Raw genomic sequence first — 55667 nt, 5'->3', positions numbered from 1 at the left:
TCCGAGGTTCGGCACGGGTTCCACGGCCACGCCTATGAGCGGGTGCGCGGGATGCTGCGCACTTACGACGATCGCTTCGACGACTACGGTGCCTTCCTGATGCCGCGGCTCGAGGAGGCGTGGCGACTGCTCGCCGACGACGGCACTCTGTATCTGCACCTCGACTACCGCGAGGCGCACTACGCCAAGGTCATGCTCGACGCGGTGTTCGGCCGCGACTGCTTCCTCAACGAGCTCATCTGGGCCTACGACTACGGCGCGAAGTCACGCAGCCGCTGGCCCACCAAGCACGACACGATCCTCGTGTACGTCAAGAACCCGCGCGAGTACGTGTTCAACTCCGATGAAATCGACCGCGAGCCCTACATGGCGCCCGGCCTCGTCACGCCTGAGAAAGCTGCGCGCGGCAAGCTGCCCACCGACGTCTGGTGGCACACGATCGTGCCGACGACCGGGCGAGAGAAGACCGGATACCCGACGCAGAAACCCGAGGGGATCCTGCGGCGCATCGTCCGAGCCTCCAGCCGCCCGGGCGACCGCGTGCTCGACCTCTTCGCCGGCAGCGGCACGACCGGCGCCGTCGCCTCGGCACTCGGCCGCGACGCGGTGCTCGTCGACGACAACCCCGAGGCGGTGCGCGTGATGACCGAGCGGATGCCGCACGCTGTGGCGACCCGCGTCGGGGAGTAGTTCTGATGTGCGTGACCGGACCCCGTCGGGCGGACGACCTCGAAGAAGTGTCAGACCTCACACGCATCGGGGATCAGATCCTCGCGACGGCGGGCGATGGGCCGGGAAACGAGCTGTTCGTTCGCGAGAACGAGCGGCGTCTGCTCGAGAACTCCGACTGGTGATCCGATGCGACGCGTCGTCCGTCAGCGCGACTCGTGCTCGTTCGTGTGAGCGTGGCAACGCGCGAGCAGGTCGGCGCGGCGTCTGATCGCGGCGTGGGCACTCTCGGTGACGCTGCGTCCCACGCTGCTCGGGGTGGTCACATCGAGTTCGGGGCGGGCGAACAGGACGTCGTAGAACGGAGCGAGAGTCTCGTCGGAGAACTTGAGCGTGCGACAGAGTGTCTGCAGCGGCGTGCCCCATCGACTGCCGCTGTCGGCATTGATGTCCGCGCCTTCATCGAGCAGGCGGGCGAGCAGAGCTGCTTCAGCGATGAAATCGTGGGCCGTCGCGCTCAGCAAGACGTGCAACGCGTTCACCTGGCTCTCGGTCGCTGCGCCGGCATCAGCACCGTCGTCGAGCAGTCGCGTGGCGATCGCGACTCGGCTGGCGGGATCACCGTTGCGCAGAGCCCGCATCAGCAGGGTCGATCCATCCTCGTCCGCCCATGTCGCGAGCGATGGTTCGTAGTCGGCAAGGAACTCGGCCTCGTTCTGGATCGCGGAGAAGTAGACGCGGGGGTGGACCATGGTCTCGACATTAGGCGACGAGCTGGAGCAGGCCGGAGACGTGGGGCCGAGGATCGTCGTCATCGCGCGGGCCGTAGTGTCGGCGAGGGAGAGTGTCGGCAGGAGAGAGTCTCGGCGTGAGAGTCTGAGGGTCATGACCGAGTACGTCGAGGTGCAGACCGCCGCAGGGCGGGTCCGAGGGTGCTGGCGCCCCACCACGGGAGGGCGAGGGGCCCCGCGGTCGGCGGCCTTTCTCGGCATCCCGTTCGCAGAGGCGCCGATCGGTGACCTGCGATTCCAGGCTCCCGTGCCGAAGGCGCCGTGGGAGGGCGTGCGCGATGCGCTCGAGTTCGCCGCCACCGCGCAGCGCGGAGACCCCGGGGTGACCCTGATCCCGGAGCCGAGCGTCGAGGGCGATTCGACGCTGAACGTCAACGTCTTCACGCCCGACCCCACGGCATCCGGCATGCCTGTGCTGGTGTGGATCCACGGCGGCGGGTACTTCGCCGGCTCGCCCGCTAGTCCCTGGTACGACGGCCGCAACTTCAATCGAGACGGCGTCGTCACGGTGTCGATCTCGTATCGCCTCGGGTTCGACGGCTTCGGCTGGATAGCGGATGCCCCGTCGAACCGTGGTGTGCGCGACTGGCTGCTCGCACTCGAATGGGTGCAGCAGAACATCGCCGCCTTCGGAGGCGACCCCGGTCGCGTGACGATCGCCGGACAGTCCGCGGGCGGAGGAGCCGTGCTCACCCTGCTCGGCATGGAGACGGCCCAGCATCTGTTCCACGGGGTCTATGCGATCTCGGGAGCTCTCGGCGATGTGTCGACGTCGAGGGCCGAGGCGTTCGGGCGAGCGCTCGCCGCGACGGCGGGCGTCGAGCCCACCGTGGCCGGTCTGTCGACCGTGAGCGAGGATCGTCTGCTCGCGCTGCAGAAGAAGGCGACCCAGCTCGGACCGTCGTCGATGACCGCCATGATCGATGAGGGCCTGCCGCTCGGGCCCGCGATCGACGGCGACCTTCTCACACGTCCGACCCCTGAATCGCTGCGAGCCGGAGTCGGTGCCGACAAGCCCCTCGTGATCGGTGCAGCGGACGACGAGTTCACGATGGCGTTCACCGGCAGTGCCGCGAAGGCGCTGCGATGGGTGCCGCAGGGAGTGCTGTTGACCCGGCTCGGGTTGCCCAAGAGCATCCGGCCCGAATACCTTGCAGCGAATGCCGACGTCGCTCGCCTCGGCAAGGCGCGGCTCGCGGGACGGGTGCTCACCGACCGCATGTTCCGCAGTGGCGTTCCCCGCATCGCGGCGGTCCGTGGCGACGCGCCCACCTGGCTCTACCGCTTCTCGTGGCCTTCAGGGCACTTCGGCTTCGCCGAGCACTGCCTCGACGTGCCCTTCTTCTTCGACTGCCTCGATGGCCCGGCGATGGAGGCGCTGGCCGGGCCGAACCCGCCGCAGGACCTCGCCGAGGAACTGCACGGCGCTGCGGTCGCGTTCATCAGCACGGGCGATCCGGGATGGACGAGGCACGAGGGGGATGCCGGGATCGTGCGGGTCTACGACCGGCCGACACGTGACGTCGCCGACGCGTACGCCTCGGTGCGGGCGCTCTGGTGAGGGATGCCGTGTTGGCGACGCTCTGGCGTCGGGCGTCACAAGACGGAAGCAGTTGTTGGCTCAGCCGCCGTGCCCTGCCGAAAACGCTCATGCCGAAGTTTCGGTGGATCAGGTTTCGGCAGGGGGTTCCGGCGGACCGCTGGGCGGCGTGTTGCCCATGGAGTTCTTCGCGCCGCAGCGTTCGCCAAAAACGATCGTTATCGGCAGGCCGACATGACGGAATCCGCGGAGATGACTCATTAGCTAAGCTCGCGGCGTGCCCCTTGCTGCGTTCGACCTAGACGGAACACTCGTCGACCAGTCGAGCGCTGCACGTTTGTGGACCGAAGAGTTTGTCGAACAGCGGGACCTACCGACCGAAGCTACCGATCTCATCGCTGCAGCCCTGAGCGAGCGGGGATCCAAGGGCGTGGTCTTCGACCGCATTGTCAATGAATGGGCCGTAGCGTCATCCGGAGCCGAGATCTGGGCGGTCTATAGGGCGAGGATGCCGCAGCTCGTGCGCTGCTCGCCCGAAGATAAAGAAGCGCTCGCCGAACTTCGGGCTGCTGGTTGGCGCATCGGCATCGCGAGCAATGGGATGGCGGATAACCAAGAAGGCAAGATCCGGTCGACCGGCCTCGCAGAACTGGTCGACGGATGGGTCGTTTCCGGAGAAGCAGGAATCCGCAAACCGGACCCCCAGATATTCGAGGTCTTGGCACAGCGCCTCGGTTGTGCGCTCGAAGGTTGGATGGTCGGCGACAGCCTTGAGCACGACGTTATGGGCGGACTGGCGGCCGGCCTGCAAACAGCCTGGATTGCTCCGCCGGACGCGTCCGTCCCTGTCGGGAGCGCACGGTTCGACATTCATCGATCGACTGTCGCTGAGGCAGTAGCGACAATCCTCGCCGTCTAGGTATGAGGCCCCAAGCCCCAGCCGGAAACCCTTGCCGTTTGGCGGTTATGGCGAGCGTTTGCGGCAGTCGGTTCGGGCCCCACGTCAGGACCGCGCCGAAAACGATCGTTTTCGGCAGCTCCCACGGTGTGCGGTTGGCCGCCCGCTTCCGCCCTTAGGGCCAGCGTTCTCTGAGCCAATCCATTCCGGCGAGAGCTTCGCGGCGTTGGAACTCTCGCAACGTCGGCATGCTTGGCGGGGAGGGTAACCGTGCTTTGTCGAAGTACCGGCCTGTGACCGCGGCAAGCACGCTATCGATGTCTCCGGTGCTGACGCCCTCGAACAGCGGGTGGGTGAGTAGCACCAGCTCTGAATCTAGGCGTTCGGCACGGAAACGGGCGTCCAATAGGTAGAGCAGGCCGTCGATCCAACGCGCCCCGACTCCTGCCCAGGGCCAGTCGATCACCCATGCGAGACCGGTTTCACCGATCAGGACGTTGTCTGCTCGGCCATCCAGGTGAAGCAGGTAGTCGCCTTGCACGACGTCGCACACGCGTTCTCCTTCGGTGCGAAGGCGAGAGCCGAAGTCCTGAGCCCAAGACGGCAGCGGCACTCTGTCTCTATCGAGGACGCTCCAACTGTCACGCTCAGCGACAAACTCCTCAGCAGCCGCGGGTAAGGTCGCTACCGCCTTCCCGGTGAGACGGGGAAATGTTGAGAAAGCATCCAAGACGGCCTGAACGTCGGTGCCATCCAGAGCGCCTCCTGGATGACGACCCTCCACATCCTCGAGGATGAGAGCCGCCCAGTCCCGGGTGACGAACGACCCAAGAAGCGCAGGAGCTCGTACCTGCGGAGGAATCACCCGCATGACTCCGATCTCGCGGCGGTGCAGGTCGTATGCATCAGCGTTTCGGCTCCGGTGCACAGCCTTGACGAACGCTCGGCGTCCATTCGCCGCTACGACCCGATCGGCGCTACCCGGCGAGAATCCCGCCGTCTGACTCATCGCTGCGACGACCGGTCCGCCGAGGATGTCCGACACCTTGGCCACCAGATCAGCCGGGAGATCAGTCCACAGCGTGCGAGCTTTCGCATCGTTCGACATCATCCCAACCTAGCCACCGTCGACGTGACCTGCCGGTGGGCCGCTGACCACCGTTTTCGGTAGGCCTCAGATGGCTCCGCCCGGAACTTCGCCGAGAACGATCGTTTTCGGCAGGCCGCCGCTCCCGTCACTGGAGGCAGATGCTTCGCTCCGCCGAAGATGTTCAGGCGTCCAGCGCGACAGCTGAGTTACTTTGAAGCCGTGACTCAACGCGCATCGAGATTGACGGCATTCGTCGGTGCTTCAGTGGCGCTGTTGGGCGCCGCGACAGCAATACTGTTCTTCTTCCAGCCCTGGAGAAGCTGTCCCTACGAGGACACGTCCGTAGGGTGCGCCATGCTGCCGAACGACGCCACAGCGATGGTGACCGCGCTGGGTATCGCCGTCATCGGTGTCGGGGTGTTCGTTGTCGGCAGGCTTCAGCCTCGTCGATCGGGTGCTAGCCGAGAGTAGGCGGCGTAGCCAGCACTGCTATCAAGGTCCCCAGCACGAGGACCGTGCTGAGTCCCACGACGCTCCATACCGTGGCACGCCGCTCGCGCGTCGGGCGGTCGCCGCGCAACCCCACAAGCACGGCAGACAGCAGCAGGATCAGCCAGGCCACAAGCGCGATGACTCCCATCCCGATGCCGATCGCTCGCTCGGCATCATCCGAATCGGAGTATTCGATGACCGTGACACCCGGCCCTGCCCAGTTGAGGCCCGAACCTGCCAGGGTGAGGCCGGCTACGCCGAGCATGAGGTTGCCGAAAAGTCCGATGAGCGTCGCTGCGATGGCCAGGAAGGCACTGCCGACGATCCGCACGGCCCCATACTGGCACGTGAAGGCGCGTCAGCCCGACGCCTAGCCGCCGCCGGCTGACGCGTGCTGCACCATGACCAGCGTCAGGAGAAGAGCTGGCGAAGCGCGTCGAGGTCGCCCGAGTCGACGACCTTCTGGACGGCGTCGATGGTCTCCTGGGTCACGAACATGCCCTTGAGGGTGTCGTTCCAGATGGCGCGCACGGTGTCCACGTCGCCGGCGTCGACTGCCCTGCCCGCGGACTCGATTGCCTGCTGGTAAGGAATCTGCTGGAACCCCGCAGGCGCGTCATTCGGGCTGTAGTACGGCACCCAGGGGCTCTCGGGGTCGGGTGTGAGCCAGAGCACCTGCCCCGGCTGGATCACGCGCACGTGGTTCATCGAGTCGAGGGTCGGGTACGCGCAGAGCCGTTCAGCGATCACAGCCTGGACGTCGCCGGGCTCGACCGTATAGGTCAACGGGGTGCCGTCCTCATCGAATGTCACCTCGCCCCGCGCGAACTCACGTGCGCCGAGGTCCCGGAGAGTCCCCTGCCGCTCCAAATACAGACTGCCGGTGGTGCCGTAGACCTCAGACATGCCGGAGCAGGTTTCCGGCTCGGTCGACGCCGGCGTCGGCGTCGGCGCAGCATCGGTCACTGGCTCAGCGACATCCGTCGGCGCGGATGCGTGGGACGTCTGAACTGCCGCCGGTTCTATGACGGTGCACCCGGCCAGCGCCGCAGCCGCCACGGAGAGTGCGGCGAGTGCATGAGCGAGCTTGTGCGTCCCAGACATGACGTCATACTGACAGACCGGTTCCCACTCTCGACCACCCTCGCCGTCCTGATCGTCGGCGAACGCCTCTCCACGCTCGGCTGAGTCATGCGCGCGGGAGCCCATCGCTGATGCAGACGTTCGTTGCTCTGCGCCTCACCCTGGCAGGGTGATGTCGGAGGACGAAGGCATCGACAACACGGCCTTTCCCCGTAGCGTGAAACCCACGCCTCGCATATTCGGGCGGGGTGCCGGCTCGTGAGGAGAAGGTCGTGGTTGAGATTCAGCGTCAGGTTCTGCCGATCCCGGATGCGAAGCATGTGGGCCTCACGACATACGTCACGACGGATCCGGCGACGAAGTTCCCGCCGATCACGCCGCTGCGGCCCCCGGCTGGCGCACCGAATGTCCTTGTGATCCTGCTCGATGACGTGGGCTTCGGCGCGTCGAGTGCGTTCGGTGGGCCGTGCGCGACCCCGACGGCGGAGAGGCTCGCGGCCTCCGGCCTGAAGTACAACCGGTTCCACACCACTGCGCTGTGCTCGCCCACTCGGGCGGCGATGCTCTCCGGCCGGAACCATCACAGCGTCGGCATGGGAGCCATCACTGAGATGGCGACATCCGCCCCCGGCTATAACTCGCTTCGCCCGAACACGTGTGCACCGCTCGCCGAGATACTGCGCCTGAACGGATACTCCACCGCGCAGATCGGGAAGTGCCACGAAGTCCCCGTCTTCGAGTCCAGCCCGATCGGCCCGTTCGACCACTGGCCGCACCCCGGCGGCGGATTCGAGTACTTCTATGGGTTCATCGGTGGAGAGAACAACCAGTGGTATCCCGCGCTCTATGAAGGGACCGCGGCCGTCGAGCCATGGGGGACGCCGGACGAGGGCTACCACCTGATGGCTGACCTGGCCGATCACACCATCAACTGGATGAAGCAGCAGAAGTCCATGGCCCCGGACAAGCCCTTCTTCACCTATCTGGCACCCGGCGCGACCCACGCTCCGCATCACGTCCCACACGAGTGGGTCGAGAAGTACAAGGGAAAGTTCGATCAGGGCTGGGACGCTCTGCGCGAGGAGAGCTTCACGCGGCAGAAGGATCTCGGTGTCATCCCGGCTGATGCGGTGCTGACCGAGCGTCCCTCTGAGATCCCCACGTGGGACTCCCAACCAGAGGAGCTCAAGCCGGTTTTGGCGCGCGAGATGGAGGTCTACGCTGCATTCCTCGAGTACGCCGACCACCACGTGGGCCGGGTCATCGACGCTCTCGAAGACATGGGGATCCTCGAAGACACCCTGGTGTATTACATCATCGGAGACAATGGCGCTTCGGCCGAAGGCACGCTGCTAGGCACGACGAACGAGGTCATGGTCTCCGAAGCGCCCGACCTCGCGACCTCGGAGTGGCTCATCGACCGAATCGATGACCTGGGCACCCCGCGGGCCTACAACCACTATGCGGTGGGCTGGGCGCACGCGATGGACACCCCGTACCAATGGACCAAGCAGGTGGCCTCTCATTTCGGCGGCACTCGCAACGGCACGATCGTGCACTGGCCGTCTCGAATCCAGGCTGCTGGCGAGGTGCGCTCGCAGTTCCACCACGTGATCGACCTCGCCCCCACCGTCCTCGAAGCGGCAGGACTGCCGTTTCCGACGTCGGTGAACGGCGTGCAGCAGGAGCCGTTGCACGGGGTGAGCATGGCCTACAGCTTCGACGATCCCGCCGCAGCGGACAGGCACGAGACTCAGTACTTCGAGATGATGTGCAACCGCGGTATCTACCATCAGGGCTGGACAGCGGTAACCAAGCACGCCACCCCCTGGGAATTCAGCGGCCGCAGCGAAGATATCGACGCTGATGTGTGGGAGCTGTACGACACGAACACGGACTGGACGCAGTCACACGATCTCGCCGCCGAGATGCCCGAAAAGCTCGCCGAGCTCCAGAGACTGTTCCTCATCGAAGCCACCAAATACAACGTCCTCCCCCTGGAGCCACGGTTCGCGGAGCGCTTCAACTCCGAACTCGCCGGACGACCGTCAGCGGTCAACGGAAGCAGCCAGCTCCTCTACGGCGGGATGCACCGACTGCAAGAGAACGTCGTGATGAACATCAAGAACAAGTCGCACGCCGTCACGGCCTCCATCACGGTGCCCGAGGCCGGGGCATCCGGTGTCATCATCGCCCAAGGCGGCAACATGGGCGGCTGGAGCCTCTATGCTCTCGAGGGCTCGCTCCGATACGCGTACAACTTCACCGGGGCCCGCATGTATTACGTCGGATCAGAGGTCAAGATCCCCGCCGGCGAACACCAGGTCCGCATGGAATTCGAGTACGACGGCGGTGGTATCGGAAAGGGCGGCGATGTCACCCTCTATCTCGACGGCGAGCAGGTCGGCGCGGGCCGCGTCGAGCGGACGCACTGGGGAATCTTCTCGATGGACGAGACGACAGAGGTCGGCTCCGACGCCGGCGCAGCCGTGACCGAGGAGTACGGAATGGGTGGCGGCAACGTGTTCAGCGGCGCCGTCACATGGGTACAGCTCGACATCGACACCGCAGCCGAGAACGTCGACCATCTGATCTCGCCGGAACAGCGGTTCCGAGTAGCCATGGCCAAGCAATAGCTGGGTTCGCCCCCACCGAATCCTCACCAAAACCCCGATACGGCGCATGTCTCTGGATTGCTCTAGGGCTTGCGGGTTGCGCTACGCCTATAGTGATCGTTTACGGCAGCGTGTTCGGGGACTAAAGGCCAACGTGCGCAGTGCGTACGGCTAAGCCGGTCTCCTCCCACAGCTCGCGAAGGCAGGCGTGTTGATTGATCCGCTCGCGACTCACGGCATGTATCAACGCCCGAAGCGATCGTTCTTGGCGGCACTCGTCACCCGCGGACTGCGTGAGCTACGGTCGAATCATGCCTGTTGCACTTGTCACTGGAGCTGCTCGAGCCAACAGCATCGCCGCCGGCATAGTTCCCCGGCTACGCGCAGACGGGTGGGACGTGGTCACCAGTGACCTCAATGCGGGGGACTATCCGTGCGATCTGGCCGACGCAGAAGCACCGGGCGCGTTGGTCGAGCGAGTCTCACGGGAACGAGGCACTCTGTCGGCCCTTGTGCTCAGCCATGCCCACGATGTGCAATCAGGCATCCTCGACACCACCGCCGAGAGCTTTGATCGACACGTCTCAGTGAACGCTCGAGCGGCCCTACTTCTGATCGCGGCGTTCGCCCGCCAAGTCGATGAAACCGGCGGAGCGGTCGTCGCGTTCACGAGCGACCACACGACCGGCAATCTTCCCTACGGCGCTTCGAAAGGTGCACTCGACAGACTGGTTATCTCGTCGGCCCGAGAACTGGGCTCCCTCGGAATCTCCGCCAACGTCGTCAATCCAGGCCCGATCGATACCGGGTGGATGGATGGCGAAACACGCGAAACCCTGACCTCGTACCACCCCCTTGGCCGAGCTGGCACCCCCCAGGACATCGCAGCCATCACCGCGTTCCTCCTCTCCGACGAAGGCCGATGGATCAGCGGTCAACTGCTCCACACCGACGGTGGATTCTCCGCCCGATTCTGAGACCCGTCGACTCTTCGGGACTCCCTGGGTGGACTGCTGCGTCACGACGTCTCGCCGAGCCTAATCACGAGGTGTTCACGTGACGACTGAACGTCCAGGACGTACGGTCCCTGACCGATCTCCGCATTTCGGGTAGAGCAGCCCGCCAGCAGGTGCACTCGATCGGGTGCTCGCCGCGCTGTCGCAGACCGATATGTTGGGTGATCGGAACTCGCTCGCCGATCGAAAGGCACCAGCACATGCGCGTCACCCCTCGGGTCTGGATCGGCCTCGCGATCTACGTCGGCTACGTCGCGGTCATCTTCATCGTGTCGAAACTGAGCGGTGTGGCGTACACCGAGATCGGCACCTCGGCCGAGTTCACCTGGCGCGGGGCTGTGCTCGATCTCGCGGTCGGGGCGGTGCTGCTCGCCATCACCACGTGGCTTCTGGGGTGGTGGAAGCCGGCGCTCTTCGAGCGCAAGCGGTCGCACCACAAGTGGCCGATCTTCGTGCCCGCGCTCATGCTCGTCGTTGCGGTGGTGAACCTGTTCAACACCGATTGGTCGAAGTTCGACGCGTCCTTCCTGCTGTCGCTTCTCGCCCTCGGGCTCGCCGTCGGATTCTGCGAAGAGCTGATGTCACGAGGACTCCTGCTCACGGCCCTCCGCTCACGCCTCTCCGAGGTGTGGGTGTGGCTGCTCACCTCCCTGCTCTTCGGCGGGATGCACATCATCAATGCCGCGCTCGGCGCCCCCGTCGGGCCCACCCTCGGACAGGTGGTGCTCGCCGCGATGTCGGGCACCTGCTTCTACATCGTGCGGCGGGTGACCGGGTCGCTCATCTGGGCGATGGCCTTGCACGGCCTCTGGGATGTCTCGGTGTTCGCTGTCGGTTTCGCCCCGCTCGGCACGGCCTGGGCCGCGTTCCTGAGCCCGGTGATCGGCATCCTCGCGGTCGCCGTCGTGTACTGGGTGATCAAGGGCGCCGATGAGAAGCCGACCGTCGCAGCGACGGCGGCAGCACCCGCGCGCGCCTGACGCGCGTCAGGCGATGTAGACCTTGCGCAGCGTCTCGGTGACCGTCCACACAGTGCGCTGTCCTTCGGGCAGGCGCACGACCGAGCCCGCGTCGACCTCGATCGCGGGCAGCGTCGGCTCGACGAACTCGATGCGGGCGTGACCTGAGAGCACGACGAAGACCTCGTCGACCTCGACATCGGATGCCGTGCCCGGCGTCATCTCCCAGATGCCGACCTCGACCTCACCGAGCGTCGCCAACGCATGCACCGCCGTCGTCGGGCGACCGATGACCACGTCATCCGCAGGCAGCGGTTCGTGCACGAGCGGCAGTGCCGCGGCATCCACCCCGGTTCCCGCAGCGAGCTCGCTCACGAGTCGAAGCCCATGCCGACGGCATCCAGCGTCTTGAGGAACAGGTTGCGCTTGCCCTCGTTGTGATCGGCCCGGTTCATCGCGGCTCGCACGAGATTGACGCCGATCGAGGCGGCCGGCTCGGGCGGGAACGGGATCGGCTTCTCGCGCACCATGGCGAGCTCGGTGCGCTCGGTCGGCTCGCCCGAGAGCTTGTCGAGCATTACGTCGGCGGCGAAGCGGGCGGCGCCGACACCGAGGCCCGTGAACCCGGTCGCGTACGTCACGCGCCCCTTGCGTGCGGTGCCGAAGAACGCGCAGAAGCGGCTCGAAGAGTCGATCGCCCCTGCCCAGCGGTGGGTGAACCGCAGGCCCTCGAGCTGCGGGAAAGTCGTGAAGAAGTGCGAGGCGAGCTTGCGGTGGCTCCCGGCGCGGTCCTCGTATTCGGGGCGCACCTTGCCGCCGAAGTGGTAGACCGCGTCGTAGCCGCCGAAGAGGATGCGGTTGTCGGCCGTGAGCCGGTAGTAGTGGAACTGGTTCGCGCTGTCGGCGAGACCCTGCCTGTTCGACCATCCGATCGAGGTGAGCTGCTCGTCGGTCAGCGGCTCGGTCATCAGCACGTAGTCGTACACAGGCACCGTCATCAGGCGGTTGCGCTTGAGCAGCGAGGGGAAGACGTTGGTTGCGAGCGCCACGGCATCCGCTCTGACCTGCCCGCCATTCCGGGTGACGAGCGTGATCGCACTCGATCCGTCGCCGATCACCTCGCGCACGAGCGAGTGCTCGTAGATCTCGACCCCGAGCTCGACCGCGACACGGGCCAGTTCGAGGCCGAGCTTCGCGGGGTGCACGAGGGCGCACGCGTCGCGTTCCCACGCCCCGGCGAGGAACGTGTCGGAGTGCACCTCGGCCTGCACGGCCTCGCGGTCGAGGAAGCCCTCCTCCTCGCGCAGCCACTCCACCTGGTGCGGCTCGACGGCGACGGCGAGCTGGCCGGTGCGTTCGAAGTCGACGTCCATGTCGTACCTCTTCACGGTCTCTTCGATGCCGTCGAGGTTCTCGATCCCCAGCTCTTCGAGGCGATCGATCTCGTCGGGCCAGCGGGTGAGGCCGTTCTCGTGCCCGTGCGTGAGGCTCGCCTCGCAGAACCCGCCATTGCGGCCGGATGCCGCCCACGCGATGCGGGATGCCTCCAGCAGCACGACGCGACGCTCGGGGTCGCGCTCCTTTGCGCGGACGGCGGTCCAGAGGCCCGCATAGCCGCCGCCGACGATGGCGAGGTCGGCCGTGATGCTCCCAGTGAGGGCGGGATGCGAGACGCGCTCGACGTCATCGAGCCAGAACACGCTGAGAGCCGTGTCGCGCAGCGAGGCGTCGATCACGGCATCCGCGGGGCGGCGACGTTCGAAGACCGTGGTTCCCATGATGTGCTCCTGGTTTCCGGACCCGCGCCTCAGCGCGTGCCCCAGTTGTAGAGGTCTTTGTAGAGCTCGGCGTAGAGCAGGCTCTCGGTGTGAGTGATGCCCGGGATCGTGCGGATGCGGGTCGCGATCAGGTCGAGCAGATGGCTGTCGCTCTCGCACACGGCCTCGACGAGGATGTCGAAGGTGCCGAGCGTGACGACGACGTAGGCGAGCTCGGTGATCTTCGTCAGCTCCTCGGCGATGAGCCTCGGATCGCCCGTCACGCGGATGCCGATCATCGACATGCGGTTGAAGCCGAGCTGCATCGGGTCGGTCACCGCGACGATCTGGATGATGCCCGCCTCGGTCATCCGCTGCACGCGCTGACGCGCCGCCGCCTCGCTCAGCCCCACCTCCCGGCCGATCTCGGCATAGGGCCGGCGTCCGTCCTCCTGCAGGAGCTCGACGATCCGCTTCGAGATGTCGTCGAGTACGGGCTGCTTCGCTGTGGCGCTCATGTGTCGATATTGACAGGATCAACCTGCCGAAGCAACTGATTCCATCGTTTGATTCAGATGAGTCTTCTGTATTCGCAATCTGATCGCTAACATGGCCGTCATGGCCACAGAACTCCTTCAGAACTTCATCGGCGGGCAGTACGGTCCCGTGAGCGGGCAGGGGCGGATGCCGCTGATCGACCCCGTGACCGAGGAGACCTACGGAGAGCTGCCCGTCTCCGACACCTCTGATGTCGATGCCGCGTACGCCGCCGCATCCGCCGCGTTCCCGATCTGGCGTGACACGACGCCGGCCGACCGGCAGCTGGCGCTCTTCCGCATCGCCGACGAGATGCAGGCGCGCGCCGAGGAGTTCGCCGACCTCGAGTCGAAGGACACCGGCAAGCCGCGCGCGAGCCTCGTGACCGACGAGATCCTGCAGTCGATCGACCAGCTGCGCTTCTTCGCCGGTGCCGCCCGCAGCCTCGAAGGGCGCGCGGCGGGGGAGTACCTCGCCGGACACACCTCGTTCGTGCGCCGCGAGCCGATCGGCGTGATCGGACAGGTCACGCCCTGGAACTATCCGCTCAACATGGCGGTGTGGAAGATCGCCCCCGCGCTCGCCGCGGGCAACACGGTCGTGCTGAAGCCTGCGGAGTCGACGCCGCTGACCACGCTGCTGCTCGCCGAGATCGTCGCGCTGCACACTCCCGCCGGCACGCTCAATGTCGTGCTCGGCGACCGCGACACCGGGGTGGCTCTGGTCGAGCATCCGACCCCGCAGATGGTCGCGATCACGGGATCCGTCCGTGCCGGCATGGCAGTGGCCCGGTCGGCGGCGAACGACGTCAAGCGCGTGCACCTCGAGCTCGGCGGCAAGGCGCCGGCGATCGTCTTCCCCGACGCGAACCTCGACAAGGCGGCATCCGGCATCGTCACCGGAGCATTCTTCAACGCCGGGCAGGACTGCACGGCCGCGACCCGCGTGCTCGTTCACTCATCGGTGCACGACGAGTTCGTCGCAGCGCTGGTCGAGAAGGCGAAGACGGATGCCCGCACGGGCGCCCCGCACGAAGAGGGAGTGCTCTACGGCCCGCTCAGCAGTGCGGCCCAGCTCGCCCAGGTGCAGGGCTTCGTCGACCGTCTGCCCGCGCACGCCACGATCGAGACCGGCGGCGCGCGTCAGGGCGAGACGGGCTACTTCTTCGAGGCGACCATCGTCTCGGGCCTGCACCAGGACGACGAGGCCGTGCAGGGCGAGATCTTCGGCCCCGTGCTGACTGTGCAGTCGTTCGACACCGAGGAGCAGGCGCTCGAGATGGCGAACGACGTGCCCTACGCGCTCGCGTCATCGGTGTGGACCACCGACCATGCCAGAGCGATGCGCTTCTCGCGGGATCTCGACTTCGGGTGCGTGTGGATCAACACGCACATCCCGTTCGTCTCCGACATGCCGCACGGCGGGTTCAAGCACTCGGGCTACGGCAAGGACCTCTCGCAGTACGGCTTCGATGACTACACGCGCATCAAGCACGTGATGTCCGCGCTGGACTGAAGGTGCTTCAGGCCGAGTCGGGACGCTTGGTCGTGGCCGGATCGGTGACTCAATCGAGCAGGCGAGTGTACTGAGGGCGAGCCTTCATCGCGTGGATGAGTTCCTCGGTACCGTCGTCCCAGACGAGAACGACGAGTTCCAGCAGGCGTCCATGCGTATCGAATCCGAGACGAAGCTCGCGTCCGGGGTTGTCGTCGTCGAGGGTGATCGCTTTCGCCGGCCAGGTCGCGGCTTCTACCGAGTCGTTTTCGGAGATGCCATGTTTGAGCGCTGAGGCGCGGACGATCATGCGTCGACGCGTGCCCAGGCAGCGAGAGCGGCGCGGAAAGCTTCTGAACGGTTCAGATGCTCGCGTTCGGCTCGGTTCATGACTGCTTCGAGCTCGGCGCTCGTCAGCCGAACAGGGACGACCTCGGAGGGTTCGCTACCGCGTGCGGGTCGCCCGCCACGTCGACGCAGAAGCTCCTCGACGTCGTATCCCGACTCGGCCTCAGCCACCCAAGCGTCGACCTGCTCTTCGGAGACCTCTTTGCCCTGCATCTTCCTCGCCATGGGGCAATTGTAATACGAAACCTGCGGGTTTTGGGGATTCGGTCGGTGCGATCGGAGCAGCCAGTCGGTCAGGAGTCGGTGAAGCGCTTGACCCGGCGGTGCTCCGGCAGGCTCATGTCCGGTCGCTCCTCGACCTTGCGCGCACCGTCGAGCTCCCAGCCGTGGCGAGCGTAGAAGGCGTCGGCGCGCTCGTTCCCGTCGAGCACCCACAGGTAGGCCCGGGTGTGCCCGGCGGCTGTGATCCGCTGCTCGGCCTCCGTGAGCAAGGCGCGCCCGACCCCGGTCGACCACTCCGCAGGGTCGGCGTAGATGCCGTAGATCTCGCCGTCGTCCGCTCCCTCGTCTTCGCGTCCTGAGCCGAACGACGTCCAGCCGATCACCCTGCCCTCGCGTTCCGCGACCAGGATGCCGATGATCGTGGGCAGCGGGGCGACGAGGTTCCGTCGCCAGCCGTCAGCGCGGTCGGAGATCGACAGGCCATCGAGGATCTTCTGGTCGATGAGGCCGCGGTAGGCCGCTTGCCACGAGCGCACATGCACTTCGGCGATCTGGTCTGCATCGGCCACGGCACCGTCGCGGATCGCCAGAGTCGTCATCCGTCCACTCTAAGAGCCAGTCCCGTCGTGTGACGGGACGCAGATCGCTGCTCCGATCCCTCGACACGTATGACGCGATGTGTCAAGCTGGGCGCACGTCGAATCCGGGGGGATCAACTTGGCACGACCACTCGCGGGGCCCCAGACCCTGCTCCGAACGCTCAACGGCCGTGCGATCCTCGAGACGCTCGCGCGCCGCGGCCCGCTCACCCGCGCTGAACTCGTCGCCGAGACAGGGCTGTCGCGTACGGCAGTGACCCAGGTGCTGCGAATGCTCGAAGCGTCGTCGGCCGTGGCCGCGGCCGGGGTGGATCGTGACACCCGCGGACCGGCAGCGGGGCGCGTCGCACTGCATCCGCAGCTCGGCTTCGCCGCAGCCGTGCACGTCGACGCCCATGCCGCCCATGTCGCCCTGGTCGACCCGACCGGGGCCGTGAGGGCCGAGAGTCACGCCGCATTCCCTCCGCGTGGAGACCGCGTGCAGCACATCGCCGGGCTGATCGAAGCGTGTCGCCGCACGGTGAACGGACGGCTGCTGCTCGCCGTCGTCGGAATCCCCGGCATCGTCACCGCCGACGGAGGCATCCGCGACGACCAGGGGCCGGACGGCGGCGCATTCAAGAACTCGCTGTCCGCACGCCTCGGCTGCACGGTGCGGGTCGAGAACGACGTCAACCTCGCGGCGCTCGCCGAACTGTCCGAGGGGACCGCCGCAGGACTCAGCAGCTTCGCGCTGCTCCTCCTCGACGACGGTCTCGGAGCAGGCATCGTCATCGACGGCTCGCTGCACCGAGGGTTCTCCGGTGTCGCGGGTGAGGTCATGTATCTGCCGCAGAGCCCGTTGCCGATCGGAGCTCCGGTGCTCGGCGACGCGGTCGTGCGCGATCTCGCGCTGGCCCACGGCCGCGACCCGGACGAGACGATAGACCAGCACCTCGATGCCGCGTGGGCCGGCGATCCGGCCGCGCTCGCCATGGCGGCCGAGATGGGGCGCAGACTCACCCTGATCGCCGGCAGCATCGCGCTCGTCCTCGACCCGGAGGCGTTCCTGCTCAGCGGCACTGCCGCGCACCCGGCTCTCGCGCGCGCCGCAGCCGAGTTCGCCGAAGAGCTCGCCCCGCAACTGCCGCTCACCCTCGTGGTCTCGTCGTTCGGCCCGGAGGCGCCGCTGGTCGGCGCGGTCGGCGAGGCGGCATCCGCTCTTCGGGCGTCGATCTTCTCGCTGCTGCTCCCCGCCTCAGACAGGAACCGTCGATGACCTCAGACCTCGCTGATCGCCTCGGCCTCGCACCGGGGGCCAGGGCCGTGATCATCAATGCCGACGACTTCGGCATGTGCCACGCGGCGAACACGGCGATCATCCGGCTGCTGGACGCGGGACACGTCGACTCGACGACTCTCATGGTGCCCTGCGCCTGGGCGCCGGAGGCGCTGGCATTCGCCGCCACGCGCACCGACCTCGACGTCGGCGTGCACCTGGTGCTCACGAGCGAGTGGACCGACTACCGCTGGCGGCCCCTCACCGGCGCCGACACCACCCTCGTCGACGACGCGGGGTACTTTCCCGCCGGCGTCCTGGCGATCGAGGAGCTCGCGTCGGTCGACGACGTCACCGCCGAGATCGCCGCGCAGCTGCAGGCGGCGCTGGATGCCGGTGTCGACGTGACCCACCTCGACAATCACATGGGATCTGTCTACGGGCTGCTCACCGGGCGGGACTTCCTGGGTCCGGTCTTCGAGCTCGCCGCCCGCCACGGACTGCCGTTCCGGCTGCCGCGCAGCATGGAGGGCACAGGAGACGACGCCGCGCTGCAGGCGAAGCTCGCCGAGGCAGCGGCTGCGGCCGACTCCCTCGGCGTCGAGATCATCGACCGGCTGTGGAGCCACCCGTTCGAGGAGATCCCCGGAGAATCGTACGAGCAGATCCGCGACGGCTTCATCGCGCTCCTGCGTGCCGTTCCGGCCGGGGTGACCGAGATCTACCTGCATCCGATGGTCGACGACGACGAGCTGCGCGCGGCCGTCGACTTCGCCGCAGCCAAGCGCGGACACGAGCTTCGGCTGCTCTCCGACCCTGCGGTGCTGCAGGCGATCGCCGACGAAGGGCTCGTGCGAGTCGGATGGCGCGACCTGCGCGATCTGCAGCGGAGCCGGCGCGCATGACCTCGATGGCGACGCGGCTGCGCGACCGTCGACTCGACGACGCCCCCACCAGGGCGCAGGCGATCGCGTTCGGCGCATCCGGGTTCCCGACGCAGCTCATGGCGCAGACCTTCTCTGCGTTCGTCGTCTACTTCTACGTCACGCACATCGGCGTGGCACCCGGATGGGTCGCCGCGGCGATGATCGCGCACGGCATCCTGAACGCGGTGCTGAATCCGATCGTCGGCGCCCTGTCCGACCGCATCCGCACGCCGTGGGGTCGTCGCATCCCCTGGATCGGTCTCGGCATCGTTCCGCTCGTGGTCGCTTTCGCGCTGGTGTGGATGCCGCCGGAGCTGCCGACCGCCGGACTGATCGTGTGGTTCCTCATCGTGGTCGCGGTGTACGACATCGCGTTCGTGGTGGTGGTGCTGAACATCTCGGCGCTGTTCCCCGAGATCTTCCGCACGACCGACGAGCGGGCGCGAGGCAACGTGCCCCGCCAGATCTTCGCGATCCTCGGCATGGTGCTCGGCACCGCGGGGGCGCCCGCGCTCTACGGGTCGATCGGCTGGCCAGGCATGGCGATCGTGCTCTCGGCCGTCTGCCTCGTTCTGCTGGTGTGGTCGTTCGTCGGCGGGATGATCGAGCGGCGGGCGCCGGAGGCCGCATCCGAGGCGATGCGCTGGCGCGACCAGCTGAAGTACACGTTCGCGAACCGGGCGTTCGTGCCCTACGTGCTCGGCTCGCTGTTCATCCAGACGTCGATCGCCGTCATCCTCGCCGCTCTGCCGTTCTACGTGAGGTATTCGCTGGGCGCCGCCGAGGGCGAGGCCAGTCTGCTGCTGGGGGCGATCTTCGTGACCGCCATCCCGTCGATCGTGCTGTGGAGCGCGATCGTGCGACGCACCTCACCCCGCACGGCGCTGCTGTGGAGCGTCGCGGTCTTCGGCATCGCCGTGCTCGGCTATCTGCTGCCGTCGACGGTGCTCACGGCTGCTCTCGTCGGCGTCGCGGTGGGCGTCGGAGTCGGTGGCCTGCTGCAGCTCCTCGAGGTGGTGCTCGCGCAGATCATCGATGAGGACGCCACCCGCACCGGGCATCGGCGAGAGGGCGCCTACTTCGGCGTGAACGGCTTCGTGGTGCGCGGCTCGGTCGTGCTGCAGGCCGTCGTCGCGGCGGCCGTGCTCACGGCATCCGGCTTCGATGCGTCGCTGGGCGAAGCGCAACCGGAGGCGGTCGACGGCGGCATCCGGGTGATGGTCGCGGTGGTTCCGCTCGTGTTCGCCGCTCTCGCGTGGTTGTGCTTCTGGCTCTACCCGATCCGCACGCGCGACCTCTGACCGACGTCAGGACGCGGCTCGACGCGCCTCCCAGCCCGTCCGCACCATCTCGTCGACCGTGTATCGCATCTTCCAGTCGAGGTCGCGAGCGGCGAGCTCGCCGGTCGCGACGATGCGGTCGGGGTCGCCGGGGCGGCGGGGGCCGATCTCCGGGGTGAAGTCGATGCCGGTGACGCGTGCGACGGCATCCATGATCTGCTTCACGCTGAGGCCGTCGCCGGAGCCGAGGTTGTATGCCGCTTCGATCGACTCGCCTGCTGCGAGGCGCTTCGCGGCAGCCACGTGAGCTGCGGCGATGTCTCCGACGTGCACGTAGTCGCGCACGTTGGTGCCGTCCTCCGTGTCGTAATCGTCACCGTTGATCCGCGGGGTCTCTCCGGCGAGGAGCTTCTCGAACACGATCGGGAACAGGTTGTGCGGGCTCACGTCGTAGACCGTCGGGTCGGCCGAGCCGACGACGTTGAAGTAGCGCAGCGAAGTGTGCCGCAGCGGCTTCTCGGACTCCGCGGTCGCGATCGCCTGATCGCGCAGCAGCCACTCTCCGATCAGCTTCGACTCGCCATAGGGGCTGGCCGGCTTCTTGGCGGTGTCTTCGACGACGAGCGGCACGTCGGGGGTGCCGAACACGGCGGCCGACGATGAGAACACGATGTTCGTGACGCCCGCGGCCTCCATCGCCTCGAGGATCACGCGGGTGCCTTCGACGTTCTGCGCATAGGTGTGCAGCGGACGCTGCACCGAGACTCCGGCGTACTTGTAGCCGGCGACGTGGATGACGCCGTCGGCGTCATGGTCGCGCAGCGTCTTCTCGACGAGCTCGCGGTCGAGGATGCTGCCCTGCACGAAGGCCACGCCCTCGGGCACGAACGAGGCGACCCCGCTCGAGAGGTCGTCGAGGATGACGGGCGTCAGCCCTGCATCCGCGAGTGCGCGAACGACGTGCGAGCCGATGTAGCCGGCGCCGCCGGTCACGATCCAGGACATTGTGCTCCTCAGGGTGGGGAAGTGTTCAGTATCTCAGGTCGCGATCAGCGGACCCTGACCCGGGTCAGGCGTCGCGGTGCGCCCCTGCCGACGGGGTGACGGTGAAGATGACGGGGGCGGTGAAAGCGGATGCGGCGAACGCGGCGTTCACGGCATCCGTCACCTGCTGCACCGAGTCCTGCTCGATCAGCGCGATCGCGGCTCCGCCGAATCCACCGCCGGTCATCCGAGCGCCGATGGCGCCGGCTGTGAGGGCGGCCTCGACCGCGGTGTCGAGCTCGGGCACCGAGATCTCGAAGTCGTCGCGCATCGAGGCGTGAGAGGCCACGAGCAGGTCGCCGATCGCGCGGGGTCCCTCTTCGCGCAGCACCTTCACGGTGTCGAGGACACGCTGGTTCTCGGTCACGACGTGACGCACTCGACGGAAGGTCACGTCGTCCATGAGCTCCTCGGCGCGGGGCAGGTCGTCGACCGAGACGTCGCGCAGGCTCGGCACGCCCATGATCGCGGCACCGCGTTCGCAGGCGGCGCGGCGCTCGCCGTATCCACCGGTCGAGTGGGCGTGCTTGACGCGCGTGTCCATCACGAGGATCGCGAGGCCCGCCTCGGCGATGCCGACCTGCACGAGGTTCGCGTCGAGCGAGCGGCAGTCGAGGAAGATCGCCGCATCGGGTTCGCCGAGCATCGAGGCCATCTGATCCATGATGCCGGTCGGGGCTCCGACGGCCTCGTTCTCGGCCCGGCGGCCGACGCGAGCGAGGGCGACGCGGTCGAGTCCGGCCGCCCACAGATCGTTCAGGGCGGATGCCGTGGCGCCCTCGATCGCGGCGGACGACGACAGGCCTGCGCCCACCGGGACGTCGGAGGTGATCGCGATGTCGAGGCCGGTGCCGGTGGCGGCCGACGGGGCCACGCCGTCGGCCTGACGGAGAGCCCAGGCGACGCCGAGCGGGTACGCGGCCCACTCGGGCACAGCAGGGGCTTCACCGGTGGGCGTGGGGAACAGCTCGTCGAGGTCGTCGAGGGAGACCTCTACGGGCTCATCGGCGAAGGTCGACGCGACACGCACGCGGCCTCGGCCGTCGTCGCGGATCCCGACGGCCGCGTAGGTGCGGTGCGGGATCGCGAACGGCAGCACGAAGCCGTCGTTGTAGTCGGTGTGCTCGCCGATCAGGTTCACGCGGCCCGGCGCCGACCAGACGCCGTCGGGTGCGCGTCCGGTGAGGTCTGTGAAGAGTGCGCGCGCGGCGTCCTGGGTGGTGGTCATGCGGATGCCTCGTCTGCGTGCTGGGGGTCGGGTGTCGTGTCTGCGGATGCCGTGTGCGCGGAGGCCGCCGTGTGTGCGGCGTCTGCCTTCGCGATGGCCTCGCGGATGCGGGCCGCGCCCTGCTCGGGGGTGACCTCGGCGGCCCACGCCCACATCGCGGCCTCGGAGCCGGCGAGGAACTTGAGCTTGTCGGCAGCGCGGCGAGGGCTCGTCAGCTGCAGGTGCAGGCGCACGCTGTCGCGGCCGACGTTCACCGGGGCCTGGTGCCAGGCGGCGATGTAGGGGGTCGGGGTGTCGTAGAGCGCGTCGACACCACGGAGCAGGCGCAGGTAGAGAGGAGCCAGCTCGTCGCGCTCGGCATCCGTCGTCTCGGCGAAGTCGGGCACGTGCCGGTGCGGCATCAGGTGCACCTCGAGGGGCCAGCGGGCGGCGAAGGGTACGAACGCCGTCCAGTGCTCGCCCCGGAACACGACGCGCTCGGACGCCTGCTCGGACTCGAGGATGTGCTGGAACAGGTCGGGTGCGGTGCGGTCGATCGAGTCGAGCAGGCGCGTGGTGCGCGGGGTCACGTAGGGGTAGGCGTAGATCTGGCCGTGGGGGTGGGGGAGCGTGACCCCGATCGCTTCGCCGCGATTCTCGAACGGGAAGATCTGCTCGATGCCGGGCAGCTTCGAGAGTGCGGCGGTGCGATCGGCCCAGGCCTCGATCACGGTGCGGGCGCGGGTTACCGACTGCGTGCCGAACGAGCCGGTGTGCTCAGGGCTGAAGCACACGACCTCGCAGCGGCCGACCGACGTGCGGGTGCGGCCGAGGCCCAGAGCGCTGAGATCGTCGAGCCCGCGAGGAGGGTTGCTCGCCTCGGGGGCCGTGCCGGTGGCCTCGGCGAGGGCGGGACCGAAGGCGGGCGAGCGGTTCTCGAACACGGCGACGTCGTAGAGCGACGGCACCTCAGACGGGTTGGTGGGGGACTGCGGAGCGAGCGGGTCGGCGTCGGCGCTCGGCATCATCACCCGGTTCTGACGGTTCGCGGCGACCGTGATCCAGTCACCCGTCAGCACGTCGAGTCGCATCGTGGCGGTCTCGCCGCGGGCATCGAGGGTGCGGGAGTCGACCGCGCGCTCGGCGCCGAGCGTCGTGTCGGGGTCGTCGAAGTAGATCAGCTCGCGGCCATCGGCGAGCGTCGTCGCGCGCTTGACGATGCCGGCGGAGAGGGTCTCGGTTCGCAACTCAGGAGATTCGGGCGTGTTCACGTAAACATGGTACGCACAGCGCCGTGGTAACGTCAACATTCCGGAGTTGTGAACGCGAAGAAAGGGCGCCCGTGGACGACGACCTGCTGCGCGGCGGTGACCTGTCGCGCGGCGATGACCTGCTGCGCGGCACCGCGCGCCCGCGTCGACGCCAGGCCCCGTCCGGTCGCGTCTCGATGGCGATGGTCGCATCACGCGCCGGGGTCTCAGGACAGACCGTCTCGCGTGTCGTCAACGACAGCCCCCGCGTCGATCCGGCGACCCGCGCGCGTGTCGAGAAGGCGATGACGGAACTCGGCTACCGCCCCCACCGCGCCGCCCGCGCCCTGCGCACCGGTCGCTCGCAGACCATCGGACTCGTGGTCACCACCCTCGCGACGGTCGGCAACTCGCGGATGCTGCAGGCCACCGCCGAGGCTGCCGCCGAGCGCGGCTACGCCCTCACTCTCGTGACGGCCGGGGAGAACTTGGCCGACGCGTTCGAGCGCCTCGCCGAGCAGGAGGTCGACGGCGCGATCGTGCTGAACGAGGCGTCGGCGCTGGTGCCCGCAGCCGATCGACCGCCGGGACTGCGGCTCGTGGTCGTCGACGCCCCGGGGTCCGCGGATCTCGCCGTCGTGCACAGCGACCATGTCGGAGGCGCCGCCGCGGCGACGGCGCATCTACTGGGCCTCGGGCATGCGACGGTGCACCACCTCGCCGGGCCGGCCGATTCGTTCGCGGCTGCCGAGCGTGAGCGGGGATGGCGGAAGGCGCTCGCGGATGCCGGAGCGATGGTGACCGAGGTCGTCCGTGGCGACTGGACCGCCGAGGCAGGGTTCGCCGCGGGCGAGGCGCTGGGCGCAGCATCCGCCGTCTTCTGCGCCAACGACCAGATGGCACTCGGGCTCCTCCGCGCGCTCGCCGAATCGGGGCGGCGGGTTCCCGAGGACGTCAGCGTCATCGGCTTCGACGACGTGCCGGATGCCGCCAACTACCGCCCGCCGCTGACGACGATCCGTCAGGACTTCGCCGCCTTGGCGCACCGGGCCGTCGACCTGCTCGTCGCCGACATCGAGGGTGCCGCGGACGGTGCGGCATCCGCTGTCGTCGTGCCGACGCTTCTGGTCGAACGCTCCAGCACTCGCTGACGCGCACCGCCGCGGTCGCACTTCGGTGCGAACTCGCTGAGTGTCCAGCAGGGCATCCGCCGCTCGCTGCGGGGTCAGTTCCGCATCCGCCGTCCGCTGCGGGGCCACTTCCGCATCCGCCGTCCGGTGCGGGGCCACTTCTGCATCCGCCGCTCGCTGCGGGGTCACTTCTGCATCTGAATCGGGTCTTTCCGATGCGCTTTTGGCCCCGGCTGACTGAAACGCAATTCGGGGCAGGAGGCACCGGGGCTCGGCGGAGGGACAGGGGTGCGTCGTCGACCGGCATCCTTTCGTCCCGAGCGGGGCCAAATCCGCACCTCTCGTCCGGTGCGGGGCCACTTCTGCATCTGAATCGAGCCTTTCCGATGCGCTTTTGACCACCGCTGGCCCGAGAGCAGTGCGGGACGGGATGCCTCCTGGGGGTTTCTGCGACGGCCTGCGACGGCCTGCGACACCCCGCACCCGGATAGCGGTTTCCGTCCGCCGCTTGCGCGCCCGACTGAGTCATGGCATGCTGACGGAAAGCGCTTACCCAACACGGGCGACCGGCGCAACGGCTTCCCAAAGAACGGACCAGCAATGTCACAGGCGACAACCCGCGAGATCGGGATCATCATGAACGGCGTCTCCGGGCGCATGGGCTACCGCCAGCACCTCGTGCGGTCGATCCTCGCGATCCGCGACGAGGGCGGCATCGAGCTGCCCGACGGATCCCGCGTCACGGTGAAGCCGCTGCTGGTCGGCCGCAACGAAGCGAAGCTGGCCGAGCTCGCCGCGAAGCACGGCATCGAGGACTACACGACCGACCTCGACGCGGCCCTCGCCGACCCGAAGTGGGAGATCTACGCCGACTTCCTCGTGACCAAGGCCCGTGCCTCGGCCCTCCGCAAGGCGATCGCCGCGGGCAAGGCCATCTACACCGAGAAGCCCACCGCCGAGTCGCTCGACGAGGCCCTCGAGCTCGCGCGTCTCGCAGACGCGGCCGGCGTCAAGACCGGCGTCGTGCACGACAAGCTCTACCTGCCGGGCCTGCAGAAGCTCAAGCGCCTGATCGACTCGGGTTTCTTCGGCCGCATCCTGTCGGTGCGCGGCGAGTTCGGCTACTGGGTCTTCGAGGGCGACTGGCAGCCCGCGCAGCGCCCGAGCTGGAACTACCGCACCGAAGACGGTGGCGGCATCATCGTCGACATGTTCCCGCACTGGAACTACGTGCTCGAGAACCTGTTCGGTGAGGTCAAGAGCGTCTACGCGCAGGCGGCCGTGCACATCGCCGACCGCTGGGACGAGAACGGCGAGCACTACACCGCCACCGCCGAGGATGCGGCATACGGCATCTTCGAGATCGAGGGCGGCATCGTCGCCGAGATCAACTCCAGCTGGACGGTGCGCGTCAACCGCGACGAGCTCGTCGAGTTCCAGGTCGACGGCACTCACGGGTCGGCCGTGGTCGGACTCTTCGGCGCCAAGATCCAGCCGCGCAACGCCACCCCGAAGCCCGTGTGGAACCCGGACCTCGAAGACAGCCACGACTACGACACCGACTGGCAGAACGTGCCCACGAACGACGTCTTCATCAACGGCTTCCGTCAGCAGTGGGAGGAGTACCTGATCTCGTTCGTCGAGGGCACGAAGTACCCCTTCGACCTGCTCTCCGGCGCCCGGGGCGTGCAGTTCGCCGAGGCGGGTCTGACCTCCAGCGCCGAAGGCCGCAAGGTCGCTCTCTCTCCGCTGACGCTGGGCTGAGCATGAGCACTCTCCGACTTCTCGACGCCGCGGGTGCGGTGACGGATGCCGAGCTGCGCGAGGGCGGCGGGTACTCCCGCCCGACCTTCGCGCTGCAGAGCCGTGTCGCGTACGCCGCCGCCCACGTGGTGCCGAAGGTGCACGCCGACAACACTCCGGGGCAGCCCGCCGACATCGACTGGGACTCGACGCTCGCGTTCCGCCGCAACGTCTATTCGTGGGGTCTCGGCGTCGCCGACGCTATGGACACCGCGCAGCGCAACATGGGCCTCGACGCCGCGGCGACGCGTGAGCTCATCTCGCGCAGCGCCGAGGTCGCCCGCGAAGAGGGCGGCTCGGTGGTGGTCGGCGTCAACACCGATCACGTCGCCGAGTCGCACATCTCGCTCGACCAGGTGATCGACGCCTACAAGGAGCAGCTGCACTTCACCGAGGAGCAGGGGGCGGGCCCCGTGCTCATGGCCTCGCGCCACCTCGCCCGCGTCGCAGAGAATGCCGACGACTACCGTCGCGTGTACCGCGAGGTGCTCTCGTCGGCCACGGTGCCGGTCGTGCTGCACTGGCTCGGCACCGCCTTCGATCCCGAGCTCGCCGGATACTTCGGCGCGGACGACTGGCAGACGGCATCCGCTGTGCTGCTCGACGTGATCGCCGAGAACCCCGACAAGATCGCGGGCGTGAAGATGAGCCTGCTGAACGCCGAGTCCGAGATCTCGGTGCGCGAGCGACTGCCCGAGGGCGTGCGCATGTTCACCGGAGACGACTTCAACTACGTCGGCCTGATCGGCGGCGACACCGTGGGGCAGGGCGACGGCCACTCCGACGCGCTGCTCGGCGCGTTCGCGGCGATCACCCCGGTGGCGTCCGCGGCGATCCAGGCGCTGGATGCCGGAGATCCTGCGCGGTACCTCGAGATCCTCGGCCCGACCGAAGAGCTCAGCCGTCAGGTGTTCGCGGCTCCGACGTTCTACTACAAGACGGGCGTCGCCTTCCTCGCGTGGCTCAACGGGCACCAGCCCGCGTTCCAGATGGTCGGCGGGCTGCACTCGGCGCGCAGCCTTCCGCACCTCAGCCGCATCGTCGAGCTGGCGAACGCCTCGCTCGCACTCGAGAACCCCGAGCTCGCGCGCGAGCGCTGGCACGGGATGCTGCGCCTGAACGGCGTCGATGCAGGGAGCGCGACCGCATGACCGTCGATCCCCGCCTGTCGATCAACCAGGCCACGATCAAGCACGCCGATCTCGCGACCGCGCTGCGGGTGACGGCGGATGCCGGCATCCAGGCGATCGGTCTGTGGCGTGAGCCTGTGAACGAGGTCGGACTAGACGTCGCTGCGCGCATGCTCGCAGACTCGGGTCTGCGGTTCACGACGCACTGCCGTGGCGGTTTCTTCACCCTGCCCGAGGGGCCGGAGCGCGTCGCCGCACTCGACGACAACCGCCGCGCGATCGAGGAGACCGCGACGCTCGCCGCCGCGGGCGCCGACGGATCGACGGCCGTGCTCGTGCTCGTCGCCGGGGGACTGCCTGCCGGCTCGCGCGACCTGATCGGCGCGCGTGAGCGGGTGCGCGACGCGATCGGCGTGCTCGCGACCGACGCGAAGGCGGCGGGCGTGACGCTGGCGATCGAGCCACTGCATCCGATGTACGCCTCCGACCGCGCCGTCGTCTCCACCCTCGGGCAGGCGCTCGACATCGCCGCCGACTTCGACGCCGACGTCGTGGGTGCGGCGGTCGACACGTTCCACATCTGGTGGGATCCGCAGGTGCTCGAGCAGATCGCCCGCGCCGGCCGCGAGGGCCGCATCGCGACCTATCAGGTGTGCGACTGGAAGACCCCGCTCGCCGCCGATGTGCTGCTTTCACGGCATTACACGGGCGACGGCGTGATCGACTTCGGCTCGCTCACGCGCGCCGTGATCGAGACGGGCTACGACCGTGACATCGAGGTCGAGATCTTCAACGCCGACATCTGGGCGGATGCTCCCGAGAACGTCGTGCGGCGGACGGCTGAGACCTTCGGGGCCGCGGTCTCGCCGCACCTGCGCTGACGCACGGGGCTCGATGGTCCCGGGTGCCACCCGTGGTACACCCGCAGGCCGCCTGCAGGACTCGGGCACGGATGCAGGAATCGGGCACGCCTGCAGGAATCGGGCACGGATGCAGGAACGGAATACGGTTTCTTGTCCTGCATCCGTGCCTCGTTCCTGCAGACGGTACGGGCTCGATGTCGAATGGCGGGGAACCGCCCGGACTGGCACCGCTTTGCCGGCTTCACCTGCAGGACGCGGGCACGGATGCCGGGCCGGGGCACGGTTTCTGGTCCTGCATCCGTGCCTCGGTCCTGCAGACGGCACGGCGTGCTGATACGGAGCGAGCCGCCGGACGCAAGCCCCGCGACACCGCACCGAACGATTGAGAGGATGACGTCATGACGAAGATCCGCCCGGGACTCTGCTCGGTGACCTTCCGGGCGCTGAGCGCCGAACAGGTCGTCGAGCTCGCCGCCGATGCCCGACTCGAGGTCATCGAGTGGGGAGCCGACGTGCATGTGCCGGCCGGTGACGTCGAGCAGGCGGCGAGGATGGCGAAGCTGACGACGGATGCCGGGCTCGCGTCCTGCTCCTATGGGTCGTACTTCCGCGCCGGGGCAGAGGAGTCGATCACCCCTGTGCTCGACTCCGCCGCAGCTCTCGGTGTCGACCGCGTGCGGATCTGGGCCGGAGAGCGCGGCTCCGACGAGTCCACGCCCCAGGACCGGGCGTCGACCATCGCCAGGTTGCAGGATGCTGTCGACGAGGCGAACGCCCGAAGCATCTCCCTCGCGCTCGAGTTCCATTCGGGCACGCTCGCCGACACGGCGCCGGCGACTCTCCGCGTGCTGGAGGAGGTCGCGAGGCCGACGCTCAGCACCTATTGGCAGCCCACTGTCGGTGCCGGGGTCGATGCGGTGCTCGACGAGTATCGTGCGATCGCAGATCATGTGAGCGCCGCGCACGTGTTCTCGTGGTGGCCCGCGCACGACAGGCTTCCGCTGCGGGCGCGGGACGCCCTCTGGACCCGATTCTTCGGAGAGGCGCAGTCCGCGACCACGCCGCCGAGAGACGCCCTGCTCGAGTTCGTGCCCGGCGATGACCCGGCGATGCTGCGCGGCGAGGCCGCGACGCTCCGCTCGTACCTCTCGCTGTAGTCGGCCATGCTCCGCAGCCGTCCGGACGCCGCAGCCCTCGGAAGCTCCCCGGCGACCCCTGCACCGCGCAGTATGCTCAGGGCATGAGTCAGCAGGAAAGCCCTTCCCGCGTGCGTCAGCCGCGGCACTCGCGGGGCGCAGCCCCGACCCTGCACGACGTCGCCCGCGAGGCCGGGGTCTCGCTCGCCACAGCATCCCGCGTTCTCAACGGATCCGAACGCAAGGTCGCCGAGTCCTTCCGCGAGCGCGTCGAGCAGGCGGCGGCCGAGCTGGGCTACACGGCGAATGCGTCGGCCCAGGCCACCGCTCGCGGCAGCTCGCCCGTGATCGCACTGCTCGTCGCCGACATCGCCGATCCCTACTTCGGACTCATCGCCGCCGGTGTCGCCCGCGGAGCCGACGAGCAGGGTCTCGTCGTCACGATCGCGATCACCGAGCGCGACCCGGCCCGCGAGGCACGCATCGTGCGAGCTCTGCGGGGACAGCGACCTCAGGGTCTGATCCTCGCCGCGTCGCGCACGAATGAGCCGACCGACTCCGACACCTCGCGCGAGCTGGCGGAGTATGCCCGGTTCGGAGGCCGCGTGGTCACGTTCGGGGCAGGCAGTGCCGAGAACCGCCACGTCGAGATCGACAACCGCGCCGGTGCCGAGGCGCTCGGTCGCCGCATGGCGTCGCTCGGCTACCGCTCGGCCATCGCGATCGGTGCCGCCGAGGGAGTGCTCACCTCCGATGAGCGTCTCGCCGGATTCCGCGCGGGCTTCGAATCAGGCGGCGGCTCGATCGATCGCGTGATCCGCGGCGATTTCCGTCGTGAATCGGGTATGCAGGCGATGTCGGCGGCACTGGCCGACGGCGTCGAGCCGGGCACCCTCGTCTTCGGCATGAGCGACGTCGTCGCGATCGGAGCGACCGCGGCCATCCGCGAGGCAGGTCGAGAGGTCGGTCCTGACATCGCCGTGTGCGGCTTCGATGACGTGCCCTCCAGCAGCGATGTCACCCCGGCGCTCACCACGGTGCGCGTGCCGCTGAGCGAGGTCGGCTACCAGGCCTTCCGCGCGACCGTCGACTCCGACTGGCAGCAGGCGGCGCTGCCGCTCGAGGTCATCGTGCGGGCGAGCACTCCCGGTATCGCACGATGACACGGGTGGTGCTGGCGCCAGACAGCTTCAAGGGCACGATCACAGCAGCGGATGCTGCAGCATCCCTCGCCGAAGGCTGGTCGTCGGTCGACCCGAGTGCGTCGTTCGTGCACCTGCCGATGGCAGACGGCGGCGAGGGCACCGTCGCCGCATTCGCCGCGGCCGTGCCGGGGGCGCGGCGGATGCCGCTGGTCGTCGACGGGCCCGCGGGCGTGCCGCTGGAGACCAGCTGGCTGCTGCTGCCCGTCTCTGCCGGTTCTCCCGGCGGCACCGGCGTCGTCGACCTCGCCTCGACCTCGGGCATCGAACTGCTCGACGAACTGCGCCCGTGGGATGCCGACACGACCGGCTTCGGCCAGGCGATCGCCGCGGCCCTCGATCATGGCGTGACCCGCCTGGTGGTCGGCATCGGATCGAGCGCGTCGACCGACGGCGGCACCGGGATGCTGACTGCCCTCGGCGCGCGATTCCTCGACGCCGCCGGCGAGCCGGTCGTCCGCGGGGCGCGCGGGCTCGCTGCCATCGCGTCCGTCGACCTGAGCACCCTGCGCACCGCGCCCCAGGTGCGGGTGCTCACCGATGTCACCAACCCGCTCGTCGGACCGCGGGGTGCCGCAGCCGTGTTCGGACCGCAGAAGGGACTCGACGCCGACGCGATCGCCCAGGTGGATACCGGGCTCGCCCGACTCGCCGACCTGCTCGGTCTCGACGTCGCGCTGCCCGGCACCGGAGCAGCCGGCGGCACCGGCGGTGCGCTCGTCGTCTGGGGAGCGACGCTCGCTCCCGGCGCCGCAGAGGTGGCCGAGCTGATCGGACTCGCCGACGCGATCGCCGACGCCGACGTCGTCGTCACGGGCGAAGGGTCGTACGACGGTCAGTCCGGCGACGGCAAGGTGCCCTCCTTCATCGCGGGCCTCGCTGCCTCCGCGGGGGCCACCGCGATGCTCGCGGCCGGGCGCATCACGGCCGACTCCGACACGGCGCTGTTCGCGGCCTCCGCGTCGTTGACCGACATCGCGGGGTCGTCGGATGCCGCTCTCGCCGAGCCCGCCCGTTGGCTGCGCGACGCCGGGGCGCTGCTCGCCCGGTCGGTCTGACCCCGCCTCACGGCATCCGCTCGCGTTCGGGTTCGCTCCTGCACAGCATCCGCCCGCATCCTTTCGCCCGGGTTGCCCCCCGCCCGCCCGCCAGGCGGGGTCACTTTCGCATCGGACCCGCCAGCCGGGGTCACTTTCGCATCGGGATCGGCCGTTTCGGGTGTCATTTTGGCCCCGCATGAAGGAAGCGAGAGAGGGGACCCGAAGGTGTCCTGGACCCGCCAGCCGGGGTCACTTTCGCATCGGACCCGCCAGCCGGGGTCACTTTCGCACCCGGCCCGCCAGGCGTGGTCACTTTCGCACCGGGATCGGCCGTTTCGGGTGCGTCATTGGCCCCGCACGCAGAAGGAGGGGATGCCGCGGGGCGGTCCGGCCCCGGATTCCTCCACGGGGCGTTCCACGGGGGCGTTCCGCCTCGGGGGCGTTCCCACGGGGGCGTTCCGCCTCCCCGGATTCCGCCACGGGGGCGTTCGGCCCCGGAGGCGCTCCGGGCCCGGATGCACTTCTGCCCCCACACGCGCGACGTGCGGGGGCAGAAGACAGGAAGGGGCGCGAGCCTCAGCCGCCGAGGGCGGCCGACACCACGGCGCGGGCTTCGGCCTGCACCTCGGCGAGGTGCTCGGGGCCGCGCAGGCTCTCGGCATACAGCTTGTAGACGTCTTCCGTGCCCGAAGGGCGGGCGGCGAACCAGGCGTGCTCGGTCTGCACCTTGAGGCCGCCGATCGCCGCGCCGTTCCCGGGAGCGTGCGAGAGCTTGGCGGTGATCTCCTCACCGGCGAGGGTCGTCGCCGAGACGGCATCCGGGGCGAGCTTGCCCAGCGTCGCCTTCTGCGCGGGCGTCGCCGGAGCGTCGACCCGCTGATACGCCGACGATCCGAACGCCTCCTCCAGCTCGGCGTACCGCTCCGACGGGGTCTTGCCCGTCACGGCGATGATCTCGGCGGCAAGAAGGCACAGCAGGATGCCGTCCTTGTCGGTCGACCAGACGGTGCCGTCCTTGCGCAGGAACGAGGCTCCGGCCGATTCCTCGCCGCCGAACGCCACCGAGCCGTCGAGCAGACCGGGCACGAACCACTTGAAGCCGACGGGCACTTCGAGCAGGCGGCGTCCGAGCGACTCGGCGACGCGGTCGATGATCATCGACGAGACGAGGGTCTTGCCGATCGCGGCGTCGCGCGGCCACTCGGCCCGGTGCGAGAAGAGGTAGTCGATCGCGACCGCGAGGTAGTGGTTGGGGTTCATCAGCCCGGCGTCGGGGGTGACGATGCCATGGCGATCGGCATCTGCGTCGTTGCCGGTGAGCACGTCGTAGTCGCCCTTCTTCGCGACCAGCGACGCCATCGCCGAGGGGGATGACGGATCCATGCGGATCTTCTCGTCCCAGTCGAGCGTCATGAAGCGCCAGGTCGGGTCGACCTCGGGGTTCACGACGGTCAGGTCGAGGTCGTAGACCTCCTTGATGAGCGCCCAGTACTCGACGGAGGCGCCGCCGAGCGGGTCTGCTCCGATGCGCACTCCGGCGGTGCGGATCGCATCGATGTCGATGATGGTCGCGAGATCGCGCACGTAGGCGTCACGGAAGTCGTAACCCGGAAGGGCGTCCCAGTCGACGTCGGCGAAGCGCTCGCGCTTGACCTCGGTGAGACCTCCGGCGATCAGCTCGTTGGCGCGGTCGGCGATCCAGCCGGTCGCGTCGGTGTCGGCCGGCCCGCCGTGCGGCGGGTTGTACTTGAACCCGCCGTCGCGGGGCGGGTTGTGCGACGGGGTGACGACGATGCCGTCGGCGCGGCCGGCGGCATCCGGTGCGAGGTCGCGGTTGAAGGTGAGGATCGCGTGGCTGAGCGCGGGTGTCGGCACCCACGCGTCGCGCGCGTCGACGCGGAGGTCGACGCCGTTCGCGACCAGCACCTCGATCGCGCTGCGCTCGGCCGGCAGCGACAGCGCGTGCGTGTCACGTCCGAGGAAGAGCGGGCCGGTGATGCCCTGCGCCGCGCGGTAGTCGACGATCGCCTGCGTCGTCGCGAGGATGTGGTTCTCATTGAAGCTCTTGGTGAGCGAAGACCCGCGGTGACCGCTCGTCCCGAACGCGACCCGTTCGGCGGCGACGCCGGGATCGGGGACGCGATCGTAGTACGCGGCGATCAGCTCGTCGACATCGATCAGATCGGATTCTTCGGCTGGTAGGCCGGCACGGCTCGTCATGCAGACAGTCTGCCCCCATCTCGGCATCCGCGCATCTTCTGGGCGCCTACCGGTGCCCTAAGGTGAAACGCGTGACTGAACGCCGCACCTACAGCTATCTCGGCCCCGCCGGAACATTCACCGAAGCGGCGCTCGAACAGGTCGCCGAAGCGCGAGGCCAGGACTGGCGTGCCGTGCACAACGTCGGCGAGGCGCTCGCCGACGTGCTCGAGGGTCGAAGCGATGCCGCCATGATCGCGATCGAGAACTCGATCGAGGGTGGCGTCTCGACCACGCAGGATGCTCTGGCGACGCTGCCCGGCCTGCGGATCGTCGGCGAGTACCTGGTGCCGGTGAACTTCGTGCTCGTAGCTCCGCGCGGCACCACGCTGGCCGATGTGCAGGTGATCGCGGCCCACCCCGTCGCGTATGCGCAGTGCCACGGCTGGCTCGGCGAGCATCTGCCGACGCACTCGCACGTTCCGGCGGCGAGCAACGTGGCTTCGGCGATCGGCATGCTCGACGGCGGTCTTCCCGCGCAGGCGGCCATCGCCGCTCCCGGCGTCGTGAAGCACCTCGACGTCGACGTGCTGGCCGAGGACATCGGCGACAACGCCCAGGCCGTCACGCGCTTCGTGCTCGTCACCCGCACCACCACGGCACCGGCTCCCACGGGCGCCGACAAGACCTCGCTGATCGTCGAGCTGCCGAATGATCACCCCGGTTCGCTGCTCGAGATGCTCGAACAGTTCTCGACCCGCGGCATCAATCTCTCGCTGATCCAGTCGCGTCCGATCGGCGACGAGCTCGGCCGCTACCGGTTCGTGATCGACGCCGACGGGCACATCGAGCACGAGCGCATGGCCGACGCCCTGCTCGGCATCCGTCGTTTCAGCCCGCGCGTGGTGTTCCTCGGCTCATACCCGCGGGCCGACCGGCAGATCGTGCAGTACCCCGACCGCTACTCCGACGACATCTTCGTCGAGGCGCGCGACTGGCTGCGCGGCATCCTCTCGGGCGAACCCGAGGACTGAGACCGGCTCACGGCTCGGACCGCCGCGCTCCGGCCGCGAGCTCCGGCTCGAGGCCCGGCCCGAGGACTGAGACCGGCCCCGCGTCAGACCGCGCTCAGCTCGACGAGCGCCCGCTTGAACTCGGGCATCGCCGAGTGCGGATCGACCCGGTCGTCGGTGAGCAGATTCGCGCTCTCGGCATCGGGGTAGTGGAACGGCAGGAACACCGTGTCGGGCCTGATGTCGTGTGTCAGCTCGGCTCGCGCCTGCACCGTGCCGCGGGAGTTCGAGAGACGGATGCCGTCGCCGTCGCCGATCCCGTGACGCCGAGCCGTGGCCGGATGCAGCTGGGCGACGAGAGCCGGTCGCTTCTCGGTGAGCTCGGGGACGCGGCGGGTCTGCGCACCGCTCTGATACTGCTCGAGCAGTCGTCCGGTGATCAGGGTGAGGCGGTCGCCGCTCGCGACGGGATGCGTGCGTGCGCGCACCGCCACGAGCTTCGCGCGGCCGTCGGCGTGGGCGAACCGATCGGCGAACAGGCGAGGCGTGCCGAGGCTTCCGATCGGGAACGGCCAGTGCGCCTCCAGGCCGAGGTCGAGCAGCGCGTGGCTGAGACCGGAGTAGTCGGCACGGCCACCCGCTGAGGCGCGTGCGAGCTCATCGAACACCTCTGCGGGATCGAGGCTCCAGGTGCCGGGCGCGTCGAGGCGTCGGGCGAGCTCGGCCATGATCCACAGCTCGCTGCGTGCTCCGGCCGGGGCGTCGACCGCCCGGCGGCGGCGCAGCACCCGACCTTCGAGGTTGGTCATCGTGCCCTCCTCCTCGGCCCATTGCAGGACAGGCAGCACGATGTCGGCGGCTTTCGCGGTCTCCGAGAGGAAGAAGTCCGACACGACGAGCAGGTCGAGCCGCCCGAGGGCGTCGCGCACGGTCTGGACATTCGGAGCAGACACGAACACGTTGGAGCCGTGCACGAGCAGAGCCCGCACGCCTCCCGGCAGGCCTGCGCTCTGCAGCAGCTCGACGGCGGGTACCCCGGGGCCGGGCAGGTCGTCGGGGTCGACGCCCCACACCGCCGCGACCGAGGCGCGGGCCGCCGGGTCGGTGATCGACTGGTATCCGGGCAGCTGGTCGGCCTTCTGTCCGTGCTCGCGCCCACCCTGCCCGTTGCCCTGCCCGGTGAGTGTGCCGTAGCCGCAGCCGGGGGTGCCGGGGAGTCCGAGCAGCAGCGCGAGGTTGATGGCCGCGGTCGCGGTGTCGGTGCCGTCGACATGCTGCTCGACCCCGCGCCCGGTGAGGATGTACGTCGACCCGGAGCGTGCGAGTGCACGAGCGAGATCCCGGATGCTGCGCGCCGGAACCCCGGTGACGGTCTCGGCGCGCTCGGGCCACCACGCCGACACCGACTGTCGGAGCTCATCGATGCCGGAGGTGCGCTGGCGCACGTAGCCGTCGTCGAACAGCTCTTCGGCGAGCACCACGTGGATCAGCGCGAGCAGCAGGGCGAGGTCGGTGCCGGGGACGGGCTGCACATGGGTGCCGGCGCCGTCAGCGCACAGCCTCGCGGTCGAGCTGCGCCGCGGATCGACGACGATGAGGCCGCCGCGAGCGCGGGCACCCTGCAGATGAGACACGAACGGAGGCATGGTGTCGCCGACGTTCGAGCCGAGCAGGAGCACCGTCTCGGCGGTGTCGAGGTCGGTCAGCGGGAACGGCAGGCCGCGGTCGATGCCGAAGGAGCGGTTGGCTGCGGCGGCGGCGGATGACATGCAGAAGCGGCCATTGTAGTCGATGCGCGAGGTGCGCAGCGCGATCCGGGCGAACTTGCCGAGCTGGTACGCCTTCTCGTTCGTCAGTCCGCCGCCGCCGAAGACGCCGATCGCATCGCGGCCGTTCTCCGCGGCGATCAGGCGCAGCTGCGCGGCGATCAGGTCGAGCGTGGCGTCCCACTCGGCGGGATGCAGCTCGCCGTCGTCGCCTCGCACGAGGGGCGTGGTGAGGCGGCCGGTGTCGGCGAGCAGCTCGGCCGACGTCCAGCCCTTCTTGCACAGCCCGCCGCGGTTGGTCGGGAACTCGCGACCGGCGACGGTCACCGGCAGGGTCTCGCCTATGGTGGGCGTCAGGGTCATCGCGCACTGGAGCGCGCAATAGGGGCAGTGGGTGTCGGTCATGCGACGGCCTCCGCGCGGGCATGCAGCAGTTCGGTGATCCTGGCTCGGCATCCGCCGCATCCGGTGCCGGCGCGCGTGCACTCCCCGACGGCGGCGACCGTGCCGCATCCGTCGTCGATCGCGTCTTCGATCTGCCCGACGGTGACGGCGTTGCAGATGCAGAGTGTCGCGTCGCGACCGGCGGGCGTGGCCCCGTCGACATCCGGATCGTCGAGCCGCAGCAGCAGCGACCGGTCGGCCGGCAGCTCCCCGCCGCGCAGATACAGCACGCTTAGTTCGGCGGCGGCTCGCGGCATCCCGACCGCCACGAATCCGGTGAGGATGCCGTCGCGGGTCGCCATCTTCACGTACGTGCCGTGTTCGGGGTCTGCCCATACCGCGATGCCCGGGGCGATCTCACCCGCGGGCACCGGCGCGAACGGATCGGCCGAGACGTCTCCTGCGGAGGCGATGTCGACCAACTCGCCCTTCAGCACGACGACCCCGGGATGCTCGTCGGCGAAACCGTCGACGTCGCCGGCTCCGCTCAGCTCCGCGGTGATGGCCGCGGCGAGCCAGCTCGCCTGTCGCCAGCCGGGTCCGACGAGACCGTGCGGGCCGCCCGGAACCTGTCGTTCGTGCAGGTACTCGGCGGGGTCGGCGATGTGCGCGCAGTCGCCGATCGCATGGATGCGAGGATCCGACCACGACCGCAGGGAGCTGTCGACGAGCACGCCGTTGCTCACGCGCAGCCCTGCGGCCTCGGCGAGTTCGGTGCGAGCTCTGACGCCGCACGAGAGCACGAGCAGGTCGCCCTCGATGCGCTTGCCGTCGGAGCTCACGAGGGCGCGGAACCGACGGATGCCGTCGTCGCCCTCGACCCCGATGACACCCTCTGCGCGGGTGTGCGGCACGAGCGTGACACCGGCGGAGGCCAACGCGGTCGAGAGGATGCTCGCCGACCCCCGGTCGAGTTGGCGGGGCATCGGCATCGGACCGAAGTGGGCCACGGAGGGCACTGCGCCGGCGTCCGCGAGCAGCATGGCGAGCTCGATCCCGAGCACGCCGGCCCCGAGCACCACGACCCGGCCGCCCCGCTCGACCACGGCGCGCACCTGCTCGGCATCCGTCAGGTCGCGCAGCACGCAGACGCCCGCGGTGAGACTGGTGTCCAGGCCCGTGCCGTCCGGCCCGAGCGTGTCGAGCCCATCGAGGTTCGGGACGATCGACCGTGCGCCGGTCGCGAGCACGAGCCGGTCGTAGCCGACGGTCGAACCGTCGGCGAGCTCGACGACCCGCGCCGCGCGGTCGATCCGCACCGCTCGCGCTCCCAGACGCAGATCGATCCCCGGAAGACTGCTCGAGGTGGCCAGAATGAGCTCGTCGGCCGTGGCCTCGCCGACCGCGAGCTCTGCGAGGAGCACCCTGTTGTACGGATCCGCCGTCTCTGCACCCAGCACGGTCACCGTCGCCTGCCCCTCGGAGACGAGGGGCAGGAGCTCCTCGGCGAAGCGGATGCCGACAGGCCCCGCGCCGATGACGACGATGCGCTCGGTCATGATCAGATCCGGTGTCCGGCGAGGGAGGCGCGGGGGATCAGATAGACGAAGACCGTGATCAGGAGCAGCACCACGTAGGCGGCGACGAAGCCGGCGAACGCCGGGGCGTACGATCCGGTGCCGCTCTTGGCGGCAGCGAGCACCTGCGGGATCACGAACCCGCCGTAGGCGCCGATCGCCGAGATCAGGCCGAGGGCGGCCGCACCCTTGCGCTGGGTGCTGACCGCGAGCGCATCGCCCGCGGTCGCGGCGCCCCGGGCGGCGAAGACGTTCGGGATCATCCGGTAGGTCGCACCGTTGCCGACGCCCGCCGCGATGAACAGCAGCAGGAAGCACCCGAGGAAGAGCGCGAAGCTGTTCGCCTCGAGAGTGACGAGCAGCGAGAGGGCGCCGACGATCATGAGCGAGAAAGCCGCGATCGTCATCGGAGCACCGCCGAAGCGGTCGGCGAGCTTGCCGCCGTAGGGGCGGGCGAGCGACCCGACCAGCGCGCCGAGGAAGGCGAGGGTGATCGAGGCGCTGCCGATCTGGAAGGTCGAGAACTCGGGGAACGTGTCGGCGATGAGCTTCGGGAAGACGCTCGCGAAGCCGATGAACGATCCGAACGTGCCGATGTAGAGCAGCGAGAGCACCCACAGGTGCGGTTCGCGCAGAGCCGCGGCGGCCCCGGCGAAGTCAGCCTTGGCCGACGAGAGGTTGTCCATGTGGCGCCACGCGCCCCAGACGGCCACGAGGATCAGCGGCACCCACATCCACCCGGCGAGCGAGAGGTTGAACGTGAAGGCGGCTGTCATCGAGACGACGATCGGCACCGCGAGCTGCGCGACCGAGGTGCCGAGGTTGCCGCCCGCGGCGTTGAGTCCGAGCGCCCAGCCCTTCTCCTTCTGCGGGAAGAAGTAGGTGATGTTCGCCATGGAGCTGGCGAAGTTGCCGCCGCCGAAGCCGGCGAGAGCGGCCACCGCGAGCAGCACCCCGAACGGCGTCTCGGGGTTCTGCACGACGACGCCGAGCAGGACCGACGGGATCAGCAGCAGCAGCGCCGAGACGATGGTCCAGTTGCGCCCGCCGAAGCGGGCGACGAGGAACGTGTAGGGGAACCGCAGGGTCGCGCCGACGAGGCTCGGCAGCGAGATCAGCCAGAACGACTCGGTGGTGCTCAGCGTGAAGCCGGCGGCGGGGAGCAGCACGACGACGATGCTCCACAGCTGCCAGATGATGAACCCGAGGAACTCGGCGAAGATCGACCAGCCGAGATTCCGACGGGCGATCGCCTTGCCCTCGGCGGCCCAGAACGTCGGATCCTCGGGGTTCCACCCGTCGATCCAGCGTCCGGGTCGATGGGTGAGCGTGACTGCGGGGGCGTCGACGCTGCTTGTTCCGGTGATCTGTGACATCGCGGCTCCTGGCGTTCGAGAGGATGAATGCTCTGAACGTAGGCGGCAGATGTTGCAGGGCCGCACGAGTGCGGTTTCCGGACGATTACTTCTCGATCACATCGGGGTGGTCGGCGATGAGAGAACTTCAGGAATCGTCGTCGACGCGCCAGGTCGCGGCGAGCTCGGTGATCGTCGCGACCGCCGCAGCGGTGTCTTCGCGGCTGCCGCCGGCTCGACCCGCGGCGAGGCCGGCGAGGTAGGCGCTGAGCGGTGCGGCAGGGCGGGCGACGCCGTGCGCGACATCGCGGGCGAGGTCGAGCAGCAGGGCGATGTCGACCGACTCCCGGTCGATCCCGAGGGCCGCGCAGGCGGCGGTGGTCCAGTCGTCCAAGGCCTCGACCGGAAGGTGCTGCGGCTTGTCGGTCATGTCGTCTCCTCGTCGAGTGCGCTGCTGCGGGGGTGTCAGCGCCGTTAGTCGTGGTCGGTGTCTCCGCCGTCGCGGGCGGGTGCCTGCGCCGTGGCACGGGCTCGTTCGAGATCGTCCCACGTGTCGACATCCGTCGCCAGGCCTCCTGCCGGCACGGCGATGATGGTGAGGCCCGAGAGCAGTGAGCGGATGGAGGCGTCTCGGCCGCCGTCGGGGAGGGCGCCGACAGCTCTGCGCAGCGCGTCGGTGCGGTAACGGCCGATCAGCCACTGCATCCGCCCGGACTCGTCGGTCAGACAGATGCCGTCTTCGCCGCTGGCGAGAGGCGGATGCTGTCGCAGCAGCGCGACCACCTCTTCGGCGTTCGGCAGATCGGCGGCGAGGACGTACACCTCGGTGCTGGTGCTGGTGCTGGTGCTGGTGCTGGTGCTGGTGCTGGTGCTGGTGCTGGTGCTGGTGCTGGTGCTGGTGCTGGCGGCCAGTCCTGCGGCGATTCCGGCGACCGGTCCGCCGAACTCCGGAGTCTCGCGAGTCCAGACGACCACGCCGTTCACCGGTGCCTGCGGCCCGACGACGATGATCGGATCGCAGCCCGCGACGGCTGCGACGGCGCGATCGAGTAGCGTTCGACCGCCGACTTCGAGCAGCGGTTTGTCGGCGCCGTCGAGTCGAGAGCCTCGCCCGCCTGCCAGGATGATCGCCGGGGATGCCGGGGATGCCTGCGTTGCCGAAGTTGCCGAAGTTGCCGAAGTTGCCGGGGGCGCTGGGGTTGTCGGGTTGCTTGGGGTTGCGGGGGATGCTGGGGTTGTCGTGTTGCTCGGGGGTGCGGGGGATGCCGCGCTTGCAGTGTTGGCCGGGGTTGCCCCGCTTGCGGAGGTCACGAGAGCAGCATCACATCGATGAGATCGCCCGCGTCGACGGCAGTTGCCTCGGCGGGCACCACCGCGTACGCATCCGCTCGGGCGAGTCCCGCGGCGAGATGAGCCCCGGAAGATCCATCGGCCGCAGCAGGGCGCGCCGTCCAGGCGACCGGGTCGGAGCGGTCGAGCGTGACGGGCACGTACTGCTGTCGCCCGGCCGGGCTGCGCCAGCCGGTGGAGACGGCGACGCGGAGCACCGGCCGCCGCACCGCTTCGCGCCCCTGGAGTGCGAGGAGTGCCGGGCGCACGAAGGCCTCGAACGATGCGGCGACGCTGGCAGGGTTGCCGGGGAGGCCGAAGACGAGCGCGTCGTCGATGCGCCCGAAGGCCTGGGGTCTGCCTGGCTGCATGGCGATCGCGACGAACTCGATGCGATCGCGCAGCACGTTCTTGACGACCTCGTGGGCTCCGGCGCTGACGCCTCCGGAGGTGACCACGACATCGGCGCGGCCGGCGCGCAGCGCGCGTTGCAGAAGGGCCGTGAAAGCGGCATCCTCGTCGGTCACCGTGTCGACCGAGATGACCTCGGCGCCCGCCTCGGCGCACATCGACGCGAGCAGCACCGAGTTCGACTCGGGGATCTGCCCGCGGGCGAGGTCTGCGCCGGGGGCGGCGAGCTCGGTGCCCGTCGAGATCACGGCGACCCGAGGGCGACGACGCACCTGCACGGTGTCGATGCCGGCGGCCGCGATGCCCGTCAGCTGGAGCGCCCCGAGCACGGTGCCCGCCGGCGCGACGACGGCACCGGCGTGCAGCTCTTCACCATGCCGACGGATGTTCGCGCCTGCTCGGGCCGGAGCTCGGGTGACGATTGCGGGAGCATCCCAGGCCTGGAGTCCGCCGCGGGTGTGTTCGAAAGGCACGACGGCGGTCGCCGTGCGCGGCAGGGGAGCGCCGGTCATGATCCGGGCAGCGAACCCCGCATGCAGCTCAGGCTCCTCCGCAGAGCCAGCGGGCAGGTCGGCGATCACGTGCAGTTCCATCGGATGCTCTGCCGTCGCGCCCTCGACGTCGGTGAAGATGACGGCGTACCCGTCCATCGCGGAGTTGTCGAAGAGCGGCACGTCGACACGGGCGTGCACGTCGGCGGCCAGGGTGCGACCTGCTGCCTGGGCGATCGGCACCGCCTCCGCCTCGAGCGGGCGCGCGGCGGACAGCACCTTCGCCGACTGCTCCTCGACACTCAGCATGGCCGGAGGAGTGGTCGGGTGGTGAGGGGCATGCAGTCAGCGTACGACGGTCGCGGGGCTGCCCCCGCGACCGTGACGCCCCTCTACCCCTTGTTTCCCCGCTCGAAAATCAGTGCTCGCGGAACATCGGCCAGCCGCTGCCTGGCAGCATGTGCGAGTGCAGCGCTCCCTTGGCCGATTCCAGGTTCGGATACGTGCCCGTCGCGGCATCCGATCCGGCCATGACAACCGTGTAGCCCTCGTCATCGTGTCGGATGCTGCCGACGACGCCGTTCGTGCCGTAAGCCACCCAGAGGGCCAGGGTCTTGGTCGTGCTCATCATCGAACCCCTTCCGTTGCCGCTGACGCTACGCCCCGCCGCACCGGAATACCAGCCCTTGTCGCGGGTCCCGCACCGCGCCCGTGCGGGCTAGTTTCGTACCGCGCGCCCTGGGGCGGGGCCAGTTCCGCTCCGCGCGCGCCGTGCGGGGCCAGTTCCGCACCGCACGCGCCGTGCGGGGCCAGTTCCGCACCGCAACGGGGCGTTTCGGGTGCCGAAGTGGCCCCGGCTGGCGTTTCGGGTGCGGAAGTGGCCCCGCCTGGCGTTTCGGGTGCGGAAGTGGCCTCGCCTGGGGCCGTAGATGCGCCGTGGTGGGTCGGCGGGTTCGCGGCATCCGGGAGTGCGCTTGCCGTGCCCGTGCGGGGCCAGTTCAGCACCGCAACGACGGGTTTCGGGTGCCGAAGTGGCCCCGCCTGGAGGGTCGGGTGCGGGAGTGGCCCCGGCTGGGGCCGTAGATGCGCCGTGGTGGGTCGGCGGGTTCGCGGCATCCGGGAGTGCGCTTGGCGTGCCCGTGCGGGGTCAGTTCAGCACGGCAACGGGGCGTTTCGGGTGCGGAAGTGGCCTCGCCTGGAGGGTCGGGTGCGGAAGTGGCCTCGCCTGGAGGGTCGGGTGCGGAAGTGGCCCCGCTTGGGGATTCGGGTGCGGAAGTGGCCCCGGCTGGAGGGTGCGGGTGCAGAAGGGCCCCGGCTGGAGGCCAGAGGCGGGGGCGGAGGAGGGAGAGGGGAAGGCGAGAGTCAGCGGCGGGATGCCATCGCGCGACGGATGCGGTCCATCAGCGGTCGAGCATCGGCCAGGTCGAGCTGCGTCACGCGGATGACGATCCATCCGCGATCTTCGAGCTCGCGCTGCCGCTGGATGTCGCGCCGCCACTGATCGCGGCTCGTGCGGTGTCCGTCGCCCTCGTACTCGATCGCGATCTTGAGCGAGGGATAGGCCATGTCGCTCCGCGCGAGGAGAAGACCGTTCTCATGGATCTCGTACTGCACGACCGGCTCAGGAAGACCTGCTGCGACGATGACCAGCCTGGTCTCCGTCTCCTTCGGCGATTCCGCTCCCTCGCGTGCGCGGGTCAGCGCATCACGGATTCGTCGAGATCCGGGGAAGCGGCCCCAGACCTGCAGACGCATCTCTATGTCGGTCACCGTGAGCGGCGGTCGCCCCGGATGCAGCCCGGGATAGTTGTCGGCTGTGCTGATCAGCGCGTCGAGGGCGATGACCACCTGATCGTCGGTCAGCGCCGTGGCGCACATGAACAGAGCTGCGACCGGATCGATGACCGGAATTCCGCCGATTCGCCATGGATGGGCTCGCCCCTCTGCCAGGCGCCGGCCGGTGACGCCGCGGCGGCGGACGCGCGCCGAACCCGTCGCGACGACCACGACGATCGGCGCCTCGACGCTCCAGCTGCCGGGGTGCGGATACCCCCACACCCGCATGGCCGTCTCCCCGCCGATGAGCTGACCGCGGTGCAGGCGGGGCACGAGGGCGGTGACGCGATCAAGTGGTGTCTCCGCCCTCGCGACCGAACGCACCCCGCGGAAAGGGCGGTCGAGATCGCGGGCACCGGCTCGGCCCCGACCGATACCCACGGCCGCGGCCTGCGTCACGGTGAAATGGCGGCCGAGTTCGTCGGGCAGGAGTATTCGATGGCGCATTCCCTCACGATCGGTGAGCGAACCCTGGCTCGGGCCTCGTGATCGCCGGGATCCCGAGAATTGTGGACAAGTCGCCCCTGTGGACAGCATCCGAGGTGCGTTCATGCGCCGCAAGCGGGGCCACTTCTGCATCCGCCGCCACGGGCGGGGCCACTTCTGCATCCCAGAACTGTTTTTGAGGTGCGAAAGTGACCCCGCCGCGAATTCGGGTGCGGAAGTGGCCCCGCCTGGAGGTGGGATGCGGCACTGATCCCCCGCCGGATCAGCGCCTACTCAACGGCGCCTAGAGCGCGGCGGCGATGAGCTCGAGCGTCTGCGCGCGACCGGCGGCTGCGTCGCGCGGCTCGGACTCGTAGGCTCCGGCGACCGGCGACAGCATGACCTCGACGACGCCGTACTTCGCGGCGAACTCGCGCAGCTCGGCGGCGACCGACTCTCCCGTGCCGACGAACCACCGCGAGCGGGCGGCCTCCACGACCTGGTCGGTCGCGGCATCCGGCTCGGCCGCGAGCGCCTCTTCGACCGTCTCGAGAGCGATGAGCGGCTTGTTCAGGCGCAGTCGCGACATCATCCGCAGTTGCGGCAGGGCGCGGGCCTCGGCCTCTTCCTGCGTCGGGGCGGCGACGACGTTCACGGTCAGGAACGTCCGGGGCTCGGGGTGCTCCTCGCTCGGCTGGTAGCCCGTGCGATACAGGTCGAGTGCCCGTTCGAGCCCCTGACCCGAGAAGTGGTTCGCGAAGACGTAGGGCAGGCCGTGCGATGCCGCGAGCTGCGCCGAGTAGTCGCTCGATCCGAGCAGCCAGACCTCGGGGCTTCCGGTGGCGGAGGGCGTCGCGTGCACTGTGTACTCGCCGCCCGAGGTGAAGCGCACGGTGGCGCCGTCGCCCGAGAGGAGCGCAGCGATGTCCTGCACGTTGCGGGGGAACTGCTCGACGTCGCTCGTCGTGCCCGATCCGCGCAGCAGCTGCGTGATGACCGGGTCGCTGCCGGGTGCGCGGCCGAGGCCGAGGTCGATGCGGCCGGGCGCGATGGCCTCGAGGGCGGCGAACTGCTCGGCGACGATGAGTGGCGCATGGTTCGGAAGCATGACGCCACCCGACCCCAGTCGGATCTTCGTCGTGCGCATGGCGGCGGCCGCGATCAGCACCGGGGGAGTCGTGGATGCCACGGCCGGCATGTTGTGGTGCTCGGCGAACCAGTAGCGGCGGTAGCCGAGGCGGTCGGCGGTCGCGGCGAGGTCGAGGGAGGAGGAGATCGCCTCGGCACTGGTCTGGCCGGTGCGAACCGGGACGAGGTCGAGGACGGAGAGCGCGGTGGAAGTCATCCCCGAATGCAACGGTGGGGGCGGGCGGGACATTCCCGCCCGCCCCCAGAGCGGTCGTGCGTCGGTCGTCAGGCGGCGATCGACTGTCGGTTGTCGCTCGACTCGACCTCGATCTTGCGGGGCTTCGCGCGCTCGCTGACCGGGATGATCACCGACAGCACGCCGCTCTCGTACGAGGCGCTGATCGCGTCGAGGTCGACTCCGTCGCCGAGGGAGAACTGACGGAGGAACGAGCCTGCCCCGCGCTCGCGCGCCAGCCAGCGGACGCCTTCGCGGCTGTCAGCGGTGCGCTGCGCGCGGATGGTGAGTTGGCCGCCGTCGAGATCGACGTCGATGGAGCCCGGATCGATGCCGGGGAGGTCGGCGTGCAGAACGTACCGGTCGCCGTCGCGGAAGAGGTCCACCGGCATGAGACGCGGTGCGCGGACGGAGTCCAGCACGCTCGCAGCGAAGCGGTCGAGCTGACTGAACGGATCGAAGGACATGGCCATGAGTGTCTCCTTTCGTGTGGCCCTGATGGGCTTTCTGTGATGCAGATTATCTGCATCTGTTGCTGTAGATTTTTTATAGAACAGAATCAGATTCAATGCAAGTGTCACGAAAGGGGATTCTCGATGAGCGATCGCGACCCGAGCCTGCCGGTCTACGGCATCGCCGTCGCCGCTCAGCTCAGTGGCGTCCCCGAAGCGAGTCTGCGGCTCTTCGAGGCGAAGGGCCTGGTCCGCCCTGCGCGCAGCGACGGCGGCACGCGCCGATACAGCGACGACGATCTCGCACGCATCCGTCGTGTGACGGGGCTGCGTGTCGAGGGGATCAACATCGTCGGCATCCGTCGCGTTCTCGACCTGGAAGACGAGAACGCCGGTCTCCGCGACGAACTGGCCGACGGCCGGGACTGACTCCGCCGGACTCGCCCGGCGGCGACGCGGGAGGGCAGTACTTTAAAGGCATGGATGCCGAGATCTTCTACGTGCTCGTCGGTGCTGTGGTCGTGGCGGCGATCGCCCGATGGCGCGGATGGCCGGCGCCGCTTCTCGTGACGGTCGTCGCGCTCGCGGCATCCTTCCTGCCCTTCGTGCCCGAGGTCGAGATCGACGGGCACCTGCTGCTGAATCTCGTGCTGCCGCCGCTGCTGTATTCGGCGGCGCTCGACGTGTCGTTCGTGGGCTTCAAGCGCAGCCTGCCGCAGATCCGCCGGCTCGGCGTCACCCTCGTGCTGCTCACCGCGGTGGCGGTCGGACTCGTGGCGTGGTGGATCCTGCCCTCGCTGACCCTGCCGGGCGCCCTGCTGCTCGGCGCCATCGTCGCACCGCCCGACGCCGTCTCGGCCGCGGCGATCGGCCGCAAGCTCGGGCTTCCACGCCGCATCATGACGGTGCTCTCGGGTGAGAGCCTGATCAACGACGCGACCTCGCTGACCCTCTATCGGGTGTTCGCGGCGATCATCGCCGGGGCCACGCTCACCGTCTGGGACGGCATCTGGCAGTTCCTGCTCGCGGTCGGCATCGGCGTGGCTGTCGGTCTCGTCTTCGGCATCGTGCTGCACCAGCTGCGCATGCGCATCAGCGACGCGGTCGTGATCGGCACCTTCGGCCTGCTCGCCCCGTTCGGCGCGTACGCGATCGCCGAGCACCTGCTCGGCTCCGGCGTGCTCGCGGTCGTCGCGATGGGCCTGTATGTCGGATACAACTCGCCTCGCACCGACTACACGACGCGTCAGCAGGAGACACCGCTGTGGCTGTCGGCGGACCTGCTGCTCGAGAGCTTCGTGTTCGCGTACATCGGTCTGCAGTTCCCGCGTGTGCTCAGTGACCTCGGCGGCGAAGAGGTCGGTCGCATCCTGATGCTGTCGGGGGTCGTGCTTCTCGTCGTGCTGATCGTGCGTCCGCTCTACGTGTACCCGGCGAACGGGTGGGCGAACTTCCAAGACCGCAAGCGGTTGGAACGCTGGGATCGCACGGTCGAATCCGGAGCCTTCGACGAACGCCGCCGCGACTCGAAACGCTGGAAGCAGTACAGCACCGAGGAGCTGCGGTCAAAGATCGTGCGCGATCGCATGGCGGGCCTGCAGCTGACCTGGAAGGACAACGCCGTCATCTCGTGGGCGGGCATGCGCGGCGTGGTGACGCTGGCGACCGCGCTCGCCGCGGCCGACCTCGCGGCCCTCGACACTGAGCCGTCGCACGCGATCGTGGTCGTCGCCTACGTCGTCACCCTCGGCACACTGCTGCTGCAGGGCCTGACTCTGCCGTTGCTGATCCGCGGTCTCGGCATCGCCAGCGATGTCGACGACGACGAGGACGAGCGCGCGATCGCTGATGTCAAAGCCAAGAGCCGAGAGGCGGGCAAGGCGTTCCTCGCCGAGAAGCGCGTGGAGTGGGTCGACAAGTACGGAAGCGTCGACATCGGCGTCTTCGACGCGTTCACGAAGCGCATGACACGGGTCGAGAAGGCCGCAGACGAGGCGCAGGAGGTCGAGGAGGCGGTGACGCGACCGTCATACGAGGACCTCGCAGCGCTCACCCGCGGATGGTTGCAGGTGCGTCGCGACATCCTGCTCGCAGAACGGGACGCCGGCAACCTCGACGAGGAGGTCATGCGCGAGCTGATGGCCGCGATGGATGCCGAGGAGCTCGCCCTCGACACCCGCGCCGCCACCCGTCTGCAGGGCCGCGCGTAACGGGAGACAGACGAGCGCCCCGCCCCCGGACGGGGCGAGGCGCTCGATCTGCGTGACGAAAAGTCAGCGGGTGCCGACCGGCTCCTTCTCGGATGCTGCGGCATCCGTCTCGGGGGCGTCGTCGTCACCGGAGTCGTCGGCGAACGGCAGACCCTCACGCGGCGCGTTGTAGAGCTCCTCGTCGAGGATGCCCTCGCGCTTGGCGACGATGGTGGGCACGAGCGCCTGGCCCGCGACGTTCACCGCCGTGCGGCCCATGTCGAGGATCGGGTCGATCGCGAGCAGCAGTCCGACGCCTTCGAGCGGCAGGCCCAGGGTCGACAGCGTCAGCGTGAGCATGACGGTCGCCCCGGTGGTGCCGGCCGTGGCCGCCGAGCCGACGACCGAGACGACGACGATCAGCAGGTACTGCACGAGGTTGAGTTCGATGCCGAAGAACTGCGCGACGAAGATCGCGGCGATGGCCGGGTAGATCGCGGCGCAGCCGTCCATCTTCGTGGTCGCACCGAACGGCACGGCGAACGAGGCGTACGAGCGGGGCACACCGAGGTTGCGCTCGGTGACGCGCTCGGTGAGGGGCAGCGTGCCGATCGACGAGCGGCTGACGAAGGCCAGCTGCACGGCCGGCCACACGCCGGAGAAGTACTGCTTGATCGAGAGACCGTGCGTCTTCACCAGCACCGGGTAGACGACGAACAGCACCAGGGCGAGGCCGACGTAGACGGCGATCGCGAACCAGCCGAGCGAGGCGAGCTTCTCCCAGCCGTACTCGACGACTGCGGCACCGATCAGGCCGAAGGTGCCGAGCGGCGCGATGCGGATGATCCACCACAGCACGCGCTGGATGACCTTGAGCAGCGACTCGGTGAAGGCGAGGAAGGGCTCGGCCTTCTTGCCGGCCTTGAGCGCCGCGATGCCGACGGCGACCGCGATCACGATGACCTGCAGGATGTTGAAGTTGACGCTCGAGGTGAACGTGCCGTCGGTGGCACCCGGGTTGGTGCTGACGCTCAGGCCCAGGAAGTTCTGCGGGATCAGACCCAGGAGGAAGTTCCACCACGTGCCGACCGTGTACGGGTCGCTGGGCTCGAGGCCCTCGCCGGCCCGGTTGCCCGGCTGGATGACCAGGCCGAGCGTGATGCCGATGATCACGGCGATGAATGCCGTGATCGCGAACCACAGCAGGGTCTGACCGGCGAGACGCGCGGCATTCTGCACGCGGCGCAGGTTCGAGATGCTGGCGACGATCGCGGTGAAGATCAGCGGCACGACGGCGGCGCGCAGCAGCGTGACGTACGAGCTGCCGATCGTGTCGAGCGTGGCGGAGAGGCCGTTGGGGCTGTCGGCGGTGGCGCCCAGCTGGCGTGCGATCAGGCCCGCGGCGATGCCGAGGACGAGGGCCGCGAGGATCTGGAAGCCGAACGAGGTCAGCAGCTTCCGGACGGGACCGCGGGTGTCTGGCGCCTTCGTGGGGCGGGCGGTGGTGCTCATTGGATCGGGGACTCCAGAATCGGTGCGCGCCGTGTGCGCGCTATCCGTCCACGCTACGAGTCACGCGCGAAGCCCGAGGCCGAGATGACGAAGGATGACGGATGCCGCAGCATCCGTCATCCTTCGATCGTCGGAGTGGCGCAGGTCAGGCCGCGCACTTCTCGAGGTTGTCCGTCAGGATCTGAGTGGTCAGAGCCTTGTCCTCCTCACTGGACTGCTTGTCCTCGCCGTTGGCGATGTAGGTGAGGGTCTCGTTGCTCAGGTCGGAGTCGACGAGAGCCTCGGCGAAGCAGGTCGCGACATCGTCCGTCACGGCATCGCCGAGGCCCTGGTCCTCGTAGACCTTCTGAATGCCGTCTGCGACATCGTCGACCGCCGGACGGGACGTGCCACCGCAGGCGGCGAGTGAGAAGGCCAGTGCGGCGATGGGAAGAGCCATGAGAATGCGAGAGGGTGTGCGCAGGTTCCGGTCGTTGAGCGTCATGCCGTCGACGCTATCGACCCACAGCGAATCCATAGAAGGGGTTGCGCTGGGCATGGTGTTCGTGATGCATCCTGGCCGCGATCACGACGTTCTGCCACGATGGCCTCATGTTCATGGTGACGACGAACGACATCCCCGGCTACCGCATCACGCAGGTGCTGGGCGAGGTCATGGGCCTGACGGTGCGGTCGACCGACTTCGGGCAGGGCTTCGCGGCCGGGTTCCGCTCGCTCGGCGGTGGAGAGATCCCGGAGTACACGCAAGTCATGTACGAAGCGCGGCAGGTCGTGATGGGCCGCATGTGGGCCGAGGCGCAGCAGCGCGGCGGCAATGCGATCGTCGCGATGCGCTTCGACGCAGGGTCGATCCAGAACTTCACCGAGATCTGCGCCTACGGCACCGCCGTGGTCGTCGAGCCCCTCGCACCCGTGGCCCAGCCGCCGCAGCCTCCGCACTCGCCGCAGGCCTGACGCTACGCCAGCACCAGCAGGTCGCCGACCTCGCATCCGAGGGCGTCGCAGATCGCGCGCAGCGTCGAGTACCTGATCGCCCGCGCGCGGTCGTTCTTCAGCACCGACAGGTTCACGATGCTGACGCCGACGCGTGCGCTAAGCTCGGTCAGCGTCATCCCGCGCTCCGCGAGCAGCTCGTCGAGACGGCAGTGGATGCCGGTGAGCTCGTCGTCGTTCTCGGCCGGGCTCATACGAGACCCCGTGTCTCATTCTCGAGGGCCGCGTTCGTGCGCTGCAGGCGGATGCCCTGCCGGAACGCTGCCGCGATGAGTCCCACCGCGACGCCGGTCGCGAAGATCGGGACGATCGACCAGAACTCGATCGGGTGCACGGGCTCGCCGGAGCCGAGGCCCACCGCAGCGGACACCCCGTTGAGTCCGAGTTTCTCGAGCAGCACGATGAACATCGGAGCGAGCACGAGGGTCCAGCCGATCGCGTCGAAGGCCCGCGCGTTGCCCTTCACGAAGAAGCGTCCGCGGAGGAAGTTCCAGGCGACGAGCATCACGGCGACGATGACGATCAGCGGGGCGAGCGCCCAGAGGACGAGAGAGCCGATGATCGCTGCGGTCGAGGCGGCGTCGACTCCGGTGGCGAACACCATCGCCTGTTGAGCGATCCCTTCGACCGACGCGGCTCCTGAGCCGACAGTCGCGTCGATCGGCTGCTCGTCGATGGGGATGGACCACGCGATGCCCTGGTCTCGGAACGTTCCGAGCACGCGAAGGAGAGTGCTGATCGCGGTCACCACCAGAGCGGCGGCGCCGAACAGGATCACGGTGATCGCATCGGCGGTCTGCGAACGGGTCGCGGTGGGGGTGCTCATCAGACGAGTCCTTCCGTTTCGCGCTGCAGGCGATCGCCGATGGAGAAGACCGTGCCGATGAGCGCGATGACGAATGCTCCGAGGATGAAGGTGAACGGCTCGACGCTCATCACCGCGTTGTCGACGCCGTTGTCGGCGATCCGTGCCACCGTGGCGTTCGCGAGCATGTTGTCGAAGAAGCGCACAGCGGCGAAGCCGACGAGCCCTGCGATACCGGCTGTCGCGACGAGCGCGGTGTTGCGTCGGCTGAACACCCGGTCGGTCAGCACGCTCCGCGCCAGCAGGATCAGGCATCCGATCACGATGACGATCGTGAGGATCTGCGCCACTTGGCCGATGATGCCCGGCACCGCGGCGATCGCCGGCAGCTGAGGCGCGGTGATCACGGCACTGTCGACGCCGACGGGGATGCTGGTGCCAGTGCTCAGCGGCAGGTCGACAGGCGTCTTCGAGCTGATGAACTCGACCAGCACCGGCACATCGACGCCCCGGGCGAGCTCGATGATCCGCATGACCGAGAACACGGTGATGTAGGCGGCGATCAGAGCGCCCGAGATGCAGAAGCCGACCAGAGCTCCGCGGTCGCCGCGGGAGATCGTGCGGTTCTTCGTCGAGGTCATCATCCACTCCTTATCGAGAGTCGTTATTACCGATAATCGTTAACATAACGACTGTCGATAAGTTGGTCAACCCTCACGGCGCGAGAGCGCCGTCACCGGCGGTCACGGCGCTATGCCGACGGCGAACACGGGCATACAGCATCCGCACGGTGGTTACTCTCGATGTACAGGCGCGGAGACCCGTCGAGGACTCAGCGCTTCGCCCCGTGCGAATAAGGAGTCACAGCATGTTCGAGAGATTCACGGACCGAGCCCGTCGAGTGGTCGTCCTCGCCCAAGAAGAGGCGAAGATGCTCAACCACAACTACATCGGCACTGAGCACATCCTGCTCGGCCTCATCCACGAGGGTGAGGGTGTCGCAGCCAAGGCGCTCGAAAGCCTCGGTATCTCCCTTGACGCCGTCCGCGAGCAGGTGCAGGACATCATCGGTCAGGGCCAGCAGCAGCCCACCGGTCACATCCCGTTCACGCCGCGCGCCAAGAAGGTGCTCGAGCTCAGCCTCCGCGAGGCTCTGCAGCTCGGCCACAACTACATCGGCACCGAGCACATCCTGCTCGGTCTCATCCGCGAGGGCGAGGGTGTCGCAGCCCAGGTCCTCGTGAAGCTCGGCGCCGACCTGAACAAGGTCCGCCAGCAGGTCATCCAGCTCCTGTCCGGTGCACCCGGACGCGAGCCGGCAGCCGTCGGCGCGCAGTCGAACGACACCCCGAGCGCCCAGGGCGGCTCGCAGGTGCTCGACCAGTTCGGCCGCAACCTGACGCAGGCCGCACGCGACAACAAGCTCGACCCGGTCATCGGGCGCGAGAAGGAGATCGAGCGGGTCATGCAGATCCTGTCTCGCCGCTCCAAGAACAACCCCGTTCTGATCGGTGAGCCCGGCGTCGGCAAGACCGCCGTCGTCGAGGGCCTCGCGCAGGCGATCGTCAAGGGCGATGTGCCCGAGACGCTCAAGGACAAGCAGCTCTACTCGCTCGACCTCGGCTCGCTCATCGCCGGTTCCCGCTACCGCGGTGACTTCGAAGAGCGCCTGAAGAAGGTCACCAAGGAGATCCGCACGCGCGGCGACATCATCGTCTTCATCGACGAGATCCACACCCTCGTGGGTGCGGGAGCAGCCGAGGGCGCGATCGACGCGGCCAGCATCCTCAAGCCGCTCCTCGCTCGTGGCGAGCTCCAGACCATCGGCGCCACCACGCTCGACGAGTACCGCAAGCACTTCGAGAAGGATGCCGCTCTCGAGCGCCGCTTCCAGTCGATCCAGGTGAACGAGCCGAGCCTCCCTCACACGATCAACATCCTCAAGGGGCTCCGCGACCGGTACGAGGCGCACCACAAGGTGCAGATCACCGACGGCGCGATCGTCGCGGCATCGAACCTCGCCGACCGCTACGTGTCCGACCGGTTCCTGCCCGACAAGGCCATCGACCTGATCGACGAGGCCGGCGCACGCCTGCGCCTCAGCATCCTGTCGAGCCCGCCCGAGCTGCGCGAATTCGACGAGAAGATCGCCAAGGTCCGCGAGCAGAAGGAAGTGGCGTCCGAGGACCAGGACTTCGAGAAGGCCGCATCGCTGCGCGACGAGGAGAAGAGCCTCCTCGCCGAGCGCCTTCGCCTCGAGAAGCAGTGGCGTTCGGGTGACGTCGCGACCGCTGCGGTCGTCGACGAGGGCCTGATCGCCGAGGTGCTCGCACAGGCCACCGGCATCCCGGTCTTCAAGCTGACGGAAGAGGAGTCCTCGCGACTCGTCTTCATGGAGAAGGCGCTGCACCAGCGCGTCATCGGTCAGGAAGAGGCCATCGCGGCGCTCTCCAAGACGATCCGTCGTCAGCGTGCCGGTCTCAAGGACCCGAAGCGTCCCTCGGGCTCGTTCATCTTCGCCGGCCCCACCGGCGTCGGAAAGACCGAGCTCGCCAAGGCGCTCGCGGAGTTCCTGTTCGACGACGAAGCTGCGCTCATCTCGCTCGACATGAGCGAGTTCGGTGAGAAGCACACCGTCTCGCGTCTGTTCGGCGCCCCTCCCGGATTCGTCGGATTCGAAGAGGGCGGCCAGCTCACCGAGAAGGTGCGCCGCAAGCCGTTCAGCGTCGTGCTGTTCGACGAGATCGAGAAGGCGCACCCGGACATCTTCAACTCGCTGCTGCAGATCCTCGAAGAGGGTCGACTGACCGATGGTCAGGGCCGCGTGATCGACTTCAAGAACACCGTCATCATCATGACCACCAACCTCGGTGCTCGTGACATCGCCGGTGGTCCTGTCGGATTCCAGATCGAGGGCGTCAACTCGACGAACTACGACCGGATGAAGGGCAAGGTCAACGAGGAGCTGAAGCGCAACTTCAAGCCCGAGTTCCTCAACCGTGTCGACGACATCATCGTGTTCCCGCAGCTGTCGAAGGACGAGCTCGTGCAGATCGTCGATCTGTTCACGAAGCGTCTGGGCGAGCGTCTGCTCGACCGCGACATGACGATCGAGCTCTCGCAGGCCGCCAAGGAGCGCCTCATCGAGATCGGGTTCGACCCGGCACTCGGTGCCCGTCCGCTGCGTCGCGCGATGCAGCACGAGGTCGAGGACCGTCTGTCCGAGAAGATCCTGCACGGCGAGCTCAACCCGGGCGACCACGTGAAGGTCGACTCGAAGGACGGCGAGTTCCTCTTCGAGCACGGTCCCCGCGGCGAGAAGGTCGCGATCGGCGTCAACACCGGCGGAGCGATCTCCGGCACCCCCGACCTGGCGGTCGCCAGCGGGGAGTGACCTGATCACAGAAGGGGCGGATGCTGCGGCATCCGCCCCTTCTGCGTGATCGGGGGACTCCAGCACTCCGGCATTCCGGGCCCGCTCAGGGTCTCAGGAGGTGACGGGTTCTAGGCTTGATGTGTGAGCGAGTACATCGTCCGGCCGGCGCGCAGCGCCGACATCATCGGCATCCGGAATCTTCTGCAGCCGATGGTCGAGCAGCGCATCCTGCTCGGCAAGGATCTCGCGGTGCTCTACGGCGCGGTGCAGGAGTTCGTCGTCGCCGAAGCAGACGGCGAGCTGATCGGATGCGGTGCTCTGCACGTGTTCTGGGAGGACCTCGGCGAGGTGCGCACCCTCATGGTCCGTGCGGACTGGCTGCACCATGGAGTGGGTGGCGCGATCGTGGGGGCGCTCGAGGAGCACGCGCGCGAGCTCGGCCTCAGTCGACTGTTCTGCCTGACCTTCGAGGTCGAGTTCTTCGGCCGGCGCGGGTATTCGATCATCGGCGAACAGGTCGTCGACCCCGATGTGTATTCGCAGCTGCTGCGCAGTGGTGACGCAGGTGTCGAGGAGTTCCTCGATCTCGCTCACGTCAAGCCGAACACGCTCGGCAACACCAGGATGCTGAAGCGCCTCAACTAACCTGAATTAATGCCCCGTCACTCCGCCGCCGTGTATCGTCGCCGGCGCTTGGCGATCCTCGTCGCGGGGATCCTGGTCGCCGCGGTCATCGGAGTCGCGGTCTGGCTGCTCGTGGCGCGCCCGTGGGCGAATGCTGCCGAGGCGGCGCCGACACCGAGTGCATCGG

54 protein-coding genes (2 of these 54 only partly in view) are annotated in these 55667 nt (G+C 68.6%); 25 read left to right on the top strand and 29 right to left on the bottom strand.

What is annotated here, in order from left to right; all coding sequences use genetic code 11:
- Window positions 1–690, top strand: partial view of a DNA-methyltransferase gene (locus tag ACZ0AA_RS10985; protein WP_463513837.1) — the 3' portion only. Its footprint begins 240 nt before the window's first position; only the last 690 of its 930 coding nucleotides appear in the window; the start codon falls outside the window, past its left edge; the stop codon is at window positions 688–690.
- Between the two features lie 11 nt (window positions 691–701).
- A complete protein-coding gene (locus ACZ0AA_RS10980) occupies window positions 702–854 on the top strand; it encodes a hypothetical protein (RefSeq protein WP_463512898.1) in 153 nt (50 codons plus the stop codon).
- Window positions 855–875: 21 nt separating this feature from the next.
- Here the strand turns inward: ACZ0AA_RS10980 and ACZ0AA_RS10975 are convergent, their stop codons facing one another.
- Complete coding sequence (locus ACZ0AA_RS10975; RefSeq protein WP_463512897.1) at window positions 876–1421, bottom strand: hypothetical protein; 546 nt, start codon at window positions 1419–1421, stop codon at window positions 876–878.
- A 133-nt stretch (window positions 1422–1554) separates the two neighbouring features.
- Between ACZ0AA_RS10975 and ACZ0AA_RS10970 the strand changes: the two genes are divergently transcribed.
- Both ACZ0AA_RS10970 and ACZ0AA_RS10965 read left to right on the top strand, forming a co-directional pair.
- Window positions 1555–3021, top strand: a complete 1467-nt coding sequence (locus ACZ0AA_RS10970) for a carboxylesterase/lipase family protein (RefSeq protein ID WP_463512896.1) — start codon at window positions 1555–1557, stop codon at window positions 3019–3021.
- Window positions 3022–3277: 256 nt separating this feature from the next.
- Window positions 3278–3919, top strand: a complete 642-nt coding sequence (locus ACZ0AA_RS10965; protein ID WP_400866844.1) for an HAD family hydrolase — start codon at window positions 3278–3280, stop codon at window positions 3917–3919.
- A 154-nt stretch (window positions 3920–4073) separates the two neighbouring features.
- Here the strand turns inward: ACZ0AA_RS10965 and ACZ0AA_RS10960 are convergent, their stop codons facing one another.
- The 3 genes from ACZ0AA_RS10960 to ACZ0AA_RS10950 all read right to left on the bottom strand — a co-directional run bounded on the left by ACZ0AA_RS10960 (window position 4074) and on the right by ACZ0AA_RS10950 (window position 6386).
- Window positions 4074–5006, bottom strand: coding sequence for a protein kinase family protein (locus ACZ0AA_RS10960; RefSeq protein ID WP_463512895.1), 933 nt, complete (start codon window positions 5004–5006; stop codon window positions 4074–4076).
- A gap of 439 nt (window positions 5007–5445) precedes the next feature.
- Window positions 5446–5811 (bottom strand): hypothetical protein, encoded by a 366-nt coding sequence (locus tag ACZ0AA_RS10955; RefSeq protein WP_400866838.1) that lies wholly within the window; start codon window positions 5809–5811, stop codon window positions 5446–5448.
- A gap of 80 nt (window positions 5812–5891) precedes the next feature.
- The gene (locus ACZ0AA_RS10950; protein WP_400866835.1) at window positions 5892–6386 is read right to left on the bottom strand and encodes a hypothetical protein; all 495 of its coding nucleotides are present in this window, start codon (window positions 6384–6386) and stop codon (window positions 5892–5894) included.
- 449 nt (window positions 6387–6835) lie between these two features.
- On the opposite strand from ACZ0AA_RS10950, the gene ACZ0AA_RS10945 reads away from it, so the two are divergent.
- The 3 genes from ACZ0AA_RS10945 (at window position 6836) to ACZ0AA_RS10935 (ending at window position 11174) form a co-directional block, all read left to right on the top strand.
- Complete coding sequence (locus tag ACZ0AA_RS10945; protein ID WP_463512894.1) at window positions 6836–9199, top strand: arylsulfatase; 2364 nt, start codon at window positions 6836–6838, stop codon at window positions 9197–9199.
- 290 nt (window positions 9200–9489) lie between these two features.
- Window positions 9490–10155 (top strand): SDR family oxidoreductase, encoded by a 666-nt coding sequence (locus ACZ0AA_RS10940; RefSeq protein ID WP_400866830.1) that lies wholly within the window; start codon window positions 9490–9492, stop codon window positions 10153–10155.
- Window positions 10156–10394: 239 nt separating this feature from the next.
- Window positions 10395–11174, top strand: coding sequence for a lysostaphin resistance A-like protein (locus ACZ0AA_RS10935; protein WP_463512893.1), 780 nt, complete (start codon window positions 10395–10397; stop codon window positions 11172–11174).
- A 6-nt stretch (window positions 11175–11180) separates the two neighbouring features.
- On the opposite strand, the gene ACZ0AA_RS10930 is transcribed toward ACZ0AA_RS10935, so the two are convergent.
- Genes ACZ0AA_RS10930 through ACZ0AA_RS10920 form a run of 3 tightly spaced genes read right to left on the bottom strand, consistent with a single transcriptional unit; the run spans window position 11181 to window position 13428 of the window.
- On the bottom strand, window positions 11181–11528 hold the full coding sequence (locus ACZ0AA_RS10930) for a cupin domain-containing protein (protein WP_400866824.1): 348 nt from the start codon (window positions 11526–11528) through the stop codon (window positions 11181–11183).
- A complete protein-coding gene (locus tag ACZ0AA_RS10925) occupies window positions 11525–12931 on the bottom strand; it encodes an NAD(P)/FAD-dependent oxidoreductase (RefSeq protein ID WP_400866821.1) in 1407 nt (468 codons plus the stop codon). Before ACZ0AA_RS10925 ends, ACZ0AA_RS10930 begins: the two co-directional genes overlap by 4 nt.
- Before the next feature lie 29 nt (window positions 12932–12960).
- The gene (locus ACZ0AA_RS10920; protein WP_400866818.1) at window positions 12961–13428 is read right to left on the bottom strand and encodes an Lrp/AsnC family transcriptional regulator; all 468 of its coding nucleotides are present in this window, start codon (window positions 13426–13428) and stop codon (window positions 12961–12963) included.
- Window positions 13429–13528: 100 nt separating this feature from the next.
- Here ACZ0AA_RS10920 and ACZ0AA_RS10915 point away from each other — a divergent pair, with 100 nt between their 5' ends.
- Window positions 13529–14962: a gamma-aminobutyraldehyde dehydrogenase gene (locus tag ACZ0AA_RS10915; RefSeq protein WP_400866815.1), complete on the top strand. Its 1434-nt coding sequence runs from the start codon at window positions 13529–13531 to the stop codon at window positions 14960–14962.
- A gap of 49 nt (window positions 14963–15011) precedes the next feature.
- On the opposite strand, the gene ACZ0AA_RS10910 is transcribed toward ACZ0AA_RS10915, so the two are convergent.
- From ACZ0AA_RS10910 to ACZ0AA_RS10900, 3 genes are all read right to left on the bottom strand, one after another.
- Window positions 15012–15251 carry a hypothetical protein gene (locus ACZ0AA_RS10910; RefSeq protein WP_400866812.1) on the bottom strand — a complete coding sequence of 80 codons (240 nt, stop codon included), beginning with the start codon at window positions 15249–15251 and terminating at the stop codon, window positions 15012–15014.
- Entirely contained in the window at window positions 15248–15514 is a 267-nt protein-coding gene (locus ACZ0AA_RS10905; RefSeq protein ID WP_400866809.1) for a ribbon-helix-helix protein, CopG family, read from the bottom strand. Before ACZ0AA_RS10905 ends, ACZ0AA_RS10910 begins: the two co-directional genes overlap by 4 nt.
- 68 nt (window positions 15515–15582) lie before the next feature.
- Window positions 15583–16110, bottom strand: coding sequence for a GNAT family N-acetyltransferase (locus tag ACZ0AA_RS10900; RefSeq protein ID WP_400866806.1), 528 nt, complete (start codon window positions 16108–16110; stop codon window positions 15583–15585).
- A 118-nt stretch (window positions 16111–16228) separates the two neighbouring features.
- Here ACZ0AA_RS10900 and ACZ0AA_RS10895 point away from each other — a divergent pair, with 118 nt between their 5' ends.
- From ACZ0AA_RS10895 to ACZ0AA_RS10885, 3 genes are read left to right on the top strand one after another with little or no spacing between them, the layout of a single operon-like run.
- Window positions 16229–17368 carry an ROK family transcriptional regulator gene (locus ACZ0AA_RS10895; RefSeq protein ID WP_400866804.1) on the top strand — a complete coding sequence of 380 codons (1140 nt, stop codon included), beginning with the start codon at window positions 16229–16231 and terminating at the stop codon, window positions 17366–17368.
- A complete protein-coding gene (locus ACZ0AA_RS10890; protein ID WP_400866801.1) occupies window positions 17365–18273 on the top strand; it encodes a polysaccharide deacetylase family protein in 909 nt (302 codons plus the stop codon). Before ACZ0AA_RS10895 ends, ACZ0AA_RS10890 begins: the two co-directional genes overlap by 4 nt.
- A complete protein-coding gene (locus ACZ0AA_RS10885) occupies window positions 18270–19595 on the top strand; it encodes an MFS transporter (RefSeq protein WP_463512892.1) in 1326 nt (441 codons plus the stop codon). Before ACZ0AA_RS10890 ends, ACZ0AA_RS10885 begins: the two co-directional genes overlap by 4 nt.
- A gap of 6 nt (window positions 19596–19601) precedes the next feature.
- On the opposite strand, the gene galE is transcribed toward ACZ0AA_RS10885, so the two are convergent.
- The 3 genes from galE to galT form a co-directional block, all read right to left on the bottom strand.
- Window positions 19602–20579 (bottom strand): UDP-glucose 4-epimerase GalE, encoded by a 978-nt coding sequence (galE, locus tag ACZ0AA_RS10880; protein WP_400866795.1) that lies wholly within the window; start codon window positions 20577–20579, stop codon window positions 19602–19604.
- A 64-nt stretch (window positions 20580–20643) separates the two neighbouring features.
- Window positions 20644–21846, bottom strand: coding sequence for a galactokinase (galK, locus tag ACZ0AA_RS10875; protein WP_400866792.1), 1203 nt, complete (start codon window positions 21844–21846; stop codon window positions 20644–20646).
- A complete protein-coding gene (gene galT / locus ACZ0AA_RS10870; RefSeq protein WP_400866790.1) occupies window positions 21843–23096 on the bottom strand; it encodes a galactose-1-phosphate uridylyltransferase in 1254 nt (417 codons plus the stop codon). The genes galK and galT overlap by 4 nt, the downstream gene beginning before the upstream one ends.
- Window positions 23097–23272: 176 nt before the next feature.
- Here galT and ACZ0AA_RS10865 point away from each other — a divergent pair, with 176 nt between their 5' ends.
- The 7 genes from ACZ0AA_RS10865 to ACZ0AA_RS10835 all read left to right on the top strand — a co-directional run bounded on the left by ACZ0AA_RS10865 (window position 23273) and on the right by ACZ0AA_RS10835 (window position 31397).
- Window positions 23273–24226: a LacI family DNA-binding transcriptional regulator gene (locus tag ACZ0AA_RS10865; RefSeq protein WP_400867015.1), complete on the top strand. Its 954-nt coding sequence runs from the start codon at window positions 23273–23275 to the stop codon at window positions 24224–24226.
- A 579-nt stretch (window positions 24227–24805) separates the two neighbouring features.
- The gene (locus tag ACZ0AA_RS10860) at window positions 24806–25969 is read left to right on the top strand and encodes a Gfo/Idh/MocA family protein (RefSeq protein ID WP_463512891.1); all 1164 of its coding nucleotides are present in this window, start codon (window positions 24806–24808) and stop codon (window positions 25967–25969) included.
- 2 nt (window positions 25970–25971) lie between these two features.
- Entirely contained in the window at window positions 25972–27159 is a 1188-nt protein-coding gene (locus tag ACZ0AA_RS10855) for a dihydrodipicolinate synthase family protein (protein ID WP_463512890.1), read from the top strand.
- Window positions 27156–28019: a sugar phosphate isomerase/epimerase family protein gene (locus ACZ0AA_RS10850; RefSeq protein WP_311243541.1), complete on the top strand. Its 864-nt coding sequence runs from the start codon at window positions 27156–27158 to the stop codon at window positions 28017–28019. The genes ACZ0AA_RS10855 and ACZ0AA_RS10850 overlap by 4 nt, the downstream gene beginning before the upstream one ends.
- Window positions 28020–28399: 380 nt before the next feature.
- A complete protein-coding gene (locus ACZ0AA_RS10845; RefSeq protein ID WP_463512889.1) occupies window positions 28400–29158 on the top strand; it encodes a sugar phosphate isomerase/epimerase family protein in 759 nt (252 codons plus the stop codon).
- A gap of 83 nt (window positions 29159–29241) precedes the next feature.
- The gene (locus ACZ0AA_RS10840) at window positions 29242–30300 is read left to right on the top strand and encodes a LacI family DNA-binding transcriptional regulator (RefSeq protein ID WP_463512888.1); all 1059 of its coding nucleotides are present in this window, start codon (window positions 29242–29244) and stop codon (window positions 30298–30300) included.
- Window positions 30297–31397: a glycerate kinase gene (locus tag ACZ0AA_RS10835; protein ID WP_400866773.1), complete on the top strand. Its 1101-nt coding sequence runs from the start codon at window positions 30297–30299 to the stop codon at window positions 31395–31397. The genes ACZ0AA_RS10840 and ACZ0AA_RS10835 overlap by 4 nt, the downstream gene beginning before the upstream one ends.
- 558 nt (window positions 31398–31955) lie before the next feature.
- On the opposite strand, the gene pgm is transcribed toward ACZ0AA_RS10835, so the two are convergent.
- Window positions 31956–33599, bottom strand: a complete 1644-nt coding sequence (pgm, locus tag ACZ0AA_RS10830; RefSeq protein WP_400866771.1) for a phosphoglucomutase (alpha-D-glucose-1,6-bisphosphate-dependent) — start codon at window positions 33597–33599, stop codon at window positions 31956–31958.
- Between the two features lie 62 nt (window positions 33600–33661).
- On the opposite strand from pgm, the gene pheA reads away from it, so the two are divergent.
- Window positions 33662–34612, top strand: coding sequence for a prephenate dehydratase (gene pheA / locus ACZ0AA_RS10825; protein ID WP_400866768.1), 951 nt, complete (start codon window positions 33662–33664; stop codon window positions 34610–34612).
- A gap of 83 nt (window positions 34613–34695) precedes the next feature.
- On the opposite strand, the gene ACZ0AA_RS10820 is transcribed toward pheA, so the two are convergent.
- The 10 genes from ACZ0AA_RS10820 to ACZ0AA_RS10775 form a co-directional block, all read right to left on the bottom strand.
- Window positions 34696–36762, bottom strand: coding sequence for a molybdopterin oxidoreductase family protein (locus ACZ0AA_RS10820; RefSeq protein WP_463512887.1), 2067 nt, complete (start codon window positions 36760–36762; stop codon window positions 34696–34698).
- Window positions 36759–38300 carry an FAD-dependent oxidoreductase gene (locus ACZ0AA_RS10815; RefSeq protein ID WP_463512886.1) on the bottom strand — a complete coding sequence of 514 codons (1542 nt, stop codon included), beginning with the start codon at window positions 38298–38300 and terminating at the stop codon, window positions 36759–36761. The genes ACZ0AA_RS10820 and ACZ0AA_RS10815 overlap by 4 nt, the downstream gene beginning before the upstream one ends.
- Before the next feature lie 2 nt (window positions 38301–38302).
- Window positions 38303–39694 (bottom strand): MFS transporter, encoded by a 1392-nt coding sequence (locus ACZ0AA_RS10810; RefSeq protein ID WP_463512885.1) that lies wholly within the window; start codon window positions 39692–39694, stop codon window positions 38303–38305.
- 127 nt (window positions 39695–39821) lie between these two features.
- Window positions 39822–40103, bottom strand: coding sequence for a DUF6457 domain-containing protein (locus ACZ0AA_RS10805; protein WP_463512884.1), 282 nt, complete (start codon window positions 40101–40103; stop codon window positions 39822–39824).
- 44 nt (window positions 40104–40147) lie between these two features.
- Window positions 40148–40984, bottom strand: coding sequence for a molybdenum cofactor guanylyltransferase (mobA, locus tag ACZ0AA_RS10800; RefSeq protein ID WP_463512883.1), 837 nt, complete (start codon window positions 40982–40984; stop codon window positions 40148–40150).
- Window positions 40981–42213 carry a molybdopterin molybdotransferase MoeA gene (locus tag ACZ0AA_RS10795; protein ID WP_463512882.1) on the bottom strand — a complete coding sequence of 411 codons (1233 nt, stop codon included), beginning with the start codon at window positions 42211–42213 and terminating at the stop codon, window positions 40981–40983. The genes mobA and ACZ0AA_RS10795 overlap by 4 nt, the downstream gene beginning before the upstream one ends.
- A 109-nt stretch (window positions 42214–42322) precedes the next feature.
- Window positions 42323–42532, bottom strand: coding sequence for a methyltransferase (locus ACZ0AA_RS10790; RefSeq protein WP_140038123.1), 210 nt, complete (start codon window positions 42530–42532; stop codon window positions 42323–42325).
- Between the two features lie 734 nt (window positions 42533–43266).
- Window positions 43267–44187: a hypothetical protein gene (locus ACZ0AA_RS10785; RefSeq protein ID WP_463512881.1), complete on the bottom strand. Its 921-nt coding sequence runs from the start codon at window positions 44185–44187 to the stop codon at window positions 43267–43269.
- A 283-nt stretch (window positions 44188–44470) separates the two neighbouring features.
- A complete protein-coding gene (locus tag ACZ0AA_RS10780) occupies window positions 44471–45511 on the bottom strand; it encodes an LLM class flavin-dependent oxidoreductase (RefSeq protein WP_463512880.1) in 1041 nt (346 codons plus the stop codon).
- A 68-nt stretch (window positions 45512–45579) separates the two neighbouring features.
- The gene (locus tag ACZ0AA_RS10775; protein ID WP_463512879.1) at window positions 45580–46002 is read right to left on the bottom strand and encodes an Hsp20/alpha crystallin family protein; all 423 of its coding nucleotides are present in this window, start codon (window positions 46000–46002) and stop codon (window positions 45580–45582) included.
- A 123-nt stretch (window positions 46003–46125) separates the two neighbouring features.
- On the opposite strand from ACZ0AA_RS10775, the gene ACZ0AA_RS10770 reads away from it, so the two are divergent.
- A complete protein-coding gene (locus ACZ0AA_RS10770) occupies window positions 46126–46410 on the top strand; it encodes a MerR family transcriptional regulator (RefSeq protein WP_400866743.1) in 285 nt (94 codons plus the stop codon).
- Between the two features lie 50 nt (window positions 46411–46460).
- Window positions 46461–48191, top strand: a complete 1731-nt coding sequence (locus ACZ0AA_RS10765) for a cation:proton antiporter (RefSeq protein WP_463512878.1) — start codon at window positions 46461–46463, stop codon at window positions 48189–48191.
- 63 nt (window positions 48192–48254) lie between these two features.
- Here ACZ0AA_RS10765 and ACZ0AA_RS10760 read toward each other — a convergent pair whose 3' ends face one another.
- Window positions 48255–49682 (bottom strand): dicarboxylate/amino acid:cation symporter, encoded by a 1428-nt coding sequence (locus ACZ0AA_RS10760; protein ID WP_400866740.1) that lies wholly within the window; start codon window positions 49680–49682, stop codon window positions 48255–48257.
- 145 nt (window positions 49683–49827) lie between these two features.
- Entirely contained in the window at window positions 49828–50166 is a 339-nt protein-coding gene (locus ACZ0AA_RS10755; RefSeq protein WP_400866737.1) for a hypothetical protein, read from the bottom strand.
- A gap of 107 nt (window positions 50167–50273) precedes the next feature.
- On the opposite strand from ACZ0AA_RS10755, the gene ACZ0AA_RS10750 reads away from it, so the two are divergent.
- Window positions 50274–50636, top strand: a complete 363-nt coding sequence (locus ACZ0AA_RS10750; RefSeq protein WP_463512877.1) for a YbjQ family protein — start codon at window positions 50274–50276, stop codon at window positions 50634–50636.
- A gap of 2 nt (window positions 50637–50638) precedes the next feature.
- Here ACZ0AA_RS10750 and ACZ0AA_RS10745 read toward each other — a convergent pair whose 3' ends face one another.
- Genes ACZ0AA_RS10745 through ACZ0AA_RS10735 form a run of 3 tightly spaced genes read right to left on the bottom strand, consistent with a single transcriptional unit; the run spans window position 50639 to window position 52121 of the window.
- The gene (locus tag ACZ0AA_RS10745; RefSeq protein WP_140038115.1) at window positions 50639–50869 is read right to left on the bottom strand and encodes a helix-turn-helix domain-containing protein; all 231 of its coding nucleotides are present in this window, start codon (window positions 50867–50869) and stop codon (window positions 50639–50641) included.
- The gene (locus ACZ0AA_RS10740) at window positions 50866–51501 is read right to left on the bottom strand and encodes a hypothetical protein (protein ID WP_463512876.1); all 636 of its coding nucleotides are present in this window, start codon (window positions 51499–51501) and stop codon (window positions 50866–50868) included. Before ACZ0AA_RS10740 ends, ACZ0AA_RS10745 begins: the two co-directional genes overlap by 4 nt.
- Window positions 51501–52121, bottom strand: a complete 621-nt coding sequence (locus ACZ0AA_RS10735) for a DUF2975 domain-containing protein (RefSeq protein ID WP_400866728.1) — start codon at window positions 52119–52121, stop codon at window positions 51501–51503. Before ACZ0AA_RS10735 ends, ACZ0AA_RS10740 begins: the two co-directional genes overlap by 1 nt.
- Window positions 52122–52348: 227 nt before the next feature.
- Here ACZ0AA_RS10735 and ACZ0AA_RS10730 point away from each other — a divergent pair, with 227 nt between their 5' ends.
- From ACZ0AA_RS10730 to ACZ0AA_RS10720, 3 genes are all read left to right on the top strand, one after another.
- Window positions 52349–54874 (top strand): ATP-dependent Clp protease ATP-binding subunit, encoded by a 2526-nt coding sequence (locus tag ACZ0AA_RS10730; RefSeq protein ID WP_400866725.1) that lies wholly within the window; start codon window positions 52349–52351, stop codon window positions 54872–54874.
- A 123-nt stretch (window positions 54875–54997) separates the two neighbouring features.
- Window positions 54998–55501 carry an amino-acid N-acetyltransferase gene (locus tag ACZ0AA_RS10725; protein ID WP_400866722.1) on the top strand — a complete coding sequence of 168 codons (504 nt, stop codon included), beginning with the start codon at window positions 54998–55000 and terminating at the stop codon, window positions 55499–55501.
- 9 nt (window positions 55502–55510) lie between these two features.
- A protein-coding gene (locus ACZ0AA_RS10720; protein WP_463512875.1) for a hypothetical protein crosses the window boundary here: on the top strand, window positions 55511–55667 show its beginning. The gene runs 503 nt beyond the window's last position; the window shows 157 of its 660 coding nt (coding positions 1–157); it begins with the start codon at window positions 55511–55513; its stop codon lies beyond the right edge, outside the window.

It is taken from the genome of Microbacterium sp. AC035 (assembly GCF_979258485.1).
The sequence above is the reverse complement of the archived record's forward strand: the minus strand, read 5'-3'. Positions and strand labels throughout refer to the sequence as shown.

Bases quoted from the DNA above. Each gene is read 5' to 3' on its own strand.
- ACZ0AA_RS10975 (WP_463512897.1), bottom strand. From the start codon at position 1,421: ATGGTCCACCCCCGCGTCTACTTCTCCGCGATCCAGAACGAGGCCGAG.
- ACZ0AA_RS10970 (WP_463512896.1), top strand. From the start codon at position 1,555: ATGACCGAGTACGTCGAGGTGCAGACCGCCGCAGGGCGGGTCCGAGGG.
- ACZ0AA_RS10960 (WP_463512895.1), bottom strand. From the start codon at position 5,006: ATGTCGAACGATGCGAAAGCTCGCACGCTGTGGACTGATCTCCCGGCT.
- ACZ0AA_RS10950 (WP_400866835.1), bottom strand. From the start codon at position 6,386: ATGTCTGAGGTCTACGGCACCACCGGCAGTCTGTATTTGGAGCGGCAG.
- ACZ0AA_RS10940 (WP_400866830.1), top strand. From the start codon at position 9,490: ATGCCTGTTGCACTTGTCACTGGAGCTGCTCGAGCCAACAGCATCGCC.
- ACZ0AA_RS10935 (WP_463512893.1), top strand. From the start codon at position 10,395: ATGCGCGTCACCCCTCGGGTCTGGATCGGCCTCGCGATCTACGTCGGC.
- ACZ0AA_RS10925 (WP_400866821.1), bottom strand. From the start codon at position 12,931: ATGGGAACCACGGTCTTCGAACGTCGCCGCCCCGCGGATGCCGTGATC.
- ACZ0AA_RS10920 (WP_400866818.1), bottom strand. From the start codon at position 13,428: ATGAGCGCCACAGCGAAGCAGCCCGTACTCGACGACATCTCGAAGCGG.
- ACZ0AA_RS10915 (WP_400866815.1), top strand. From the start codon at position 13,529: ATGGCCACAGAACTCCTTCAGAACTTCATCGGCGGGCAGTACGGTCCC.
- ACZ0AA_RS10910 (WP_400866812.1), bottom strand. From the start codon at position 15,251: ATGATCGTCCGCGCCTCAGCGCTCAAACATGGCATCTCCGAAAACGAC.
- ACZ0AA_RS10905 (WP_400866809.1), bottom strand. From the start codon at position 15,514: ATGGCGAGGAAGATGCAGGGCAAAGAGGTCTCCGAAGAGCAGGTCGAC.
- ACZ0AA_RS10900 (WP_400866806.1), bottom strand. From the start codon at position 16,110: ATGACGACTCTGGCGATCCGCGACGGTGCCGTGGCCGATGCAGACCAG.
- ACZ0AA_RS10890 (WP_400866801.1), top strand. From the start codon at position 17,365: ATGACCTCAGACCTCGCTGATCGCCTCGGCCTCGCACCGGGGGCCAGG.
- ACZ0AA_RS10885 (WP_463512892.1), top strand. From the start codon at position 18,270: ATGACCTCGATGGCGACGCGGCTGCGCGACCGTCGACTCGACGACGCC.
- galE (WP_400866795.1), bottom strand. From the start codon at position 20,579: ATGTCCTGGATCGTGACCGGCGGCGCCGGCTACATCGGCTCGCACGTC.
- galK (WP_400866792.1), bottom strand. From the start codon at position 21,846: ATGACCACCACCCAGGACGCCGCGCGCGCACTCTTCACAGACCTCACC.
- ACZ0AA_RS10865 (WP_400867015.1), top strand. From the start codon at position 23,273: ATGGCGATGGTCGCATCACGCGCCGGGGTCTCAGGACAGACCGTCTCG.
- ACZ0AA_RS10860 (WP_463512891.1), top strand. From the start codon at position 24,806: ATGTCACAGGCGACAACCCGCGAGATCGGGATCATCATGAACGGCGTC.
- ACZ0AA_RS10855 (WP_463512890.1), top strand. From the start codon at position 25,972: ATGAGCACTCTCCGACTTCTCGACGCCGCGGGTGCGGTGACGGATGCC.
- ACZ0AA_RS10850 (WP_311243541.1), top strand. From the start codon at position 27,156: ATGACCGTCGATCCCCGCCTGTCGATCAACCAGGCCACGATCAAGCAC.
- ACZ0AA_RS10845 (WP_463512889.1), top strand. From the start codon at position 28,400: ATGACGAAGATCCGCCCGGGACTCTGCTCGGTGACCTTCCGGGCGCTG.
- ACZ0AA_RS10840 (WP_463512888.1), top strand. From the start codon at position 29,242: ATGAGTCAGCAGGAAAGCCCTTCCCGCGTGCGTCAGCCGCGGCACTCG.
- ACZ0AA_RS10835 (WP_400866773.1), top strand. From the start codon at position 30,297: ATGACACGGGTGGTGCTGGCGCCAGACAGCTTCAAGGGCACGATCACA.
- pgm (WP_400866771.1), bottom strand. From the start codon at position 33,599: ATGACGAGCCGTGCCGGCCTACCAGCCGAAGAATCCGATCTGATCGAT.
- ACZ0AA_RS10820 (WP_463512887.1), bottom strand. From the start codon at position 36,762: ATGACCGACACCCACTGCCCCTATTGCGCGCTCCAGTGCGCGATGACC.
- ACZ0AA_RS10815 (WP_463512886.1), bottom strand. From the start codon at position 38,300: ATGACCGAGCGCATCGTCGTCATCGGCGCGGGGCCTGTCGGCATCCGC.
- ACZ0AA_RS10810 (WP_463512885.1), bottom strand. From the start codon at position 39,694: ATGTCACAGATCACCGGAACAAGCAGCGTCGACGCCCCCGCAGTCACG.
- ACZ0AA_RS10805 (WP_463512884.1), bottom strand. From the start codon at position 40,103: ATGACCGACAAGCCGCAGCACCTTCCGGTCGAGGCCTTGGACGACTGG.
- ACZ0AA_RS10795 (WP_463512882.1), bottom strand. From the start codon at position 42,213: ATGCTGAGTGTCGAGGAGCAGTCGGCGAAGGTGCTGTCCGCCGCGCGC.
- ACZ0AA_RS10790 (WP_140038123.1), bottom strand. From the start codon at position 42,532: ATGAGCACGACCAAGACCCTGGCCCTCTGGGTGGCTTACGGCACGAAC.
- ACZ0AA_RS10785 (WP_463512881.1), bottom strand. From the start codon at position 44,187: ATGCGCCATCGAATACTCCTGCCCGACGAACTCGGCCGCCATTTCACC.
- ACZ0AA_RS10780 (WP_463512880.1), bottom strand. From the start codon at position 45,511: ATGACTTCCACCGCGCTCTCCGTCCTCGACCTCGTCCCGGTTCGCACC.
- ACZ0AA_RS10775 (WP_463512879.1), bottom strand. From the start codon at position 46,002: ATGGCCATGTCCTTCGATCCGTTCAGTCAGCTCGACCGCTTCGCTGCG.
- ACZ0AA_RS10770 (WP_400866743.1), top strand. From the start codon at position 46,126: ATGAGCGATCGCGACCCGAGCCTGCCGGTCTACGGCATCGCCGTCGCC.
- ACZ0AA_RS10765 (WP_463512878.1), top strand. From the start codon at position 46,461: ATGGATGCCGAGATCTTCTACGTGCTCGTCGGTGCTGTGGTCGTGGCG.
- ACZ0AA_RS10760 (WP_400866740.1), bottom strand. From the start codon at position 49,682: ATGAGCACCACCGCCCGCCCCACGAAGGCGCCAGACACCCGCGGTCCC.
- ACZ0AA_RS10755 (WP_400866737.1), bottom strand. From the start codon at position 50,166: ATGACGCTCAACGACCGGAACCTGCGCACACCCTCTCGCATTCTCATG.
- ACZ0AA_RS10750 (WP_463512877.1), top strand. From the start codon at position 50,274: ATGTTCATGGTGACGACGAACGACATCCCCGGCTACCGCATCACGCAG.
- ACZ0AA_RS10745 (WP_140038115.1), bottom strand. From the start codon at position 50,869: ATGAGCCCGGCCGAGAACGACGACGAGCTCACCGGCATCCACTGCCGT.
- ACZ0AA_RS10740 (WP_463512876.1), bottom strand. From the start codon at position 51,501: ATGAGCACCCCCACCGCGACCCGTTCGCAGACCGCCGATGCGATCACC.
- ACZ0AA_RS10735 (WP_400866728.1), bottom strand. From the start codon at position 52,121: ATGACCTCGACGAAGAACCGCACGATCTCCCGCGGCGACCGCGGAGCT.
- ACZ0AA_RS10730 (WP_400866725.1), top strand. From the start codon at position 52,349: ATGTTCGAGAGATTCACGGACCGAGCCCGTCGAGTGGTCGTCCTCGCC.